The following is a 57,671-nucleotide window of genomic DNA, read 5'->3' on the forward strand; positions in this document are numbered from 1 at the left end:
TTGTAAAATTTGATCAAGTTTTGCAGCTTGCACATCTACTTTTTCTGTTTTTCCTGCAATAATTAATACAATTTCTCCTTTTTGTTGGTTTTTATCGTGTTCCACCCATGTGTATAATTCTGCTAAAGTTGTTTTTTTGATTGTTTCAAATGTTTTTGTAATTTCTCTTGCAAAACCAACTGTACGATCTGCACCAAAAATGGTGATCATATCTTGAATACATGCCAAAATACGGTGTGGTGCTTCATAAAAAATTAAAGTTTGACTTTCATCTTTGAGTTGTTCGAGTGTAGCTAAGCGCTGAGATGATTTTGACGGTAAAAAGCCTTCAAAGCTAAAACGATCACTTGGTAAACCCACGGCACTTAAGCCTGCAATTGCTGCACATGCACCAGGAACGGGCGTGACTCTAATGTGTTGTTCTTGAGCTGCTCTTACCAATTTAAAACCAGGATCACTGATGAGAGGGGTACCCGCATCACTGATTAAAGCGATAGATTTTCCTGCATGAAGTTGCTCAATCAACTGTTCAATTTTGTGAGATTCATTATGATCATGGCATGCTGTGAGTGGTGTGTTAATATTAAAATGCTTAAGTAGCATTGCAGATTGTCGCGTATCTTCAGCAGCAATAAGATCGACATGACGCAAAGTCTCTATTGCACGGTAAGTGATATCATCTAGGTGCCCAATTGGCGTTGCAACAACAAATAATTGAGCAGTCATCGTATGATCTCGTTTTTACATTAAATAAATAGTTTAACCGATTTTTTCATGACATGCTGATATATGTCATGCTATGGGTGATGAATGACACATCGAAATGCATTGGGGCAGTGGGCAGAGTGTGTAGCAACAGCACAGTTACAACATGCAGGTTTTTCAATTTTATATCGAAACTATTTTTCTCGTTACGGAGAAATAGATATTGTGGCATGTAAAGACGAGGTGATGGTTTTTGTTGAGGTCAAAGCGCGTTCAACAGCAAAATATGGGAAAAGTGTAGAAACTATTTCCGAACATAAGCAGGCTAAAATCATAAAAACAGCACAATATTTTATTATGCAGCATGCGTCATATCATCATTATAATTTTCGTTTTGATGCGATTTGTATTGATTTAAAACATATTATTGCAAAAAACACACAGCCAGATTTTTCTAAATTAGCGTATGATTTGGTTTGGATTGAAAATGCATTTAGTTTGAGTTAGGGGTTGTCTTTGTGTTGTGCTTTATTATGTTATGTGAGCCAACACGAAATGGCACATAAGGAGTTTTGAAGGTGTCTAAGCGTATTGTACTGTCATTATTATGTGTGGCAAGTTTGTCAGGGTGTGCAAGTTTTATTGCAGGTGGTACAGGTTCTGCACCCGTGGGTACACAAAATGGTGTACGTTCACTAGGTCAAGCAATTACAGATAAATCAATAGAAAGAACAGCATATATTAATTTATTTAAACTCGATTATCGTTTTCGACAATCTCGTGTCAATATTAATAGTTTCTTTGGCAGTGTATTACTGACAGGTCAGGTGCCAGATGCTAGCTTGAAAAAACTCGCTGAAGATAATCTTAAAGCAATGAGTGATGTAAGATCTGTTCACAATTATATTACTGTTGGGCCACAAATTGGTTATACCACCATTATGCAAGACACGGCTGTAACTGCAAATACACGTGGTTTGATTGCTAAAGCCGCTGTAATTTCTGACAGTAAAGTTTCTGTACATACAGAAGATGGTATTTTGTATGTTATGGGTCGACTCAATCAAGCAGAAATGGCTGATTTAAAACAAGTATTAGAGCAGGTCGGTAATGTGACTAAGATTGTCACTTTAATTGACTCTACGGATATTTCACCAACCACTCAACCTGTGGTACAGACGCCTGTTGCAATTGACTCCAATGCGCGTGGTGCAAGTACAACACCTTACAGTCATTAATTTGTAGTAGACACATATGCTAAAACGACAGCACATGGCAGCAAAAATAAAACATGCACATCGTGTGTGGAAGGACTTTAGAGCGTATGAGGTGGTGAGCCGCCGTTTAAATCAATCTATTGTCACCACACATTTTCATCATGTACCGAACATTGCTTATGGTGAGCATGAGCGACAAACTTTTGATGTGTATCGTGCTGTATTACCAAGAAAAGATCGTGCACTGATTGTGTTTGTGCATGGAGGTACATGGGCGAGAGGCGATAAATCTGACTATGCTTTTGTGGCCGAAAGCTTTACTCAAGAAGGGTTTGATGTTGTATTATTAAATTATCGGTTAGCACCACAATTTCGATTTCCTGACTATGTAAATGATGTGATATACGCCATTAATCATTTACATCAGCAACAACAGCAGTTGAGTATTTGTACTGAAAACGTAGTATTGATGGGGCACTCGGCAGGTGCATTTAATATTATGTCTGCACTATATGCCCAAAATACATCTGAGCATTTTCATTGTCTGTCCAATATTCAAGCCGTAATTGGTCTAGCTGGCCCATATCATTTTAATTATGCAAATGATGTGAGTTTACAGCAAGCATTTCCTACAGATTTGTTTTATAAACAAGTGATGCCTTACTACCATGTGAAAGAAAATCACATTCAACATCTTTTGGTGGTGGCAGAGTTAGATCTGATTGTTGCATCGCACAACAGTAAAGATATGCATTATGCATTGTGTAAAGCGGGAAATGACAGCACTTTAGCACGTGTGCGATACGCAGGTCATATTAGCTTGGTAGGTAGTTTATCGACTCGTTTTAGTCACTACTTTACCACCAAGCGTTTAATTTTAGATTATTTAAATCATGTATTAGACAATGTTTGATTTATCCATGCGGTAATCATGGTATGTGCAATACTGCCTTTAAAAGGAAGCAGAGGTAAATGATCTCGAGAGAAAAACTGCGCATCAGCAATTTCATCTTCTTGTAGGCAAATCTCACCACTATCATATTCAGCATGAAACCCTAGCATTAAATTACTTGGAAATGGCCAAGGTTGACTGTTGAGATAGCGAATATTTTTAACTCGAATACCTACTTCTTCGAGTGTTTCACGAGCAACAGCTTGTTCGAGGGTTTCGCCAACTTCAACAAACCCTGCAATGAGACCATACATCTGATCTTTACGATGTACAGATTTGGCCAATAAAACGTGGTCACCTTTGGTAATAATGGTAATAATACACGGATTAATCCTTGGGTATTGGCGTAAGCCACACTGTTGACAACCCATGCAATATTCAGTGGGATGTGTTGTGGTTTTTTCACCACAACGCCCACAAAATTGATGGTTTTTTTTCCACTCAAGTAATTGAATTGCACGGCTGGCTTCTTCTGCTTGAGCATGTGACCAATGAGGGATTAATTGTCTGAGTGCTACAAATTGAAAAGATTGGGGAACGCTTTGCTGAATTGGCCATTCTCTTGCCACAATACAAGGCTGTTTTTGCACAATCACATCATCAGATTGTACGGTTAAAGATGGCATATTAAGTGCATCATCAACTAAAAGTTGCTGTTGTTGATGAATGTAAGCTTTGGCAATTTTGGTCATGGCTACAGCGTCTTTTCAGTGAAAATAAGTGCTTAAATCAGCATAAATCATTCAGTTAAAAAATAAAATCTTTTGATACGGGTATTGTGTATCTTCTTTATGAAGCTAAAGTGGTTTGAGAAAAAAAGCATGTTTCTCCATTTTTCTTTTCGATGTTTTTGACCCATTGCTCATGTTGTTCAAGTTCCATATCGTTCGGTGCAATCACAACGAGTTCTAAATGACTGGCAGTCAAATTGGTATATTGACCATCATGGTTTTGATGTTGATGAACATGGTCAATATCGAGTAAGACTTGCCCCCCTGTCATAGCAAGATAAACATCTGCTAATATTTCTGCATCAAGTAATGCCCCATGATATGTTCGGTCTCGTGCCGGAATATCATAACGTCTGACTAATGCATCAAGCGAGTTTTTTTGCCCAGGGTGCTTGTTTTTTGCCATCGCTAAGGTATCTGTTACTTGACATACATCAGATAGCTTAGGCAGTCCTATTTTCTCAAACTCCATGTTCAAAAAGTTCATATCGAATGTTGCATTATGAGCAATAATTTCAGCGCCTTGTAAATAATCAAATAGGGGCTGTGCAATCTCTTGATAAATGGGCTTATCTTGTAAAAACTCGTCAGTAATACCATGTACATTTACCGAATCACCGACGGGTTTTTTGGGATTAATGTAAATATGAATCGAACTACCTGTTAATTTACGATTAATCATTTCAACAGCGCCCACCTCAATAATTCGATCGCCATCTTGAAAGTAAAAACCTGTGGTTTCCGTATCTAAAATTAATTGGCGCTCACCATAGAGTTGGTGTTGTGCTTGAGTAATTTTAATTTGAGGATGTTGAGCTTGTATCGTGGTACTATGTTGTTCTGCTTCTGCTTCTGCTTCTGCTTCTGCTTCTGCTTCTGCTTCTGCTTCTGCTTCTGCTTCTGCTTCTGCTTCTGCTTCTGCTTCTGCTTCTGCTTCTGCTTCTGCTTCTGCTTCTGCTTCTGCTTCTGCTTCTGCTTCTGCTTCTGCTTCTGCTTGATCTAATCCGAAAGGATCGCTGAGTAGCCAGTCTTGATCTTGGTTTATGTTAGGATTTTTTTTTTCGCTCATGACTTGATTTGCTCCTAAGTTGGCCAATTGATCTGCCATTTCATTACCGGCATGTCCTGCATGGCCTTTAATCCAATGCCATGTAATATGACGACCTTGGCATACCTGATCTAATTGTTGCCATAAATCAGGGTTTTTTACATCTTTCCACTGTTTCTTTTTCCAGCCTGTAATCCACTCGGTAATGCCACGTTTAACATAATTTGAATCTGTCCAAATGATGAGTGTGGCATCGGTTGGGCAAAAGGAAATACCTTCAATGGCCGCAGTCAGTTCCATACGGTTATTGGTGGTCATGGCTGTGCCGCCATAACGCTTATATTCCCCTTGCTCTGTCACAATATACGCACCCCAGCCACCTAGGCCAGGATTTCCTTTGCAAGCACCATCAACATAGAGTGTAATTGTTTGTGACATGATACAAAACCAAAACTAAAAAAAGAGTAAGAAAGACGTATTCTAACTCACCAATACGCCTGTTTTAGTATAGCAGGTTGCTTTTTTTATTTATTGTAACATTTAAGCTAAGTTTGCGAGTATTATTTACTTGTGTGAATCATAAGCTCGCATAAAATAGCTGAAAAATTAGTAGCTCACGACGCATTTGGGATTGTATATGTTTAAATCTACCACAGTACTGTGGCACTCTTCTGTATCTAACAAATTTAAAATGTCATTACTTGGCTCAACCATTTTAGGGCTATTACTCTCGACAGGTTGTGCATCGACTGCAACAACGTCAACTGCGCATAAAGTTCATACAGCACAAAAAGCGTCAGCAAATAATGTAGATGCTAATTTTTTAGATGCGAGCGCTTTAGATTCATTAGAAGATTTATTATCTGCAACAGATATGAGAGCGGTGGAGGGAGATCGATTACTTATTTTAAAACACGGTGATGTGTGGAAGCGCATGACCGTCGGTTTTAAAATGGATGAAACCAAATGGGACCCACGGATTGAAGCACAACGAAACTGGTTTATTTCTCGCCAACCTTATTTAGATCGTTTAAGTGCGCGAGCAAGCCGCTATTTATATCACACGGTGAAAGAAGCAGAACGCCGTGGCATGCCAACAGAGCTTGCGTTATTGCCCGTGATTGAAAGTTCATATGATCCATCTGCAACAAGTTCTGCTGCAGCAGCAGGATTATGGCAATTTATTCCTAGTACTGGAAAAATCTATGGGTTACAACAAACAGGATCATACGATGCTCGTCGTGATGTTGTAGAGTCCACACGTGCAGCATATGAGTTTTTAGGTACACTATATAACCAATTTGGCTCGTGGGAATTGGCATTGGCTGCATACAATGCAGGGCCAGGCCGTGTCCAACAGGCCATTAATCGAAATGCCGCAGCAGGTTTGCCAACAGATTACTGGTCTTTAAAGTTGCCTCAAGAAACAATGAATTATGTACCACGCTTTTTAGCGGTGGCACAAATTGTTAAAAATCCTAAAGTTTATGGTATTAATTTACCTCCAATTGCAAACCGCCCTCACTTTAGAGAAATACAGGTACAACCGGGTGTTTCTTTATTACAAATTGCTGAATTAACGGGTCTTTCTCGTACAGAGCTTTCTACATTAAACCCAGGGTATCGTGGTGACTTTATTGATGCTGCCAGTCCTGGTCGTATACTTATTCCTTCGGATGTTAGTTTGAGTGTTGACCAAAAAGTATCAACACTCAAAGGGAATGGTGCATCATCATTATGGGTAAATACCAGCCCAACCCCTGTTGTACTAAAACCAACACCAAATACTCTGACGCCTGTGGTCATTACTACTCAAAAAAGATCAACGCCTAAAGATGCAAATGATCTAGCTACATTTGCAAATAATGCAGATGTACCAAGTGCACCTCGAATTCCAGTGGCTGTAACCACGGCATCTGATTTGAAAAAACCAGTAAATGTAGAACCACCAATTTCGGTAAAAGAACGTGATCGTATTCTTGCTCAAATTAAAGCAGATGATGCTAAAGCAACGGTCTCTTCTGTAGTTCAACCGATTGCAAATAAAACAGAACAACAACAAGTTATTCGTGAAATCAAAGAGATTGCACCTGTAGGAACAGAGGTCGTCGACCCTTATGATGGTAAAATTAAACTGACTGCGATTCAAACCAGTCAATCTATTGCAGATAGTCAAGGCAAAGAAGTGACCAAAAGTTTTGCTTCAGATGAAGGTCAAGACAAACGTAACAACGATAATAATGAGCCTAAAGGTACACGTAGCACCTATACTGTTGCCGCAGGAGATACTTTAGCCGCGATTGCTGCTAAAAATGGTGTAAGTTGGAGAGATATTGCAAAATGGAATCAGATTGATCCAAACGCATCGTTGTATGTTGGAAATATCTTGTATTTATATGATGCAAAACCACAAGTACAAACGACAAATAGCCCGATAAAACCAGATACTTATATAGTCAAAGCCAATGACAGTTTAACAGCAATTGCCAATCAATATACTATTCCACTTAAAGATTTGGCAGAGTGGAATGATTTACAGGTCAATAGTAACCTCATGGTTGGCCAAAAATTGCATTTAAAAGCCCCTAAAGATGCTACAGCAAGCTCAAAAAATAAAATTAAAACAGAGCTATATACTGTGAAAAGAGGAGAATCATTAAGATTAATTGCTGAACGTTATGATCTTCCTGTACAAGCACTGGCCGATCTGACACCAAATATTACGGTAAATTCTGGTTTGATGGTGGGGCAAAAAATTAATGTTCCACAAAATGATAATCAAACAGATTCAAGTAGTAAATCTGTTGATGTCTCTAAATTAAAGACTGAATTGTATAAAGTGCAACGCCAAGAAACATTTGCAATTATTGCTGAAAAATTCGATTTATCTGTTGCAGATTTAGCCAAAATGAATGGTGTAAAAGCCAACCATGTCGTTAAAGTCGGTCAAATTATAAAAGTTCCGAAAGTCGATCAACCAAAAGAATACGTGGTGCAACGTGGGGATACGTTGGCGAGTATTGCTGAGCGATTTAAATTTCAACCGAGTTATTTGGCTCGAATTAATGGCGTGTCGAGTAAATCTGCTGTACGTGCGGGTCAAAAGCTAACATTGGTTGAAGATGATGAACCTGTTGTAGCGAGCAAGCCAACCACACCTAAGTCAGAGCCAGTGGCGAAAAAGGTGGTATCTACCAAAGAAACAGAAAGTTATACTGTGAAAGCAGGTGATTCCTTTAATAGCATTGCTCGTCGTTATAATTTAACGATTAAGGAATTAGCAGACATCAATGGCTTATCGATTAAGTCAGTGTTAAAACCGGGACAAGACATAGACGTTCCGAAAAAAACGATCTCTTATAAAGTTAAATCAGGTGATAATTGGACGAAACTTGCCAGTAAATATGATTTAGAGCCTAAAGAGTTGGCAGAAATGAACGATACTCAAACCAGTAAGGCGTTAAAAATAGGTACAGTAATTCAAGTTCCAAATAAGTAAGTTTAAATGTACACAATGCATAGGTGCTTGATCGTCACCTATGCATTGTAGTGGCTATAAATAGGTGATCTGATTGATCGTTGATGGTACGAAATATTTTCTCGATCTATAAATTCTTTTACAACACACGTTTAAATGTGATGGCATCTATTTTTTTTAATCAAATGAGCTGATTTATCAAATTCTTAAACATCGCTAATATCTGATCTTGAGTGGATGGTACGTACAGTGAATACAAAAATTGATGTACGTTTTGTGTCAAAGAAGATGATGATATAAATGAACTAAATCGTGTATTGATTAAAATTTTTCAATATACGTGTCAGTTGTTCAAAATTTATAATTTATTTTTCTAGGGCGTGTCTTCATTTAATCAAACCAGTTCATCACTTTATGATGAAAATTCATGTCTAAATAGCAGATAAATCGTTTGATTTATGGTCACTACTCTTGCTGAGCAGCTATATTTCAGTGGTAAAAAACCATTTTTTGAGCTATTTTCCAAATGAGGACACGCTCTAGTGTGTTGCTGATCTATTTAACTAAAGCAAAATCGCCTAAAGCATATACAACTAAAAATGAAATAACATGGCTAGAGACGATTTTGGTATTGATTATTGAGTGAATTATTAGATGGTTTCACTATAGGGTGCGACTACTCTTTAACCTAAATCATAGATATTTTTAAAAAATTAATTATTTATATATTTTTAGCTATATGAAATATTTATATAGCATTTATTTTCGATTACTTGTGTTGACCTTGTTGAGTAAAGCTACTTTATTTACCATGCAATTTAATAAAAAGTATTAAAGATAAATCACAGATAAAACAGTGGCCTAATTAAATTTTTTGTTCGTGATTTGGGATTTTGAGTATAACACCCTAATTCTATCACTTTGTTTTTTTAAATGTATTCACCTAAGATATCTATGCAGCGTAGCTCATTTAAATAGAGGAAAGAATGAACGTTTTAAAAGCCATATTGATGTTTGTTGGGGGAATCTTTGGTGCATTGATTTTAAAAAATCAAAAAAATAAGAGTGAAAATACAGATGTCACAAAAACAGATGAATTGAAAAGTGGCAAGATACCATTAGATCAAGTAATTAAAGGAAAAATACGAAAAAGCAGACCAATTACAATGAATGAACAGCCAATGTTCAAAAAGTTACGAGAAACTTTAGAACCTGAATATGTTGTGTTGGCACAAGTATCTTTTGGCGCGATTTTATGGACAAGATCACAAGCGATAAGAAATCGATTTAATCGTAAAATAGTTGATTTTGTTGTATGTGATCAAGCATTTAATGTTGTGGCAGTGATTGAGCTAGATGATGCAAGTCATAAAGGAAACGAACAAAAAGATATAGAGCGAGACATGTTATTGAATGAAGCAGGGATTACTGTATTTAGATATACATTTACTCCAGAGTCGTCCAAAATTCTAAAAGACATACAATCTGTCACCTAATGAATTGTAATCTAAGCCAACGATATATAATCAAACGACTTGAATAGATGAATATATAAGGCGTGGAATGCTTTGATGGTTATTGATAATTGAGATGTACAACTACAGCAAATAAGCATCAAATGAATGAAAGTAAACATGTGAGTGTTTTTGGATGACATGGACATGCGTCATGATTTCATGGCATAAAATGAAGTGGTATAAAATATTTAATCAACATTAAAAAAGCTCAGAACATTTCGTGCTGAGCTTTAGAATTTGGCGTCCCTACGGGGATTCGAACCCCGGTTACCGCCGTGAAAGGGCGATGTCCTAGGCCTCTAGACGATAGGGACTTTTAGAGTAACTGTCTGATAAATTATAAAATTTGGCGTCCCTACGGGGATTCGAACCCCGGTTACCGCCGTGAAAGGGCGATGTCCTAGGCCTCTAGACGATAGGGACACATCAGAAGGTGGGCGTATATTAGTGTTATTTGCAGATACTGTCAAATGGTTTTTATGATAGATAGATTCTGTTTGATTAAAAAATGTCTTAATTTGGTTGTAAAGCAGATGTTTGATTAAAAATGCAACGAATTACGCTTGGGTGTTGTAAATAACCAATAATTTCATGTGGTTTATCTACAAATGTGGTGATGAGTTTATTATGAACACGTGGTTCAAAGTCAAACAAAGGTGGTGACATAGGAAATGTCGTTAAATAGTCATCTTTGGAATAAAAATTATACCAATCACCATGTAAACCATGAGGTCTACTCATGGGTGCTTTGATATTTTTCTGTACAACATTAAATGGAAGTGGAGATGCAAGCGTAATAAAACGTTCGATTTGGTAGTCTGCAGACAGTTCATGCAATAAATTATATGCGACAATTGTACCTAAAGAATGTGCAACCACAATATGTTTTTCTTTAGGATCAAAGCAGGCTTTAATACGTGTGTGAATTGCATGTCTAAAGGTTGCCTGATACCAATATAGATAGGCTTCGGCAATAAATTTCTCAACCAAAGATTCATGAAAATTTGGAAAATGGTTTAATAAAATAACCATTTCTTTTAATGCACGATCTTTTGTCATTTGAGAAAATTGGAAAAATCGCTCTCGCAAGCCCATTTTTATATCGTATTGATAGTGAGGAAGGATGGGAAGAATGTCGTTATTCAATTTTTTATGAGGATGCAAGTGTGCCAATCTATCTAAAAAATTCCAATGCGGTTTCATTGTATCGAGATTAATCGCATTTTTTAAATTGTATTGCGTTAAAATATCACCATAAAAAGGGAACTCAAGCATGGTTTTGGTGTGATCTAATTCTAAATCGTTTTTATGTAGGCCAAGTGAAACAACATTCTGCCAATGTGTTTTAAAGGTGTGTTTGTCTAGATTTTGCTGATTAATACCATGAATAAAAATAACTTTCATTTGCCTTGAATAAATCATTTTTGAATTGATGAGCTGATTATAGGTGAGTTTTTATCGTTGGTTGTAGAAAACTACATTTTTACAGCATTGAGATTTGAGCAAAATTATATAACGTACTGGAAAATGTTACACTTATGTAATACCTCGCTCACTTTATTCGATATAAGAATGGTTATTTATTTATGTTAGCTTTGCTTCTCAATGCCATTTGGCCCATTACTGTTGCATTATTGTTGGGTTGGTTCGTTGGAAAAACTGCAAATACCCGTTTAAATCAGTATTTTTCTCAAAGTATTGGTTATTTTATTTGGTTATTATTAGTGTCTGTAGGAATGCAGTTTGGGGAGGTTTTGGCCAATCCTAAAACAGGTTTAAATCTTATAGCTTCTGCATTATTGTATGCAGGATTGTTGTCTGCAATGACATTTTTGGTACTTATCCCTTTTCAACCTCGTGTCAGTGCAAAAAACACTCAAAAAGCATCGTTTAAAGATATTATTGCACCCATGAAAGCCTGTTTCTTTGCCATTTTAATGGTGGTGATTGGTGGTTTTTTGTATTTTTTACTTCCACATGAGATGCGCTCACTCAATATTTCTGCATATTTATTATATCTAGTGATTTTTATGATTGGTGCAGAACTTTCAACGGTACACATCGAAAAAATTACCAAACAACATATTTATGTACCATGTATGGTCATTTTGGTTTGGCCGATTGTGGCATGGATTTTGAGCTGGTTTTATCCGCAAGATGCATTAACGTTAATGATGCTCGGCGGCGGGCTCGGTTGGTTTAGTTTATCGGGGTCTTTGGTGGCTGAATTAACTCAAAGTAACCAATTGGGTGGATTTGCTTTACTGACAGATCTATTTAGAGAAATCTTTTCAATTATATTGATTTATTTGTTTGGTCGTCGTTTTTCGTTGAGTGCTTTAGGGGTGTGTGGTGCAACAGCCATGGATTCAACGTTGCCATTTGTGAAAAAAAATTGCACGGCTACCGATGTACAAATTGCAATCTTTAGTGGTTTTATCTTGAGTTTGCTCGCACCATTTTTAATTATTGTTTGTGCTGCGTTACGCTGAATGGAATAAACAAGTCTTGGCGTCCCTACGGGGATTCGAACCCCGGTTACCGCCGTGAAAGGGCGATGTCCTAGGCCTCTAGACGATAGGGACGTTTAGAAGATGACGGTATCTTATTGATCTGTCATCAAACTGTCAAGGGTTTGTGGAGAGAGTTTGTTTAAAATATAGCAAAACAACTCGGCAGTCTTTTGGGTGTCATACAATGCTGAATGTGCTTCTTTACCATCAAAATCAATCCCTGCTTGTATACAAGATTTTGCAAGTACGGTTTGACCAAACATCACTGCACTGAGAGTCACAGTATCGAAAACAGAAAAACTATGAAATGGATTTTGATTTTTTGTTGCTGTACGTGCAACAGCAGCTTGTAAAAAACTTAAATCAAAGTGTGCATTATGACCAACCAGTACAGCATGACTACACTTTTGCTGACGACGCACATCTGTGATGGTTTTAAAAATACGCTTGAGTGCACTGGTTTCATCTTCAGCCATAGCAATACGTAAAGGGCTAAAAGGATCAATACCAATAAATTCAAGTGAACGTTTATCTAAGTTTGCACCTAGAAAGGGGTTGATATGAGCGTGAATAGATGGGCCGGGAATAAATTCTCCGACATCGTTGTAAATAATGGGAATACAAGCAATTTCAAGTAAGGCATCTGTTTGAGCATTAAAACCTGCGGTTTCTACATCAACAACAACAGGCAAAAAGCCACGAAAACGTTGTCCAATGAGTGGTGTTTGTTCTAAGGTCACACTTTTCTCCATTGAAGCGTTTTTCCTGCAAGAAGAGGGATAATTTTTTGATCTTCTAAGTAGTTAAATGAATCGGGAACAATACAGTCCTCTTTCACTAAAGTAATCTGTTGAGTATTACGAGGTAATCCATAAAAATCTGCCCCGAAGTGACTTGCAAATCCTTCTAAGCGCTCAATTTTTCCAGCTTGATCAAATGCTTGAGCATATAGTTCAATGGCGGTAAATGCACTATAGCAACCTGCACAACCACAGGCATTTTCTTTGGCATCTTGAGCATGTGGTGCACTATCTGTTCCTAAGAAAAATTTTGGATTTCCACTGGTTGCAACCTCTAAGAGTGTCGCTTGATGACTTTGACGTTTTAGGATAGGGAGGCAATAGAAATGTGGTTTTATTCCACCTACAAGCATGTCATTACGATTAAATAATAAATGTTGTGGTGTGATGGTTGCTGCAACTTTATCACTTTGTGCAAGTACAAATTGTGCAGCATCTGCTGTGGTGATGTGTTCAAGTACAATTTTAAGATCGGGGAATTGCTGAATCACAGGTTGCAATACTTCGTCTAAAAACCGTTTTTCACGGTCAAAAATATCAATATGCGAGTGTGTGACTTCACCGTGTAAAAGTAATGGAACTTGATGTTTTTGTAATTGTTCAAGTACTGCATACACATTGCGTATATCACTTACACCATTGGCTGAGTTAGTGGTTGCACCTGCTGGATAGAGTTTAACAGCATTGACATGTTCTGATTGTTTGATCTTTTGAATTTCATCAGTAGATGTATGGTCTGTAAGATATAGTACCATTCGAGGGTCAAAAGCAACACCTTCTGGTACGTGTGCCATAATACGTTTTCTGTAAGCAATGGCTTCTTCTACAGTTTTTACTGGCGGCACAAGATTTGGCATACAAATGGCGCGGTGAAATTGGCTAGAAAGATCGGGAACAGTACGCTCTAAGGCTTTACCGTCTCTTAGGTGAGCGTGCCAATCATCTGGCTGAGTCAGTGTTATTGTATTCACAGTGAAGTCTATTGGTTAAATTCACTAAATGATAATGCATAATGGCTAAAAAGCATAATGCCATCTAAATAAGCGCTGATAAGTTGTACATGAATAGTACATTTAAATCTTATTTAAATTTTTAGTTTTCATGGGGCTGTTTTTATTAAATACAGAATATGGTTGTTTTTTTGATTGTAAATCTGACCTAAAAAAGATATTTGGCCTGTTTCATTAATCCGAAAAAAATAAACTTTTTGGTTGAAAAGAATATCTAGAGCTTTGTAGTAAAGCGACTAGCTAGTCTTAAATTCTCAGATTCATAGATGAAATTACTGCTTTATTTTGCACAGTCGATGATTTTTTATAAAAATTGAATCAACCTATTGCAGTTGTTCAAACAAAATACATACTTCAAGCAAATACGAATCTCAGAATTCTGGTTTTATGAACACATCTTTATCGAGATCTATCATAAAAACGCGTGTTTTAATTGCTTCAAATTCTTTTCTTTGTATTAAAAGTATCAAAAATAATATCTCTCGGTTGGCATTACATGCTTTGCATACAATATTTCTAAAGGGTAACCACAATTATTATTTGGAGGTATCAATCAGTTTATTTTTCTTTACAGATCAATGTACTTTAAAATATACATTTTCAAGTACATTGCGACACGAGTTAGACGTTCGATGAGGTGGTTCTTTGATCAGCTACACATGGCAATACAATAATAATGTTCATACAAAGACGATCCATAACAGTATGATTAAATAGGCATGTCGCTGATGTTGAAATGCTTGCAAATTTCATTAAAGATTTTAAAGCGACAGTTGGTGCAGGTCGTGGTTATATGAGCTAATCCAAGTCTTATTTAATAATTGATGTGAAAATTAATCATTTATGTGTCTTTAGCGATAAAAAATATGTATATCACATTTATTTTCTGTTGCTTGTATTTATCTTTTTAAATGTGGTGTTATTGATTTAGGTCTGCTAGAAATGGCTATAGATTCAAAGAAATACCTAAGCTGTGAAATGCTTGAATATTAAAAATTACTTTTATGGCTAATGCACAGTGATGTGTTGTTAGAGTATTTATTTTTATTGATAAATTTTAAAAAAAGAGCTGAAAAATATCAGCTCTTTAATTCGGAAATTACTTGTGAAATAAACGTGCTTTATCACGTTGCCAATCACGCTCTTTTTCACTGTTGCGCTTGTCGTGTAACTGTTTACCTTTAACCAAAGCAATTTCAAGCTTGACCAAGTGACCTTTCCAATAGCAAGCAAGAGGTACGCATGAGTAGCCTTTTTGGTTGACAGCACCCATAAGGAGTTCAATTTGTCTACGAGAGAGCAATAATTTACGAGTACGAGTGGTTTCGGGAACCACATGACTTGATGCAGAAAGCAGTTGTTGAATTTGTGCTCCAAATAAAAAGGCTTCACCATTTTTAAAAATAATGTAGCTTTCAACCAAGCTCATGCGACCTGCACGCAATGATTTGACTTCCCAACCTTGTAAAGATAAGCCTGCTTCAAATTTTTCTTCGATAAAATAGTCATGACGGGCACGTTTATTTTGCGCAATAGTGCCGCCATTATTTTTTTTAACTACGTTTACTTTCGCCATAATGTATTCATTCCAAATCTGCACCTATTGTGCCGTAAAGTTTAGGTGAGGTGAAGCATTTGCGTGTGCGATACTGTAAAAATGGGGCTGATTTTATAAAAAACAAGTTTTTGTTAGAATAGCTTCATATAAAATGACAACGAGCATCTCCATATGTCCAAAACACGTCTTATTTACCCGGGAACATTTGATCCGATGACCAATGGGCATATTGATTTAGTGGTCAGAGCCTCTAAGATGTTTGATGAAGTGGTGATTGCGATTGCCGCAGGACATCATAAAAAACCAATTTTTTCATTAGACGAGCGAGTTGAACTAGCAAAACAGTGTTTAAACCACTTGTCTCATGTTGAATTTTTAACCTTTGACGGTCTATTGGTGAATTTTGTCAAAGAACAACAGGCAACGGCTGTACTACGGGGGCTGCGTGCAATCTCAGATTTTGAATACGAATTTCAATTGGCAAATATGAACCGAACACTTGACCCACATTTTGAAACAGTATTTTTAACGCCCTCGGAGCAATATTCATTTATTTCTTCAACAATGGTCAGAGAAATTGCACGTTTGCATGGTGATGTCTCTAAATTTGTTCCACAGGCAGTGGTAGAAGCTTTTCAACACAAACATCAACAAGGTTGGTAAATGTCACTTTATATTACAGATGAATGTATTAATTGCGATGTATGTGAACCAGTATGCCCCAATGAAGCAATTTATTTGGGGGAGTTAATTTACGAAATTTCTCCTGATTTATGTACAGAGTGTGTTGGTCATTATGACCAACCGCAATGTCAGTTGTTTTGTCCTGTAGATTGTATTCCTCAAGATCCACAACATGACGAAACCCATGAACAATTACATGCAAAATACGAAAAAATAATTGCTCAAAAAAACACGAGCAATTCAACGTAAGATTTGTTAGCATATGCACCGAAGTGAGCTGGACGGTCGCTGCTATGGAGGTCTTCGTGACTGAAATAGGGGAGGAAAGTCCGGGCTTCATCGGGTAAGGTGCCAGGTAACGCCTGGGCGGCGTGAGCCGACGGCAAGTGCAGCAGAGAGTAGACCGCCACTGTAAAGTGGTAAGGGTGAAAGGGTGCGGTAAGAGCGCACCGCATGGCTGGTAACAGTTCATGGCAAGGTAAACCCCACCTGAAGCAAGACCAAATAGGAGTCCGCATAGGTATGACCCATACTGGACTCGGGTAGGTCGCTTGAGCATATGAGTGATTGTATGCCTAGAGGAATGATCGTTTTTGACAGAACCCGGCTTACAGGCTCACTTCAAAAAATGATTGAAAAAATATTGACAGACGATCGTTTATTGCATAATATGCGCGAACTGTTTTCGGCTATGTAGCTCAGTTGGTTAGAGCACAGCACTCATAATGCTGGGGTCACAGGTTCGAGTCCCGTCATAGCCACCATTTTATAGACCATGCACCCTTTGCATGGTCTTTTTTTATCTAAAATTTGAAGTTAAGCCAAAATGACCTGTTTAAATTGATGAAGTAATGCTTCTATTTGGAGGGTGTTTTTACTTTGGTTGGTAATAAGAACATCAATTTCATGCGATTGAGCATATTGAATACGGCTGACTTGATGTATTTTTCGTTCATCGGCCAAAATAAAGGTGCTTTGACTCTGTTGAATCATGGCTTTGGCAATGTTGGCTTCACTCATTTGATAATTTGTTGCTCCTGCGCTTGGATCAATACCTGCAGGTGAAAGCAGTGCTACATCTGCATGGTAACGGTAAATCTCACTGATGGTTTGATCGCCGTGGGTTTGTGGTTGAGTTGTAACCTCACCACCAAGCAATATTAAATGATGCCTTGTTCCTTCGCCTGCACTTAAATTTAAGATGACCTGCAAGCTATTGGTAATAATGGTGAGGCCTGACAAGGTTCGAAGTTCTTCTGCCAAAATTGCTGTTGTACTGCCTGCATCAATAAAAATGGTTTGACCTGTATTTAACAGTTGAATTGCAGCCTTTGCAATTGCACGCTTTTCTTTAATCATTTGACCATAACGTACATTCAGTGGTGCTTCTTTTGAAGGATGTACGCAAATAATCCCTCCGTGTACACGTTTGGCTTGACCTGTGTTTTCTAGAGTAATCATGTCGCGCCGTGCTGTTTCTCGAGAAATCGATAACTCCTGCATAATACGTTCAGTGCTCATCTGTTGCACTTGTAAAAGTAATGTGTGTATGCGGTGTAAGCGTTCTTGTTGCAACATGTTTAAGCATCCTTAAAAGGTACGAGCAAGCATAGTTTGATTTTGTGTTTTTATCGAGTATTTTGTGTATAAAAAAGTATTTGTGTATTTTATTGTATTTATGCTTTAATCGAATGAGGGTTAAAAATATACGTGCACAGAGAGAGACTATGGCTACAAAATCTACCATTATGGATACCAACAGTTTTAGAGCTGAACATGCTGAATACTTGGATCCAAAAACACGAGGTTTAACTCAAAAACGCGCAGAAGTTCTGGGTGAATCGTATCGTTTGTTTTATCGTAATCCTGTACATTTAGTAAAAGGGCAAGGACAATATTTGTGGGATGCTTCGGGTCATAAATATCTAGATGTTTATAATAATGTGGCGAGTATTGGTCATTGCCACCCTGCGGTTGTCGCAGCTGTACATGAACAAATGCAAAGTCTAAATACACATACACGCTATTTGCATGAAAATATTTTAAATTACACCGATGAATTATTAAAAACACTGCCTTCTGAGGTCAATCGAGCCATGTATATGTGTACAGGGTCAGAGGCCAATGATTTGGCGATTCGGGTCGCACGTGAGTACACGGGGGGGACGGGTATTATTGTATCGCAAGAGGCATACCATGGTACAAGTGAGCTGACCTCGGGTTGTTCGCCTGCACTCGGTTCGGGTCAAGCTTTGGCAAAAACAACACGACTTGTACCTGCGCCAGATGCCTATCGTTTAGGTAGTGAAGATGTGGGGGATTGGTTTGCTACTCAAATACAACAGCAAATTGATGATATGACTGCCAATGGTATTCGTTTTGCAGGATTTTTAGCAGATTCTATTTTTTCATCTGATGGCGTGATGCCAAATCCCGTTGGCTTTTTGAAAAAAGCGGTAGAAGTTGTTCATAAAAATGGCGGTATATTTATTGCAGATGAAGTACAGCCGGGATTTGCACGTACTGGCGATGCTTTTTGGGGCTTTGCAAGACATGGTGTAGTCCCTGATATTGTAACAACAGGTAAACCGATGGGAAATGGTATTCCAGTCTCTGGTTTATTGGCCAAACACGATGTGTTAGCAGCATTTAGTGATCAAATTCCATATTTTAATACTTTTGGTGGTAATCCTGTTTCAATGGCTGCTGCACAAGCGGTATTAAAAGTGATTCAAGAAGAAGAACTACAATTACATAGTCAACAAGTTGGGGCAGAACTTCAACATGAGTTGAAAAAACTGATGCATAAACATGAATGCATTGGTGATGTGCGTGGTGCAGGGTTATTTATTGGATTTGAATTGGTGACAGACCAAAACAGCAAAACGCCAAATCAGGCATTGGCACTCAATGTCATTGAGGAATTAAGAAACACACATCGAGTATTAACTTCAGTGGCAGGCCCTTATGGTAATGTATTAAAATTACGTCCACCTTTAGCATTTCAACGTCAAGATATTGATTGGTTAGTGGGTGCTTTAGATCACACATTAACGAAATTAAAATGATACTTTTAGTGTTGTTTAAATGATTGCAAAATTACTGTATTTACCTACATTTTAGTCGCAATATTTCTTTTTTGGGACTTTTATTGCTTAATTTATATGCAATTTATTGAGGTTGTATGGTGTTTTTTGCAATTATTTTTAAAAGTATATTTTTTATTTAATATTTTGATTTTTAATAATTTTATTTTTATTTATTGTGTTTTATGTGTTTTTTATATATTTACTTACATTTGTTTTCTCGACAAGTATAAGGTGCTCAGTGATTAATAAGCCTATTCTTAAAAGTAGTCGGTGATGATGATGACATGGTTATTTATTGGTTTAGTAATCACTATTTTATTAACGCCTGGTCCAACCAATACACTGCTGGCATCGGCAGGAATTCATGGTGGATTTAGAAAATCTGTACAGTTAGTGCCTGCAGAAGCTATTGGTTATTTTTTATCCATTTCTATTTGGGGTATTATTATTGAGTCAGTGTCAAGTACGGCCCCTTGGTTACCAGCAATACTCAAATTAATCAGTGCAAGCTATATTTTTTATTTAGCCATTAAACTATGGAGAACATCACGTGTTGCTGCTGATTTAAGTCAGCCTGCAATTACAGCAAAAGCACTTTTTGCCGCAACATTATTAAATCCTAAAGGGTTATTGTTCGCTTCTGCTATTTTCCCACATGAAACGTGGAGCAGTCTCACAGCGTATACATTACACATGTCTGTATTTTTATCGCTGATTGTACCGATTGCATGTTTTTGGATTTCAATTGGCTCACTGTTGGTGTCTAACCGTGTGTCATGGCTGAATCAATGTAACTTACAGCGTACAGCCTCTATTGTATTAATGAGTTTTTCATTGCCATTAAGTTACTCTGCAATTTCTTCAATTTAATATATTTCATTGAAAAATATAAATATTTTATGGATAATTTTTTAATTTTAAAAGCATAAAGTAAATGTTGTAGGTTGGGAAGTATGGTTAAAGACAAAGACATTATTGTGTTGATTCATGGTACATGGTCATCTGGTCAGAGCTGGTCAGAATGTGTACCTTTGTTATCACAAGCTGGTTTTGAAGTGTACTGTCCCGATTTAAAAGACCATCATTTATCTTACCAACAAACCCTCACTGCTGTTGCAAATTTAAGTTTAACCGATTATGTGGCAGATATTGAACGGTTTATTGCTGAATTAAAACAACCAGTATGGATTGTGGGGCATTCACTGGGTGGATTGATCGCACAACAAGTGGCAACCAAACAACCTTCATGTTGTAAGGGGTTAATTTTATTGGGCCCTGCACCGATGGCAGGTATTTTTTCATTATACCCAACCATGGTTTTATCTTTTTATAAGCATTTTTTACAATGGGGGTTTTGGAAAAAACCTGTATTGCCGAGTAAAAAAGTATTGGCAAAATATTGTATGAATGAACAAAGTGCAGACGCGCAAAATGCGGTATACGAAAGCTTAGTGGCAGATTCAGGACGTGCTTATACCGAAATGGCATTTTGGTTCTTAGATTCCAAAAAAGCAGCGATGGTTCATACGCAACATTTTCATGCCCCTGTTTTGGTGATAAGTGGCACACAAGATAAAGTCGTTGTTTCAAATATTGCCAAAGCGACAGCCAAGCGTTATAAAAATTCGCACTATATTTTAATGAAAGGTGCAGATCATAGTTATACGATGGGGCGTTATAAACATCAAACCATAGAACATATTTTGAATTGGATTAAGCAACATCAATCTTAAATAGACATGTATGTACGTTTTATGAATACAACATGATTGGTGAAGTATTGAGACAGTTTAGCTGTGATAAAGCCAAGTATTAATATTTATGATTTTTAAACTAATCACCTGTGAGCCGAAGATTAATGATGCCACTGGCGAGGCGTAATTCCAAACCAACGTTTAAATGCCCGAGAAAAAGCACTGACTTCAGAATAACCCAGTAAAAATGCCATTTCAGAAATAGAAATGTGATTTTGTTTCATATAATGCTCAGCCACTTCACAGCGAACATGATCAACCAATGCTGAAAATGTTGTGCCATGCATTTTGAGCTTGCGTGTTAAGCAGTTGCTTGACATGTTGAGCTCATGTGCTGTGCATTCAAGTTGTGGTTCTCCTTGACTGAGTGATAAGTGAATAAAAGAACGTACTTGATCGGTGAGAGGTTGTTGGGACGGTTGGTTGTTGAGTAAACGTAAAGTGTCTTGAATGACGGTAAGTAAAATCGGATCACTGTCTGGCATGGTTACATGCGTATCTGATTTATGAATTAATATAGAATTGTACGGCTGATCGAAATATACAGGTGCATTAAAGAGTTTACTGTGTTCTTGGCATTCTGCAGGTCGAGTGTGTTCGAAATGTACCGCCCTTGGCGCATAGTGTTGACCCAGTACACTACGTATAACATTCATAAACATACCCATGGTGAGTTCAGCATCTTGGCGCCGTGCCAAGATTGCACCGTGCTGTACTTGATAATCTAAACGCCAATGATCAGGTTGTTCTACGAGTCGAGTTAAAGTGTCTTTTTGGTGCAAATGAAAATGACTTGCCATATTTTTTAGCGCGTGTTCGAGTGTAGGTGAACACAAGGCAATATAACCAATCAAACCAAGTGCTTTGGGTTTGAATTGTTGTCCGTAGTAGAGCCCAAAATTATCACAACCAGATAATGTGGCGGCATGCTCCAAAACTTGGCAATAATTTGGCAGTTGTAAGCTTAGTGTGGGACTTTCTAGGAGTTGGCTATTTATTCCACTCACATGAAAAACATGTGCGACATCTGCTCCTTTATCTACAATAAAATCACTCAAACCTGTAGCAGCTGCAGACAATACGCCTTGATTCCCTACAGATTGAAAAAGCTGAGTAGTGTGGTGAAGGTGTGGCATATGCATGATCATCAGTGCTTCATTTACTTTTCATATAAATAAAGCAAGATGTGTACCATGTTGTATCTAAAAATCGCTCTAAATGCCTACAGGAAGTTGATGGTTTAAGTATTTTTTACATAATCTGAGGGTGTGCTGTGTCCAATCAGTACCTAAGCTTTTGGCCATTTCTGTTGTGGCATGTGAGCCGATCCACGCCAGCATTTGTATGCGTCGTTGCATGATAAATGCAGGAATTAATGCATATTCTTCATTGCTAATATGTGCATTTCTTTCGTAACCATTAATCCACTGTTCAACCCACTGTTCGGCAGGTTGGTGATGCTCATTGAAGCTTATAGCAGCAGCTAAATCATGCATAAACCAGCCCATACCACAGTCATCAAAATCAATCACACCAATTTCACCATTTTGTAAAAGTAAATTTGTCAGACGTAAGTCTGCATGAATAAGACCGTAGTATTCGGTGGTTTGACCTAGATTTTGCATAGACTGTTGAATTTGATCAATAGTTTCATTAAGAATTTGATGGTCTTTGAGATGTAGATGTGGAGCATCACGCCAATCTCCCCAATGACTATGTGCACTGACCATGGTGTTATGGTTCCAAGTGATTCGTTGGAAGTGTTCAGGTCGTTGCCACTTTTTACTGTGTTGATGTAATTTTGCTGTAATTTCACCAAGTTGTTTAAAAGCAATCGGATCTACTTGTGTGGTAGGCATATCGCCATTAATCCATTTAAATAATACGGCATAGCGCACACTGCCATCATGGCTAGGCAAGCTTAATACATATTCATCATTTACACTTAAAATGGCCTCTGGCACAGACATGCCATCGAGTTGTAATGCATGTAACCAATGTAATTCACTTAAGATCTGTTGTTTGCTGTGATAGTTGGGACGGTGTATACGCAAAGCAAATTTTTCTTGAGGTGTGGATACCATAAAAGTGGCATTTTCAGATTGGCACAATAATTTAATTTCTGCATTTTTTGTTTGCAAATAATGGCCACAAGCGCTGTGTGCAATACGCTGTAATTCGTTGATGCTGAGATATTCATTTTGTTCGACGTATGACATGTTGGTGTTCTCAATGGCATGGGCTTTGAATGAAGCCTATACCAAATGAAATTTACTTGACTTGACACTAGCGCACTTTATGTTGCGGGTTAAAGTCAAGTTTTTCTCAAGCGCTCAGCGCATCATCATTTGACTAAAGATGCGATGTTAAAACATCTGATATTTTCGCTGGTGAAAAGGAGCGTGCAATGACAGAAAAATTAAAATCAACATTGGGTGTATTTCAATTATGGGGCATCGCTGTTGGATTGGTTATTTCAGGGCAATATTTCGGTTGGAGCTATGGTTGGGGGGTGGCAGGTACATTAGGTTTTTTAGTCACAACACTTATTGTTGCAACAATGTATACATGTTTTATTTTTAGCTTTACTGAACTTACAGCAGCAATGCCACAAGCAGGTGGCCCTTTTGTATATAGTCGCAAAGCATTTGGCGACACAGGTGGGTTTATTGCAGGAATAGCCACGTTAATTGAGTTTGTGTTTGCTCCACCTGCGATTGCTATGGCGATTGGTGCATATTTAAATGTTCAATTTCCAGATCTTAACCCCAAATATGCGGCTGTTTTTGCCTATATTGTCTTTATGGGGTTGAATATTATAGGGGTTAAAGTTGCAGCCATATTTGAATTGGTGGTAACGGTATTGGCTGTGATTGAGTTGTTGGTTTTTGTGGGCGTGGTTCAACCAGGTTTTAGCTTTTCTAATTTTGCATTAAACGGTTGGGCAGGTTTAAATCATTTTGAATGGTCTGTCACATCAGGGATTTTTGCAGCAATTCCATTTGCGATTTGGTTCTTTTTAGCCATTGAAGGGGCGGCTATGGTTGCAGAGGAGGCTAAAGATCCTAAAAAAACGATTCCACGTGCATATATTAGTGGCATTTTAACCTTGGTTGTATTGGCATTTTTAGTCATGTTTTTTGCAGGTGGTGTGGGAGATTGGACCAAACTTTCTAATATTAATGATCCTTTACCACAAGCCATGAAAGTGGTTGTTGGTCATAATTCAGCATGGATGCATATGTTGGTATGGTTAGGGTTGTTTGGTCTAGTGGCTAGCTTTCATGGGATTATTTTAGGTTATTCACGACAAATATTTGCTCTGGGTCGTGCAGGGTTTTTACCACCAAGCTTAGCAAAATTGTCTCGTTTTCAAACCCCGCATCGTGCCATTCTTGCAGGTGGTGTGGTGGGAGTTTTAGCCATTTTCAGTGACAGTGTTATTCAGATTCAAGGCATGAGTTTAACCGCAGCAATTGTAACGATGGCATGCTTTGGAGCACTGCTCATGTATATTATGAGTATGTTAAGTTTATTTAAATTACGCCGTAGTGCGCCACATCTAGAACGTTCGTTTATGGCACCAGGTTATCCATTGATTCCTGCCATTGCTTTAGTGATTGCTGTTATTTGTTTTATCTCGATGTTTTATTTTAATCCAACCATTGGTGCAATCTTTATTGGCTTTTTGGTTGTAGGGTATATCTATTTCTTAACCACTCATCGCCAGCGAGCAAACAGTATAGAGCGTAGAATGTCGACTTAAATTAAAAAAGCGGTGTCAAAGAGTACACCGCTTTTTTATTTCATATTTAGTATTTGTACGTAACGCCTAAAGACAGTAATGAGTCACGGCTATTTGCAAGGTCTGCTTGAATATCTTTAATATTATAGCTTGCCGATGCAGAAAAATGCGTTGTAAGGTCAGTCACTAAAGCAGTTCTTGAACGGAACGTTTTAGAGTCTTGACCATATTCGTAACCGAGATCTTGGTTAAAGCGTACGGTAGGTGTAATTTTGTATTCGTAAAACGCCGCTAAAGTACCAATCAATTCATTGGTGGTGTCTTTTGGCTCAAGTTTTTCTTTACTAAAACGATAACCTAAACCTGCTTCAGCAGATAAAGACTGTCTGTCATCTTTTAAAATATTGATACCCATACCACCTGTAGCACTAAGCTGATAATCAAATGCACTGCTTAGATCTTTTTCAGCAGCCAGTTTACCAAATTGATAAACTGTACTTGAACTACTGTGGGATATTTTTCCAGATAAAAGATAACGTTCAATATTGTTAGATGAGTTGTTATCGTTGGTGCTTAAAGCAGTGGCTAAAACTTCTTGTCCCCAAATTCCTGATTGTCTTTGAAATAAAATACGACCAGTAAGGTTTGATTTTTTAGAGGTATTACCATCTGTTGATTTAGTATTGTTGAGTAAATATCCTACGTCACCTTCTAAGCGAAATGGTTTGTTTTCATCGACCTTAATTGAACCTAAACTTGTTCTACTTGGGCCTAAATCGGCAGCAAAAGTGCTTCCAGTTATTGCAGTTAACAGGCCCAATGTGATTATTTTATGCATGGTTTACTCTCTTATGATTGTGTGAGTTTAATACTGTATGTTTGTATGGGTCTAAAGAATGTGACATACCCGACATAAGATATAATGGGCTTATCATTAAGAATATAAAAATACACATAAAAATACATTTTTGCTGATTTTGTTCAGTTTTTGAGGTTTTTGGTGGTATTTTTAGGCGTGTGGTGGGCATAATTTTCAAAACAAAATAGAAAAATACCTGTGGAAAAACGTACACTGTAAGCATACTGAAATAAAACTGCATTACTTTTTATGAAAAAACGATACCTCATTTTATGGTCTATGCTATGTATCTTTTGTGCTCATGCACAAGAGCCCATCTTTGCTGTACAAACGGCTCTAGATCCTGTGAATGCACAAGAAAAATTAGACCTCGATCAATTTGAACGTATCAAACAACGTACACACAAGCCGATTGTTGCCTTGGTTTTGGGAAGTGGTGGAGCACGAGGGTATGCACATATTGGTGTTTTACAGGCTTTAGAACAGCAAGGGTTAAAACCTGATCTGATTGTAGGCACTAGCGCAGGTAGTCTTGTGGGGGCATTATATGCAAGCGGTAAAACAGCCGACGAAATTACGCATATTGCCTTAAGTATGAAGGTCAATGATGTGCGTGAAATTACCTTGACCCGTAAAGGATTTTTAGATGGCGAGAAAGTGGCGAATTTTATCAACAAAAACATTGATCATCGATTACTGCAAGATATGAAAATCCCTTTATTTGTGGTTGCAACAGATTTAAAAACAGGTCAAAAAAAAGTATTCAATTATGGAAATACAGGACAAGCCATTCAAGCGTCCACAGCGATTCCGAGCATGTTTATTCCAGTAAAAATAGCAGGGCATGAATATGTAGATGGTGGGTTAGTGAGTCCTGTTCCTGTTGATGTGGCCAGACAATTGGGTGCTGATGTGATTATTGCTGTAGATATATTACAACCGCCACAATACACGCAAACTACAAACATGTGGGGATTGTTTAATCAAAATATTAATATCATGCAACAACGATTATCACAAATAGAACTCAAATCAGCAGATATTGTTATTCGACCAGATATTCGAGAAAAAGCCCATATTTTTGATGTAAAAGAGCGAGAAACTGCATTGCAAGCAGGTTTTCTAGCCACTCAACAACAAATGCCAGCCATTGAACAGGTCATTGCAACTAAAAAAAGCCAAATTTTACCCTTACATTTGGTACGAGAAAAACCATAAAGATTGAGAGTCTTTTATTTCATGCAGTGAACTGTTTTGTACTTCATCGAAAACATGGGCTCAATTCGATCAAGAAAATCGTATATAATTTCTCAGTTGATCATATTTTATGTTGGATTTTTACTATGTCTGTTTCAGACCAACACGCTGTACAACCTTCAGATGAGCAGTCTGAACTCACCATGACCGTATTAATGACACCTGATATGGCTAACTTTTCGGGTAATGTGCATGGTGGTACGATTTTAAAACTTTTAGACCAAGTGGCCTATGCGTGTGCAAGCCGTTATTCAGGAAGTTATGTAGTAACCTTATCTGTCGATCAGGTAACCTTTAAAGAACCTATACATGTTGGAGAATTGGTGACATTCTTTGCGTCCATTAACCATGTTGGACGAACATCAATGGAAGTTGGTGTAAGAGTAGAAGCACAAGATATTCGTAAACGTACACAACGTCATACTAATAGTTGTTATTTTACAATGGTTGCCGTTGATGAACAGGGCAAACCCCAACCTGTACCAAAGCTGAAATTAGATACAGAGTGGAAACGTTGTCATTTTGAAGCGGCTGAGCAAAGAAAAGCATTTCGTTTGCAACAACATGAAAAGCTTTCTTGTCGCGTGTACAAAGCTCAAAAAGATTGATGTGACGTCGTATGCTGGGTTAAATACGTGATATATTTGTGATAAATTGTTTGCTTTATTTTATATAAATGTTGTCTTTGATATTATAGAATACTGTGCGAAAATATCGCCGTGATGAAAAGTCGATCTTAAACCTACAATCTATAGGATGATGACTTGTATGGTTGTGGCCTCTTTTAAGCTGAAATTCAGTTTAACTTTTGACAATATATGTATCAAAAATGAGTCAAGCATCACATAGATATTAATGACTATTGACCAGTAATAAGTCAGTTGTGAGTGCTGTCAGCCAATCATGTAAAATTTATAAGCGGAAAAAATATGTTTAATCGTTTTTTAGGTTCAGTACTTGCAAGTTGTCTGAGTCTTACAAGTATTGGTGTGGCCTCTTCTACCTATGCGGCAGGCAAACCTCATATTAAACCAACAACTTTAACTGTGATTGGATACCACGAAGTCACTAACCAAGCAAACGATGCACTCATTCCATTTTATGCGGTAACAACACAAAATTTTGAATCTCAAGTCAAGTGGCTCCAAAAAAATGGCTTCCACTTTGTGTCAGTCTCACAGCTTTTAAAGGCGCATGACGGTAAAGAAAAACTGCCAGAAAAACCTGTGCTACTTACGGTAGATGACGGTTATGAATCGTTCTATAGTAATATTTACCCTTTTGTTAAAGAAAATAAGATTCCAATTGTTTTGGCCATTGTTGGGTCATGGGTTAATACACCAAGCACAAAACAAGTGCAATTTGGTGATGATAAAATTGCACGTAATAAAATTTTAACGTGGTCACAAATTAAAGAAATGAGTGATAGTGGCTATGTTGAAATTGCAAGTCATAGCTTTGATTTACATCATGGTGTAGTAGGGAACCCTCAAGGTAACTCGGAACCTGCGGCAACCACGCGAATATATAACCCACAAACCAAAAAATACGAAGGCGATGGGGCGTATAATAAGCGGATCTATGATGACTTAAAGAAAAATAGCGACATGATTAAGGCCAATGGGATTCCTGCACCACGTGTTATGGTGTGGCCGTATGGACGCTATAATTTAGAAACGGTACGTATTGCAAAACATTTAGGCATGCCAATTACAATCACCTTAGATGACGGCCCTGCCTATCTGAAAAAGTCTTTAGGTGCGCTAAATCGTATTTTGGTTGAGCATGATATGAACCTAGATGACTTAGGGCAAGAAATTGAAAATAGAGAAAAAAATGTAGGTGATAATGCATATCCACAAAAAATAATGCATGTAGATCTTGACTATATTTACGATAAAGATGAAGCGCAAGAAGAGCGCAATTTAGGTAACTTACTAGACCGTATTCAAAAAATGCATGTCAATACTGTTTATTTACAGGCATTTTCTGATCCAGATGCCAATGGCTCAGCAGATATGGTGTATTTCCCTAATCGTTATATTCCTGTACGCCAAGATTTATTTAACCGTGTTGCATGGCAAATTGCATCACGTACACAAGTACAGCGGGTCTATGCATGGATGCCTTTGTTGGCATGGGAGTTACCAAAAAGTAATCCCGTATCTAAAGATTTAGTGGTCACACAGCAACCAAAGAAAAGTGATCACTTAAATATGGGTTACATTCGTTTAAGCCCTTTTTCTGCACCAGCGCGAAAAGTCATTGAAGGTATTTATCAAGATTTAGGGAAGTCAGCGACATTTGATGGCATTTTATTTCATGATGATGCCACGTTATCTGATTATGAAGATGCCAGTCCTCAAGCATTGCAAGCCTATGCAAAAGCAGGACTGTCAACAGACCTAGATGCTGTAAGAAATAATGAGCAAAGCTTACAAAAATGGACATCGTTTAAAACCAAATACATAGATAACTTTGCATTACAGCTTGCAGCAGAGGCAAGACAGTATCAACCTGCGTTGCATACTGCACGCAATATGTATGCGCAAGTTGTATTAAATCCAAATGCAGAAACATGGTATTCACAGTCATTAGAACAATCTTTAAATCGATACGATTTTACTGCCATTATGGCAATGCCATACATGGAACAAGTCAAAGATAAAGACAAATTTTATGCAGATATTATTAATCGTGTAAAACAGTATCCAAATGGCTTAAATAAAACGGTGATTGAATTACAAGCTGTAGATTGGAGAAAAAATAATAAACCGATTCCATCACAAGAATTAGCAAACACGATAAAGTCTTTGTACAAACAAGGTGTCATGCATGTGGCATACTATCCAGATGATCCGATTAAAGGTCTTCCAGATACCACTTTAATGCGTAAGGCATTTGATACCAAAGTGAGCCGTGAGCCTTAGGAGGCGTAGACACTATGTCAGCATTACAGCATTTTTGGCAGTCTGCGTTGCAGTTTGTTTTTTATTATCCATTATTTATGTCTTATTTATGGATGATTGGTGCACTTATCTTTTACTTGAAAGAGCGAAAAGATCCTCCATATACACAACCCAAACCACTGACCGAATACCCTAAAGTTGCAGTATTGGTTCCTTGTTTTAATGAAAGTGACAATGCCGAAGAAACCATTAGTCATGCTTTAGGTTTACAGTATCCTGACTTTGAAGTGATTGCGATTAATGACGGTAGTTCAGACAATACTGCGGAAGTCTTAGATGCACTTGCATTAAAGTACGATAAACTTAGAGTGGTACATCTTGCGCAAAACCAAGGTAAAGCGATGGCACTGCAAGCAGGTAGTTTACTCACAGATGCAGAGTTTTTACTAGGTATAGATGGAGATGCATTACTAGACCCACATGCTGCAACGTGGATGGTTCGACACTTTTTGGCAGACCCAACTGTAGCAGCGGTAACAGGAAATCCAAGAATCCGTACGCGATCTACACTGTTAGGTCGAATACAAGTCGGTGAGTTTTCATCAATTGTTGGTATGATTAAACGAGCACAACGTGTATTTGGTCGTTTATTTACTGTTTCTGGTGTGATTACAGCATTTCGTAAAAGTGCGGTACATGAAGTTGGTTATTGGTCACCAGATATGCTCACTGAAGACATAGACATTACGTGGAAATTGCAAAGGGCAGGATGGGACGTACAGTTTGAACCGAATGCGCTTGTGTGGATATTAATGCCTGAGACCCTTAAAGGGTTATGTAAGCAACGTTTACGCTGGGCCATGGGTGGTGCACAGGTCTTAATCAAAAACTTTGACGTATTATTTAGACCGAGCTTAAATTTTTTATGGCCTTTGATGATTGAACTGTGTTTGACACTCATTTGGTCATATTTACTGCTTATTATGGCTATGATTTGGCTATTTAATCTATTTGTGCCAAATCAGGTGTTACCAGCAATGGGGTCTCCTTTTTTCCCCGATGGAATTGGTATTTTGATTGGTGCAACATGCCTATTCCAATTTGTCATTAGTAAGTGGATGGATAGCCGTTACGAGCCAGGGCTATTTAAGAACTACTACTGGATGATTTGGTATCCTTTCATATTCTGGCTCATTACCGTCACTGCAAGTATTATTGCTTTTCCAAAAGTACTGGCAAGACGAGGTGGTAAACGAGCACGGTGGGTCAGTCCAGACCGTGGCGTTCGTTCAAAATCACAGGATTAAAGGTTTTTCGTATGAGTACACAATCATTAATTATTGACTTACGTCAACAATTGCCTTGGCACAGACGCTATGCATCAACAACAACAACAGCTTTACTTTGGGGGGCATGGTTATTACTTTGGCGTCCAATGTTATTGCTGATGACTGTGGTTTTATACAGTAAGCCATATGGTGTGCACAAATTTTGGAATGCATTTTGGTTTGGCTTACAAGTCGACATGATTTTATTGCTACTGTGTGCTGCTGTATTGTGTTTATGGTGTAAGCTGATTCCATCACATACAGTGAAACAGCTAAAGCGTAAGACAACCACAGACTATGCCCGTCATTTTTCTTTATCTGAAAAAGAGCTCATTTCTGCACGTAGTCAAAAAATTACAACGGTACATCACAACGAACAAGGTCAAATTATTCATGTCGATTAATTTGTAGATTATCATTGCGCTGAATTGTGGTTTTGCTTGCAAGCACACAGACTCAGAAACATGCTTGCAAGCGCTTTTGATCTGATGATATCTTGTTATGGCAAAACTTAATGCTGCAGAAAGTATTCGTGGCCTTGCTTGTGTTGCTGTGGTGTTTTCACACCTGAGTTTAAGCTTTTACCCTTACTTACACCACTTTGCACCAAAAGATCGCTTACATGGTTCATGGAATTATACCTTGCACCATTCGCCATTTGCGTTTTTGTATTCGGGTACTGCTGCGGTATTTGTGTTCTTTGTACTGAGTGGATATATTTTGAGTTATGTTGCACTCAAGAACCCAAATCGCCCGAAAAAAATCTTAGAAATGGCAATAAAGCGCTATCCTAGATTGGCAATTCCCGCATTTTTGTCGTGTATTATTGTTTGGTTCACTTTTTTACTCACGCATGTAGACAGCCATTTAGTGAGTGGTTGGTTACAGGCCTATGCACAACAAGATGTCCGTTTTACTCAAGCTGTTTATGAAGGCAGTATCGGAGCCTTTTTGTTTGCCCAAAGTGCAACAAATTGGGTTCTTTGGACCATGCAAATTGAATTTTTAGGTTCATTATTCTTATTTTCGTTATTACTGATTTATCATTATCAAAAAATCATTTTTTTACCTGCATCTGTGGTGTTGTTACTACCATTTTGGTTTGTTGCAGATGAAAATTTCTTTTTAGGTATGCTCAGTTTCGTGATTGGAAGTTATATTTATTTATATGCCCGTCAACTTCCAACACTTGTGGGGGTGGGTATGTTGATTCTTGGCTTATATTTGGCAGGTGTTCACAACAGTAGTCATGCCTATCACTGGCTTTATCATCTTTTAGGTTGGCGCACTTATGAATATGGCAATTTTATTGCGGGTATTTTAATTGTTTACAGTGTATTGCTAACGACTCAAATTGGCAAAACATTAGACAGACCCCTTTTAGTTGGATTAGGTAAGCTGTCGTTTTCAATTTATTTACTACACATGATCTTCATTTATTTGGTCTGCATTCCTTTATTTAATCTTTTAATTCACCAAGGGTTTTCTTATGGTGTGTCTGTCATTGTTTCAAGTGTAGTGTGTTTGTTGGTCTTACTTGGAATAGCTCGAGTTTATAGTCATTACGTCGATGATTTTGCCGTAAAGTGTAGCAATCTTCTTGCAGCTCAGCTGATGAAAAGAGAATAAACTGACTAAAGCAGGTAGTTTTATATGTCTTATTTAGAAATTTTTGCAGTGATCGTCAGTTTAATCGCTGTGTCATTAACCATACTTCGTCATACATGGTGTTGGTATTTTAATATTGCTGCAAGTGTGTTGTATGGTGATTTGTTTTTTCAATATCGTCTATATGGCGAAGTTATGTTGCAAGTGATTTTCGTATTGATGAGCGTATATGGCTTAATGGTTTGGTTTAAAACAAAAAAAGTAGACCACGATATTATTGTTCATGATTTGGCGCCAAAACCACTTTTATTACACATGGTGTATGCGGCTATTTTCGGTATTGTATTTGGTTGGACTTTACATCAATTTACAAACGCAGCTTTACCTATTTTAGATGCACAATTGGCTTCTTTTAGCCTATTAGCAACGTATTGGACCAGTAAAAAATATATTGCAACATGGCCGCTGTGGATCGTTGTTGATTTAATTTACGTTGCTATGTTTATTTATAAAGATTTATTGCTGACAGCAGGATTATACGGTGCTTTTGTGCTGATGGCAGGCTACGGATGGTATATTTGGCAACACGCAAAAACAAGACAGCAACAACATAAAAGACACGGACTTGTTAATATGTAAAAAAATTAAATCTAAAAATAGGGTTAGTATGATAAATGATCTATATTTACTTGTTTTAGTGAAGTTGGTAATTTCTTTTTCTATACTCATTTCATATATGAGTTTTATTGGTAAAACGCAAATTACGCAGTTCAATGCAATTGATTTTATTGGTAATTTTGTTTTTGGTGCTGTTGTTGGTGGCTCAATTTATAACATGAGTTTGCCACTGGTTCAATTTACATTATTGCTACTGCTTAGCGTATCTTTTATGTGGTTTTTAAACTATTTGTCAAGACGATTTATTCCGTTTAGACGAATTGCTGTAGGTGAGCCGATCGTTATTATTAAAAATGGCCGCTTTTTGTTGAGTGAAATAGAGCGTAAAAAAAGAAAAATAGATATTTTTCGTGTTCTTTCACAACTACATTGTATGGGTTTTCATTCCTTTAAAGATGTGTATTATGCAGAAATTCAAACCGATGGCTTAATTGCTGCAATTAAAGATACAGCCACACCACCTTCTGAAATTTTTATTCATAGTGGATCGATTTTAGAAAGTGTTATTAAAGATTATGATTTAACAAAAGAGCAACTTGAAGAAAAACTGATTAAGGCTGAAATAGAGATCGAAAAAATATTTGTTGCTGAACATTATGGTGATCGATTGTATATTACTTGTAATGATCAAAGTACTAAGTCGATTAAATTAGAAATTTTAGACAATGATCAATAATGACGAGTATATAAACGATTTTTATGGATTCTGAAGACTTAAAATTAAGTTGCTGTTTTCTACGTTTTGCCTCAGTTATAAGGTTTTTTATTATTTTGTGTGATAAACAGGGTAGTTTAGTTTAACAAGATCAGTGTAAATGATAGAAAATTAACACGCTAAAAATAGATTATAGCGTAAAAATACTTAAGCAGTTGATTTTAAGATAAAAAATTAAACGAGACTTGGGTTATGTAAAATCATTGACATATGGATATAATTTGATTTACTTAGCCTAAGTAAAAAAGGTAAATAACCATGACTGCTGATGCGATTGAAATACAACATCTTAAACAAAACATTCAATTACTCAGACAACAAAGTTGGCCACCAACACAACTGACAGCGGTGGAGGGGTTGCCTATTTATTATGCGCCACAAACAGAAGTCCACGCATATTATCAACAATGGCGAGCTATTGTTGAACAAGCACAGCATGTTTGTCAGCCATTTTTACAAGATGAGGTTTTAGATGCAATACATTTACCAAGCCATCTGAATTTACCATTATTTTTCTTTTCAGTAGATCGAATACGCATTAATAAAACACGTGCAAAAGAGTCTAAGACCTTTCGTCATACGCTCACACTCGTCGATAAGTGTGGACAGTTTGATGATGTAGAGCTTCAGGCGATGAAAGCATGGATAGATCATGACGATACTGCTGCATTGGTTGCACATCGTGAGTTTGTTGATTTGAGGAGTTATATTTTTCAGCATGGACAAAGTGAATACACACGCACTCGTTTTTATGTAAATGGGATTGTTCTTGGGGTAGAGCCTCATTTTAAATTGATTGATGCAAGAGACAAGCCAAGAAAACAGCGCAGTGACAGTTACTCAGACCCTTTAGCAGACAATGGAGTATGGAAGGTTTTTGGTAAATATAGATAGTGAAAATCATGCCATATTGTTTTGGCAACAACATGGCATGATTGATGTTTGTCGTTAGATTTTTTTAAGGCGTTTTAAAAAATATTCTTGTTGTACAACCAATTGTTTAGACAGCCAACCCATGAGAAAGTTTTGATCTGTTTTGAGCATTTTTACCGAAGAAAGTAGCTTTAGCAACTGTTGTGTTTTGTATTGTTCGATATCTGCAACCAATGCTGTATTGACCTTATCTTTTTTAATGGCCAAGTAGTGTTGATAGATCTTTAAATCATGTCGTGAAATATCGCTGTAATTGATCGTTTGATTTTTAGATGTGGTTAAAAGCGTAGCATATTGATATTCAAGTTGTTGTAAAAAGTCGCCACCATTGATATTAAAGTTTTTGATGCCAACGTGGCTTGAATCGAGTAACTGGAGTAATAAGGTTGTTGTTTCTACAGACATCATTGTATGTGCTAATTGAGCTTCCATTCGTAAAAGTGGCTGTGTTAATCCTTTAAAAGTATCATTGACATGGGGTTGAATATTTTGATCTAGCTCAAATAATGAAATGTAGTCGGAAAGCTGTTGTTTTATGGTTTTAAGCCGTGCGATGTTCAGCCCAGATGACTTTTGCGTGTGTATTTCGGCAACTGTAATGACTTGTATCAGATGACTAAGAGCAGTTTCTGCACATTGATAATGTGCAAGCTCGGCCACTTGATCCGCTATTGCAGCAGTACAAGGAAGTAAGGGTTGAGTATACTGAGCAATAAGTTTTTCTAGTATGGCTCGATTCATCTGCTTTTTTTTGATTTTTAAATGGCAAATATATGGTGCAGGGCTTACTTTTTTCTCTCGAGCAATAAGATGACCTCGCTCGGCCTTACTGCGTACATCAAGCCAAATACTATATTTTTTCACCCACTGTTGTGTGAACTCAATTAAATCTGTAATACATCCTGATTTTAATTCAAATTCGATTTCACAGATATTTTCTTGTTGCCCCTTTTTTCCTACATATCCTAAATCGAGACATATTTCAATGTCAGAGCTGTGATAGGGAACCACTTTAAATGTACGTTTCACCACAGTTTCAAATTGCATGATCAATTGATCTGGATGGTCAATACAGCCACTCAGTAATGCGTATGCCTGTTTATCCTCTTTATATGGGTCAAGGCACAGCAGAGGAGCTGACTCAGAGGCACCACGATGAAACTCTAACTCATAGCGTTGCATGGCATCAGCACTTGCACCTTTTAGTGTTTGTACCCATTCAGCGCCCTCTTTTCTAAGGCGAATGGCTGTATGATTCTGTGCAAGTTCAAACTCAGGGGTATCAAAATATTGCGCATGCAGTGCAATGTTTTCAGCCTCTAGTGTATGAAGCGCTTTAATGATTTGATTTTTTTTCTGTGCTGGTATTTGTAGTTTTAACTCTATTTCACTCATGTCGGATACTCAATAAAATCGTATGTGATCAACGGTTATTTTATGCTTAATTGAAAGCAGTTGAATGATAAAGTGATACCTAAATGATTATTGAGTATATTTTTTGATCTATTGATTCAATTTTTTTTAAATATTTTTTAGAGCTAAAACACTAATAATGCGTGTTATTTTGTTGAATTGATGTTTTTTGTATGAAAAAAGTAGAAAATAGATATTGAAAATTAAAGTAAATATTCTAATAATTCATGCAAATTTTATGGCTGATTTCGCCTTCTTATCTCTTTTGGGTATGCAAATGAAAAAATTTGTTCAAACTTTAGTTCCTGTTGTTGCTTTAACCACGTTGTGTACTATGGCACATGCAGAAACCACAGATGGTAAAACCATTGCTGTTTCTGCAGGTTGGGCACACATCATGCCACAAGGTAAACCACAGGGCGTGCAGTCAGATTCAAAAATTGCAGCACTTAATAACTTTAACCGCCAATCTGGGTTTGACCTCGAAAGAACAAATACAGCAGAATTTAAAATTGATTATTTAGTTAACGACAATGTTAGCCTTGGTGTGGTGTTTGGTGTACCGCCAAAATTTGACATTAAAGGTGAAGGGAAGCTACTTGCAGGTAATTTAAACTTAGATAATTTTAGTAAAGTAGGCACAATTAAAGGATACAATCCTGTATTGGTTGGGAAATATCATTTTGATACTGTCAATCATAAACTACGCCCATATATGGGTGTGGGAATTATGTATGCACACTTTTCAGACTTTCAACTTGATGGTGCAGTCACCAGTGATGTCACTAAAAAAGGCATGTCTATTACAAATGTGAAAGTAAAAGATGCCGTTGCACCTGTTGCATTTATGGGTCTAGACTATAGCCTTACCAAAGATTTCTTTTTAACAGCTTCAGTGAGTTATGTTCATTTAAATACCCGTGCAAGCTTAGATATTAAAAATCTAGCTACCCAAGCAACGGTTGTACATGGTTCGACACGTATAGAAGTAGACCCAATCGTGACATATTTAGGGTTTGGATATCGTTTCTAAAATATCCACCGCTTTTCATAAAATGGCCTGTATTAGTATATAGGCCATTTTTATTTGTCTTTTCGTTTAAATTCATGAAATAAACCCATGGTGGCAATCGTGTTAAATGACTATTCATTTCGCGATGAACAGCGTAAAATTCAGAATTTATTCATTAAATATTGAGGCTGGCATGAGAGGGTTATATCTCATTACCAATGATGATCCCATTGAGCAATTACTCCTTAAGTTAGATACTGCGTTGGCAACAGGCCATATTCAAATTTTACAATACCGCAGAAAAAAAACCCCTTTCGCTATGCAACCGATAGAAGTGGCTGAAATTCAAAAACTATGTGATCGCTATCGAGTCCCTTTTATTATTAATGACAATATTGCTCTAGCTGCCGAATTTGGTTTAGGCGTTCATCTTGGCCAAACAGATGGTGAAATTATAGATGCAAAAGCACAATTGCCAGCGGGTGTGATTATTGGTAAAACATGCTCAAACTCATTAGAATTTGCTGAAAAAGCAGTTCATGATGGAGCAACTTATGTGGCATTTGGGGCAATTTATTCAACACTGACTAAGCCATCTGCAGGTTGCATAGGGGTTGATATTTTAAAACAAGCCCGTCAGCGTTTTACTTTACCTATATGTGCCATTGGTGGTTTAACGGTAGAAAATAGTCAAAATGTGATTCATGCAGGCGCTGATTTGTGCGCTGTGGTTAGTGATATTTTGGCACAAGATGTTTGTGATATTGCAACTCGAGTAAATGCATGGGCAAATCTGTTTAATTCAAAACACAACAAATAAAGTAGGATTATAAATGGCACTTTCAGCAAAACAAGTACAGCTTTTTGAACAAGCAAGTAAACATATACCAGGTGGTGTTAACTCTCCAGTGAGAGCGTTTAATGGCGTAGGTGGTACCCCCGTTTTTATTGAAAGAGCTCAAGGGGCTTATTTGTGGGATGTAGATGGCCAACGATACATTGACTATATTGGCTCATGGGGGCCAATGATCTTAGGACATGCTCATCCAGATATTGTGAAGTCGGTACAAGAAGCGGCTCAAGATGGCTTGAGTTTTGGTGCTCCAACAGTGCATGAAACGACTCTTGCAGATTTAATTTGTGAAATTGTACCTTCAATAGAAATGGTACGTATGACAAATTCAGGGACTGAAGCAACCATGTCTGCAATTCGCTTGGCACGTGGTTATACCGGGCGCGACAAAATTCTAAAATTTGAAGGCTGTTACCACGGTCATTCAGATTCATTATTAGTGAAGGCTGGATCTGGGCTTTTAACTTTGGGTGAGCCCACCTCTAAAGGTGTGCCTGCAGACTTTGCAAAGCATACTTTAACCATTCCATATAATGACATTGCCGCATTAGATGCATGTTTTGAAAAATATGGACATGAGATTGCAGGTGTCATTGTTGAGCCTGTGGCGGGTAATATGAATTTGGTTAAACCGATTGCAGGATTCTTAGAACGTATTCGTGAAGTATGCGATCAATATCAATCTGTATTTATTATTGATGAAGTTATGACAGGGTTTCGTGTCGCACTCGGTGGCGCACAGGCTCATTATAATGTCACCCCTGATTTGACCACACTAGGTAAAATTATTGGTGCAGGCTTACCTGTAGGTGCTTTTGGTGGAAAACGTGAGATCATGTCGTGTATTGCACCACTTGGAGGTGTGTACCAAGCAGGAACATTGTCGGGTAATCCATTAGCGATGCGTGCGGGTATTTGCATGTTTAAGCATTTACGTGCCCCAAATTTTTATGAAAACTTATCTGAAAAATTGGCAACATTACTCTCTGGACTAAAAACGGTCGCAAATGAAGAAGGTGTTGCATTACATACAGAACAAGCAGGGGCGATGTTTGGTTTGTACTTTACCACACAAACATCTATTGAAAGTTTTGATGATATTTTGAAGTGTGATGTTGAAGCCTTTAAATCGTTTTTTCATGGCATGTTAGAGCATGGGGTTAATCTTGCGCCATCTGCGTTTGAAGCAGGATTTATTTCTGCCGCTCATACAGATGAAGACATTGAACTTACCATAGAAGCAGCAAAAGCAGTATTTCGTCAAATGAAAGCCCAGCATAACTAAATTAATTGTGTGAGCTAGGTGGCAAAATACGAAAATAAAGTTATTTTGCCATCTTTCATCTATTGTATTTCGTTGATAAGGTTTTTATTATGTCACGCCTAATTTGTATCACACAGATGGAATACAGCTTTGCCTGATTTTTTAACCGAACATCTCATTTATAAAGATGAAGATTTTATGGTCATTCACAAGCCTGCAGGTCTACTGAGCGTGCCGGGTAAGGGTGAAGCATTATACGATAGTGTACTCACACGTTTAGTCCAAAATGAACCAAAAACTTTACTTATTCATCGTTTAGATCGTGATACTTCAGGTCTTTTGGTGTTTGCACTGACTCGCTTAGGGCAAAATAGTATTTCAAGGCAGTTTCAAGAACGTCAAACTCATAAAGTTTATCAAGCACTTGTTGCCGGACATTTAGAAGGGCACGGTTGTATTGATATTCCTGTTATTTATGATCCAAGTCGTCCACCTTTACATATTGTAGATGCTAACCACACTAAACCTGCCATCACACATTGGACTGCTTTAGCGCACTTCGAGATTAATGGTCAAGCGGTGACTCGGGTTGAGTTAGTTCCTATAACAGGTCGTGCGCATCAATTACGTGTACATTTGCAACATTTAGGTCATCCTATTGTGGGTGACACGTTATATGCAAATTTGGCACAACAACGTCTGACAGATCGTTTGTGCTTACATGCATACAAAATTTCTTTTACTCATCCTAAAACATCTCAAACTGTGAATTTTGAATGCCCTGTGCCATTTTAAGATCACTTGAGTCACTCATTTCACATGATTCATCATTACACTCGCTCTAGAAGCGTTAAAATGTGTAGTGCTACAAATGTATAAAACTTGTCAATAGATACTTAATTTATTGACATATTGAAGCATATTTCTTGCGCACTTTGCTTGGGCTTTATGCGAAAATATGAAAGTAAAATCCAAACTAAACGATCTATAGCATAGATTGGTTTTGTCTAGACTTAAATGAAAGGTGAAAAAATTGCAACAGTTTGCTATTGGTCAACGTTGGTTATCTGATACAGAAACGGAACTTGGTTTAGGTGTAGTCATTGATGTAGACGAGCGTGCTGTCAGTATTTTATTCCCTAAAAGTGATGAAACACGAGTATATGCCAAAAGTAATGCACCATTGTCACGCATTGTATTTAATGTAAAAGATGAATTACATGATCAAGAAGGGATTGCATGGACTGTAGAGTCATTTGAAGAGCGTTTTGGTGTACTGAAATACCATGTGGTACGTACATTAAGCCACGGCGAAAAAGAGTATAAAACGCTCAACGAAACTCGTCTAGGGGCGCAAATTCAGCTTTCCAAGCCACTTGATCGTTTGCTCGCTAGTCAAGTAGATATTAAAGCATGGTATGACTTGCGTGTAGAAGCCTTGCAAATGCAAGCCAACATGAATAACAACCCTTTAAGAGGGGTGATTGGTGCACGAGTTGGATTAATTCCACATCAATTGTATATTGCACATGAAGTAGGAAAACGCTTTGCGCCACGTGTATTACTTGCCGATGAAGTGGGCTTAGGTAAAACCATTGAAGCGGGGCTGATTATTCACCAACAGTTAAAAACTGCTCGTGCTGAACGTATTTTAATTTTAGTGCCTGATTCATTGCAGTACCAATGGATGATTGAAATGCGCCGTCGTTTCAATTTGAATTTTGCCATTTTTGACCTAACACGTACAGCCGCAATTCGTGAACATGATCCTGAGTTGAATCCATTTAGCACGGAACAATGTATTATTGCGAGTGTTGACTTGATGGTTGACCATGAAGATTTACGAGAGCAAGCGTTAGATGCAGGCTTTGACCTGTTGGTGGTCGATGAAGCTCATCATTTGATGTGGAACGAAGAAGAAGGTGGTAATGACCGTTACGATTTAATCGAGGAACTTGCAGAGAAAATTCCTGGTGTATTGCTACTGACAGCAACGCCTGAGCAATTAGGAGTAGAGAGTCATTTTGCTCGCTTACGTTTACTTGATCCACAACGTTTTAGTGCCTTAGATCGATTCCTAGATGAAGAAGAAAAATATCATCACACTGCAAAAATTGCAGAAGTGCTGATGTCTGATGAACCACTCACTCAAATACACCGTGATGCGCTTGAAAAGCTATTGGGTCATGTCATTGAAGATCAACCCGAACAACGCTATCAAGCCATTCATGAACTGTTAGACCGTCATGGTACAGGGCGTATTTTGTTCCGTAACACGCGTGAAGCGATTCAAGGTTTTCCTGGTAGAGATTGTCGTCCTGTACCACTGATTGCACCAGCAACATGGTCTATGACAGGAAAATTACGCGAACAAATGTGGCCTGAAGAAGCACATATTGATGGCTCTTGGATGCAACATGATCCACGTGTTATGTGGCTGATGGATGTTTTACGTAAAGACTTAAAGCATAATAAAGTATTGCTCATTGCGCGTAGTGGCCCTGTGGTCGAAGCTTTGGAAAATGTATTACGCTTACATGCAGGCATACGTACAGCAATGTTCCATGAGGCAATGACCTTGCTAGAGCGTGATCAGGCCGCTGCTTATTTTGCTGAAGATGTAAATGGTGCACAAATTTTATTGTGCTCTGAAATTGGTTCAGAAGGTCGTAATTTCCAATTTGCGAGCGATTTAATTTTATTTGACTTACCATCAAATCCAGATGTACTTGAACAACGTATTGGTCGTCTTGATCGTATTGGTCAAGAAAATAGAATTCAAATTCATGTTCCGTATTTGATCGGTACAGCACAAGAGCGTATGTTTCGTTGGTACAATGAAGCACTCAATATTTTTAACCATATTTCACCAACTGCACAAACGCTGCAAGAAAACTTTATTGCTGATCTTAAATCCCACTTACTTACTGATTTAGGTTCAGATTTTGATGATCTTTTAGAAAATGTAACCTTGCAACGCCAAGCTTTAGAGCGAGAGTTACAAGAAGGGCGAGATCGATTACTAGAATATAATTCATGTCGTCCATTGGTGGCACAAAATATTGTGAAAGCATTAGATGATTATGATGACAATACAACGCTACCGATGTTTATGAAGCGTTTTATGTCTTCAACCAATATTGATTTTGATGAACAAAGTAATGGTACTGTGATCATTAAACCCAGTGATCAAATGCAAGTGAGCGGGCTGACACTTGATGAAGAAGGAATGACGGCCACGTATTATCGTGATCAAGCTCAAATTCGTGAAGATGCACAATATTTAACTTTAGAACACCCATTTATTGAAAGTGTGATGGAAATGATCCGCACGCAATCTTTTGGTAGTACCAATGTGGCTATGCTGAAGTCTAATGCAATTAAACCAGGCACTGTGTTGGTTGAGGTATGGTTTAAAATTGAAGCCATTGCACCAAAAGCATTAAATGTATTGGCAAGTTTACCAACCCAGTTGATTCGAGTATTACTGAGTGAGAACGGACAAGATTTATCGAAAAAAATTGATCCAAGTATACTTAGGCCACATCTTAATCATTTAGATGGCAACAGTAGTCGTCAAATTGTTAAAGCACGTAGAGATGTGATTGAGCAACGTTATCATCAAGCATTAGATTTAGCTAAAGCCTATTTGCCTGAGTTGCAAGCGCAAGGTCAAAACAACTACGGCAAGCAATGGCAGTATGAAATTGATCGTTTAGAATATCTAAAACAATTTAATCCGAGCATTCGTAAAGATGAAATTGAGCGATTGAAAAAATTACAGCAAGAAGGCTTAAATAGCTTGGGTCAATTGTCGGTTGTACCCGAAGCCATTCAGGTGTTGGTGACGGTTAAACCATAAATGAAAAAGCGCCCGTTAAATAAACGGGCGCTTTTTTAAAACAGCATTGATATTAAATCATTTTTAATACGGTCAATTCTTGTTTGATATATGCATAAAAAATAGGGGCAACAATTAAGCCACCGATTCCAAAAATAGCTTCAAAAATGAGCATGGCCAATAATACCTCCCACGCTTTTGCTTTAATTTTTGTTCCGATAATTTGTGCGTTGATAAAGTATTCTAATTTGTGAATGAGTACTAAGTATACTAAGCATACCGAGGCGACAGGTAACGAAATGGTGAGGCCTGCCAATACAATAAGAGAATTAGAAAGTAAGTTCCCTGCAATAGGAATTAAGCCGAAAACAAATGTGAGTAAACATAGTGTTTTTTCAAAAGGTAAATGTACGTGAAATAACGGCAATATAATGAGCGAAAAAATAACAAACAACACGGTATTAATAAATGAGATTTTAATTTGAGCAAAGACTACATTTCTAAATGATTCCCCTAAATGAGAGATTCTTTCAGTCAGTGCGACTTTAAATGCAGGCTGTGGCGATGTACTTTTTTGATGTGTCGTTTGCACTGACACTAAAATACCAATAATAAGCCCAATAAATGTAGTGGCAATATTGTGTAAAAAGTCTGTACCTGCACTGCGTAAAGCTTGAATATTATTTTTAATGAGCTCCATGAAATTGTTTTTCAGGTCGCTAATATTATTTGGAATATAGCTCGGTAAAAAGCGACTGATTTCTTGTTGCATGCTCATTAACGTTTTATCTATTTGAGCGTTAAAGCCATTTAGGCCATGATGACCTTGTAAGTCAGATAAGGTAAAATTCACTAGTGTTGTAATAATAAAAACCAGTGATGCAATGATGCTAACACTAAGTACAATACTCAAAATAAGTTTAATTTTATTGCTTTTCGTGTATGGTTCAATCATTTTACTTAATGAGTGAATAATTTCGTAAATTAAAAAGCCTGCAAAAAAACTGGCTAATAAATGCAAGGGAATCATGGCAGTTAGTGCAATCACAATAATGAGATAGCTTGCAATCTGTGCTTGTCGGTCGTTAAATAGACTCATATTTAATCAGCTTATTATCATGTTACTGTGAGGCTATGTCATCTTTTTAGCCGTATTATTACCTGTTTAACTTTTTGCTTTATTTTGCTCACGATGTTCTAAACGACGTGCACCTTCTAGGATCATTCGAATCATTAGCATGGTTTGTTCTGCGGTATGTCGCCTTTGTTTTACATCTAAATCTAAAACTTTTGCGCCCATATTAAAGACCAATTGTGTAATGGCAATGGCGACAATTTCTGGGTGTGCAATGGTGCTTTTATTCATTTGCTCTAAGCGTACGAGATCTTCTTGTAATTCTTGTTGGAAGAAATTCAGTTGTTGTTCAACAGCTTGTTTGTAAGAGACAGAACCTGTGTAGCCTTCTCTTAACAGTAGACTTAAATACCCCTCATCGGTATCAAGCTGTTGTAAAAAAATATCTACAGAGCTACGAATAATTCCATCTTGCTTTACGGCTCTTAGCCGTGCTTCACGAATAATTTGTCTTAACACTAAACCTGCACGATTAATCAGCTCAATCGCTAATTCATCAATATCTTTAAAGTGTCGGTAAAAGCTATTGGGAGCAATGCCTGCTTCACGTGCAATTTCTCTTAAACTCAGTGAGGCAATACTTTTTTGAGGACCAATCAAATTAAGCGTTGCTTGAAATAGTTCTTCTTTTGTAATTGTTGCTTTTCTGCCGACAGTGCGTGCAGTGGTCTTGAGCGGCTCTAAAGGTGGCTCAAGTATTTCATGCGATGTCATTGTAGATAAAGAGGCCATGTTTGTCATTGAAGATGTTTTCTTGATTATAGCCTTATCTTTAGTGAATTAGAAATACAACAATTCGTTGTTTTAATACTATACATATATATATACATGTGTATAATAATAAAGAGTCATAACTGAGATGGCCTAAATATGAGCGTTTTACCAAAGAAAAATCATGCACTCAATTTTCTGACTGAGAGTGTACTTGACCAAAGGGTTGTTAACTTTTGGGTGCAAAAGTTTAATCCAATGTGGTCTACTCATGAAATGTTAGGCCGTATCGTTAAAAAACAAAGCACTGCTAAAGATATGGTCACGTTGACTATACGTTGCAATAAGCGCATGAATTTTGGGTTACCCGGGCAGCATCATCCTGTGATTGTTGAAATCGCCGCACGCCGTTTAGAGCGAACATACAGCCTCAATCGTATAGATGAGCAACATGTTGAATTAACTTTGAAAAAAGTACCTCAAGGTGCGGTAAGTACATGGCTATGTAACGTTGCTGAAATTGGCGATGTGATTGAATTTGGCCAACCTTATGGTGAAATGCTTTGTGTAACACATCCTGAAAAAGACGTTATTTTATTGGCGGCAGGAAGTGGTATTACCCCCATGTATAGCATGATTTATGATCTTGTAAAAACAGGTCAGCTCAAACACTATCGTTTAAAACTCATGTATTGGGTTAAGCATTTTGAAGACGTGGCTTTTCATTCATTTTTTGAAAAAGTGGCTCAACAGTACCCTGAGTTTACCTACCAAGTTTTCTGTACTCAAGATGCCCAAACATCATCACGTTTAAATGAACAGCATGTCACAGATTGTGGTGATCTGCACGACACAGCAGTATTTGCATGTGGGCCATCTGGATTTGTAAATTCTGCGTGTGAGTTATTTCACGCAGCACGGTTATTTAAGAGTGAAGCCTTTACTTTATCACCACTAGAAATCTCTGATACAGGTACAGTGACTATTACACTGACCAAATCTCAAAAAATGTTAGAAGTTCCGTGTGGAATCTCTTTACTTGAGGCTTTAGAGCAAGCCAATGAAAAACCAGTTGCAGGTTGCCGTATGGGTATTTGTAATAAGTGTTCATGCCATAAGGTGAGCGGTGTAACACAAAATATTTTGAACCAAAATCAAAATTCAGAGCCAGGTAGTTCATTACGCATTTGTATTAATTCGGCAAAATCTGATCTAGTCTTAGATCTGTAAGAGTGAGTTGTATCATGAATATGCACGTTAAAACCCAGTACTTTAAAAACCCAAAGAATCGAGACTTAACAGAAGCCGAATTGGAATCTTTAGCGGCAGAGCTTGATGCAATTAAACAAGATGTGCTTGATGACTTAGGTGAAAAAGATGCTAAGTATATGCGCCGTGTATATTCAACGGTGCGCTATAGCAGTATTGCGGGTCGAGCATTATTATTTGCAGGATGGTTTCCACCAGCATGGGTTTTAGGTACAGGATTACTGGGTTTATCTAAAATTCTCGAAAATATGGAAGTGGGCCATAATGTCATGCATGGTCAATATGATTGGATGAATGACCCTAAACTCATGGGACAAAGTTATGAGTGGGACATTGCAGGCACAGCAGATAATTGGAGACAATCACATAACTTTACCCATCATACCTATACCAATATTAAAGGAATGGATGATGATATTGGTTATGGTTTATTGCGCCTTTTTCCTGAACAGCGCTGGAAAAAATCTCACCTTTTACAGCCGTTATACACCATTCCATTTAGTCTTTTATTTCAATGGGGTGTAGCAATACAAGACCTTGAAGTTGGTAAAGTGTTTATTGGTCGCAAGACTAAAAAACAGTTGTGGAAAGAATGGAAACCGATTCAAAACAAAGTGGCAAAATTACTGTTTAAAGATTATGTGTTTTTCCCATTGATTGCAGGCCCAAATGCGATTCCTGTATTTTGTGGTAATTTAGCGGCCAATGGTATTCGTAACGTATGGACATTTAGTATTATTTTCTGTGGTCATTTTACGAAAGATGTAGAAGTATTTCCAAAGTCTGTTTTACAAAATGAAAGTAAAGGACATTGGTATATGCGTCAAATTCGAGGATCATCAAACTTAGAAGGTTCTGAAATTTTCCATATTTTGACAGGGCATTTAAGTCATCAAATCGAGCATCATTTATTTCCTGAAGTGCCGGGTCGCCGTTACAGAGAAATGGGGCCGAAAGTTGAAGCTGTATGTGAAAAATATGGTTTAAACTACAATAATGCAAGTTTATTTAAACAATATAGTCAAGTTCTCGGACGTATTTTTAAATATGCTTTACCTTTCAAAAAATAAAATAATCACTGACTCAAGCACCCTATATGTAACTCTTAGCATGTAGGGTGTTTTTTTATTTGTAAATTGAAAGATAAAAGTTTTGTACACAATATGGATTGTTGTTTGTCTTGAGAGTCATTACTCTAAACAAATTATATTTTTGAGTGACATGTATGGACGTATTTCCTCTTTCTCAATTACAACCACAAGTGGTGTGGAAGCATTTTGAAACATTATGCAAAACACCTAGAATGTCTAAAAAAGAACAACAATTACGAGATGCTTTACAAGCGTGGGCAACACAAAGAAGTTTATCTAGTATGGTCGATCGTGCAGGAAATTTGTTGATTAAAAAACCTGCTACAAAGGGTAAATCACATGTAAAAACAGTGATCTTACAAGCGCATATAGATATGGTTACACAAGCTAATAGAGATACTGTGCATGATTTTAGTAAAGATTTCATTCAACCTATACTTGAAGATGGATGGTTGATTGCAAAAAACACCACATTAGGGGCAGATAATGGAATTGGTGTGGCATTAGCCTTGGCTGTATTAGAAAGTGATGATCTTGAACATGGGCCGATAGAGGTTTTGCTTACGGTAGATGAAGAAGCAGGAATGAGTGGTGCTCGAGGAATAGACCCAGCGTTATTAAAAGGGCAGTGGCTATTTAATATGGACACTGAAGAATGGGGCGAGCTGTATTTGGGCTGTGCAGGTAGTCAAGATGTTGAACTCACCCAAAAAATAACAGCACAAGCCGTACCGAAAGATTTGGTATGGTTTCAATTAAATATACAAGGGCTTAAAGGTGGGCATTCAGGTGTAGATATTCATTTAGGCCGTGGTAATGCAAATGTTATTTTAGTGCAATGTTTACAGCAATATTTAGGTGAAGGTTATATTGCATCTTTGGAGGGTGGAACAGCACGTAATGCAATTCCAAGAGAAGCATATGCTGTGATTGGGTTGAAACCACAGCAATATGAAGCGTTTCAAAAAAACCTGATCACATATAAACAGCAATGCTTAGATCAACTAAAAGGTATTGATGATGGTCTAGAATGTATTCTCATGCCTTGCCAACCACCGCAAAACATATGTCCCTCCGATTTGATTAAATCATGGATGACTGCCTTAGCAACATGTCCATATGGTATTTATACAATGAGTAAGGTGTTAGATGATGTTGTTGAAACATCAAATAACATTGGTATGCTATCAATTACACCAACAGAAGCATCTGCTCAAATTATGGTGCGTTCAATGGTTAATGCTGAAGCTGAACAATTAGCTCAACATATTAAAATGCATTTTATACGCCATGGTGCACAAGCTACACTGACACCATTGGTCTCTGGTTGGACACCAAATCCTGAATCGGCTGCTTTAGCGTGTTTACAACAGGCCTATCAAACCACTTTTGGTATTGATGCTAAACTTAAAGTCATACATGCAGGTTTAGAGTGTGGCATTTTAGCCGAGCATTATCCAAATTTACACATGGTGTCATTTGGTCCAGATATTCGTGGAGCACATGCACCCGGTGAGCGAGTGAATGTTGAAACTGTAGCCAAATGTTGGAAGTTACTCACAACAGCATTGGCTTTAGTCGACTAATAAATAAGGGGCTTTACTGTTTATTTTATACAGAAAAAAGCCCCTTTATTTTGATGAATGGTGGTTGTGTATTTAATACAACCATGCTTTTTAACCAAAAATTCTCGGGTAACATGGCTTTTGTTCAACCACGTAACGATGGCGAAACTAAGGTGTTGTCTATGAAAAATTTGTATAGTCCAAAGAACAACACCGATCGTTTGATTTGAGTTAATCTGACCAAGGCAATCTTGCTTGAATGCATTGCCTTGTGTAAATGAATGATTATTGAAACCTGTCGCATGAGTGACTTTGTGATTTCAATAATCTATGATGGTATGCAGTCATTGAACGACTAATGAATCAGTTTTGTCATATCTGCTTTAAATAATGCAACATGAGAGCCTAACAATAAATTTCCATCTGACGAAAAAGCAATAGAATCAATCCCTATTTGTTCGGGATAACCTAATTCAATGAGTTTTTGATAGAAATCGATCAAATGCCCCTCTTGTATACTGTAAAGATGTTTAGAGTCAGTCAATAACCAAGGATTATTGTTTGAGTCAATGCTTATTGATTTAAAAGAAGGGGTATCTTTGTTGGCATTGTATAAAATCGTATAAGATTTAGACTTTAAATCTATTTTATAGATATTGTAATAGCCATCAACCACATAGCCTAGATCACCTTTTACTGAAACAAGCTTTGGTTTTTTATTATATTTTGCTCTACAGCGACAATCATCGTCTTTTAAATCGACAATAGGTGTTTTTTCAGGGTCTGAATCTGAAAATGAAATAAGAGTAGAGACTTTTTTGTCTGGTGAAATTTGAAAAATTTTGTAGCTATCTGCATCTGCAATAAAAAGATTGCCTTGCTCATCTACAGTGATCGATTCAGCCCCTTTAACGATAGACCGAGGTTGCATTTGATCATCTACTTCAGTGTCTGATATTTCATTAAACCAATTTACATCTCTGTACGATTGTTCATAGTTGTCTATTTTATTGGTGAGTGGTGATTTTATGATAGTGTCGTAACTTATTGAATATAAATTGTTATTATAAACAATAAATTGTCCGACATATTTATGATCAAAAAGCTGACGAGGTGTTTGATTATTTTTATAAAAATTTAAACCATATATACCATTGTAACAATAGGCACCATCTTGATTGGCATATAGATTAGTACATCCTTGCATCTTTTTAGTAATATCTTGATCTGTTTTATCTATATTATTTTCTTTTGTACCAGCAATTCGTTCTAATTTTTTGGTTAAAGAGAGCGTATAAACACTGAAATATGTTGAAATGATTAATTCATTTTTTTCTGGATGAGCAATCAAATGAAGTGGTGAAAATCGTAATGAATCGTCATAATGATCGAGTAGAGGATTACATTCTCTGTGGTGTTTATCTAAGTAATCAGAATCACATACACTTTGAAAAAAGTTTTCGAAATTACCACTCTGATTTAATTTTTTAATATGTGATTTTAAACTTTCTATAATAAAGACCCCTAAAGAAGAGACACTAAGATCAGAAATGTGTTCGAACTGATCTTGCCATTGTTTTATTATTTTACGCTGCGCAATATGATACTGAAAAACAGAGGTATCGTTAAATAACCATACTGTACCATCTTGATTTGAATGTATGCCGTGGGCTTTGAACGAGTTGGGCATGGGAAGATCAGAAATAGTATGATCTGGAGTTATGAGTCTTAACTTTTCACCATTGTTGTCTAATACAACCCATTCATTTTTTGTGCTTTCAGTAATCCCTATCGGTAAATTAAAAGTCGCTTGGTTGAGCGGAGTGGTTGGATTTTGAATGTTTTTTTGATTTATAAAGCGCTCACTAGAATGAGCAAGATCGCTGAATTTACCTGCAATTAAGACGTGTTCATTGTTTGGTGTAATGGCTTCTAAAATATTATTTGATGAATTTACGTAGATAAAATTTTCACTAGAAAGAGCATCTTCGTTATATTTTAAATGTTGAATTTCTTGTTCACTATAGTCGCCTTCATTTAAAATATGCTTGAGTGTTCCATCTTTATTGATTTGTACGAGCTGTCCATTAATATTTAGTATAAATGGAAATGTTTGATGTTCTTGCTTGAACATATGTATATTACTAATCACGCTTAGATTAAGATTTAATAAAGGGTTTGCATTGATTTCAGGCAATTCACCATCTATAAGTGTGACGTATGACGTTTTATTTTCAGGTGTTTCTGTTGTACATCCCACCAAGGTTATTAAAAGAAAAATAATAGCCAACAGATTTTTTGGCAAAAACATGAATTAAGTCTCTTTTTTTTAAAAAATATGATTATATATCACTTTGTTGTATTGATGTATGTTGAATGCATTATTGGATTTGAAAAAAGTGATTAAAAATTTGTGGCTGTATATCATTTTTATAAAAGGGGTTAAAGCTTCTTTAAAATAGCATTTAAGTGATTGAATGAGACATATAATCTTGCATTGGTTACTGCATAGTATTATGAGCATATACATGAAACAAATATATGCCCATTCAATACGTGAATAATAGACGTTAATCCTCCAATTTAATTGAAGTCTTTTACTTCAATTAAAATCAGTTGATTTTTTCTACTTGAGGGCGTGCGTTAGTTTAATTTGAATGATTTCGTTATTATCTGCTTTGTACGGATTTCTTCCAGAAGAAAAAGGAAAATTATTGTCATTAAATACTGTAATGGTATTTGGGCTTTCAATAATGATATCTTCAATGGTTTCAAAAGGCATCATAAATTGATGCTTTGTTCCTAAATCATTTACATCTTGATTAGGATACAGATGATGTGGATTATTTATTTGCATTAAATTCACAAGTTCATGACGTGTGACCAACTGTTGGGGTGCATTTAAATGTATTTGAATCAGCTTTTTATAGCCATTGATGTCGTTTTGTGTGGCATCTCTTTCAATAATAAGGCCATCTTTTGCATTAAACATCTGAAAATCACCAATATTGGTCGCTTTATCGTTGAGTGCAAAGTAATAGTGGTTCGGTGTATATTGCTTTTTTTGTACATCAAATTGAAAGATGATGAGCTGTTTGTCTTTTGAATTTAATAGCGGTTTTTCAAGGATTGGGTATAAAAACATTTGGTCTGGTGAAAGTGCCATTCCTTCAAAACCAGCACTGCGTTGTACTAATGGTTCAATGTATTGTGATGGATAACGATTAAATTGATTTTGTGGCGATCTTAATACGCTGTTTGGGTTGAGTGGGTCGGGTAAAGATATAGGTGGGTCAAGCAATGTGCCATCGGCAGAAAAGTGTAGTAAATACGGCCCAAATTCATCTCCAATCCAATAACTCCCATCTTTGAGTTGTTGCATTGATTCTGGATCAAAATCTGCGCCTGTTAATAAACGTTCAGTTGTATTTTGATGAGTAATTTCAAATGGAATCAGGCGATTTGGATCTTTAAGTTGAATGGTTTTAAGAATATCAATATTTTGCTGAGATTGATTTTTAGTTAAAAATTGAACCTTTAATGTATACATTCTTAGTAAAAAATCACGTGAATTTTCTTGAGTTCCAAAACCATTATCAGGCATGACAGTATACGTACCATCTTTATTTTTAATGGCTGCAGAGAACCCTTGTACAGGCTGGCTTGAAAAGGGTGGTTTAAACCCATTTTTACCTTCAATGTTGTGGCCACTGCTTGGGCCCTCAGAAAATGTATTTGCAGGTAAACTTGCAAAACCAGTTAATTGAGGGCTTTTTGTTTTTTGTATATGCTCTGCGGGCATTTGACAGCCGAGCATGGCCAATGTAATTGCGATTAAACTTAAATTTTTTTGTAGACTCATGGTCGTCATATACTGTTTTTTTATGAAGTAAAAAGTATAAAAAAACCATGTGAACATGACATGTCAATCATATAACCATTTGATTAAACTTTAGTAAAATCGTAGGTTTATTGAATTTAGGCAATATAACGCGAGCTTTTATGATTCATTGCAATGATAAAATTAAGTACAAATGCGCCTAAAATAGAAATTGCCAACAAGTGCCATTCTACAAAAAAAGCCGATGCAACTAAAATACTTAAATCGACACCCATTTGAAATTTACCTGCCGAGATATTAAATTTACTTTGTAAATATAAGGCCAATAAATTCACACCACCTAAACTAGAGCGATGTCTAAATAAGATAAGAAAACTGACCCCCATAATTAAATTGGCTACGATGGTGGCATAAAATGGATTGAGTGATTGAATTTTAATAAATTGGGGCATAATTTCTGTAAAGGCAGACAGCAGAAGAACAGCAATAAATGTTTTTATAACTAAAGCAACCCCCATTTTTTTATAGGCAAAATAATAAAATGGAATGTTGATAAGGAAAAATACCGTACCAAATTTGAGTCCCGTAATGTAGTGAACCAATAAGGATAATCCTGCCGTTCCACCTGTCATAATGCCTGAAAATTGTAATAGATTTAAAGCAAACGATAAAATAAACGTACCAATTAACATGGCAACCATGTCTTCAAATTTAGTGTGTGCGTCAATGTTAGGCGTTGATAACGTGACATGTGGAGAAGAGGTATTATTTTTCATACAGTGACCCTAATCTAATAAGTATTTTAGATCTACCGCATGTATTGAACCACGCGGTAGTATATTAAGTGAATTATAAGTGAATATAGCGTTGGATCGTTTCGTTCAGCTGTTTTAAGTAGCCTGTAAAAAAGTGATTTGCGCCTGGAAAGATGGTTATAGGGTGTTTTTGTGGTTTTGCCCAAATAATTGCATCTGACAATAATGTAATCTCATCGCCTTCACCATGTATGAGTAGTAAATCCCCTTTGAGTTCAGGCGTTTTATAATGCCTTAATCCTTGTACAGTGGCGGTAGGTAATCCACACAAAACCAATTGTTTTGGGCGTTCGTTTAACTCTAATTGATCATAGGCTTTGGCGATGACATGCGCACCAAAACTAAATCCACCTGCATAAAATGGTAATTCGGAATGTTGTTGTTTTGCATAATTGATGACGGTTAAAATGTCATCTGTTTCACCAAAACCTTCATTGTGAATGCCTTCACTATGACCAGAACCTCGAAAGCTTGGTCTATAAACAACACAACCTCGTTCAGCCAAAATTTTGGCCAAAAGGGCAGGTACTTTATGATGTGGTGTACCTCCTTGTAAGGGATGAGGGTGACATACTACGGCAAATCCTTTTGCAGTGATTTGTGGATAATCAACAAATACTTCAATTTTACCGACTGGGCCATTTAAAAAGAGTGTATCAGTCATATCGTTGATATTTCTTGGGTAAGAAGGAACCTCTATGATACCGATAATTATGATTAAAAACACAAATTAGCTTTAGAAATTCATGACTGTTATAGTAACGGTCATGAACATAACAGATGATAGGTAATACTGTGCTTAGCCTTATTTCCCCAGCCAAAACATTGGATTACGAAACGGCATTGCCGGTAGATCACTTTACACAACCCCAATTGCTAGATCAGTCTGCTCAATTGATTGAAATTTGTCGTGAACTTTCAGCAACCGATATTGCATATTTAATGGGTGTTAGCGAAAAAATTGCTCAGTTAAATGTGGCACGATTTAGAGATTGGAGCTCATCTTTTGATTTTAGCAATGCTCGTCAAGCTATTTTTGCCTTTAAAGGCGATGTCTATATGGGTTTAGATGCTTATTCTTTGAATCCAGATCAGCTGGGTTTTGCACAACAACATTTACGTATGTTGTCTGGATTGTATGGCCTATTACGCCCTTTAGACTTAATGATGCCATATCGTTTAGAAATGGGCACAAAACTACATAACCAACGTGGGACGAATTTATATCATTTTTGGGGTGATTTAATTACACAACACATTAATCAAGACTTAGATGCCTTAAATAGCCATCTTTTGCTTAATTTAGCATCTGATGAATATTATAAAGCGGTGCAACCAAATAAAATTAAAGCAGATATTATTCGCCCTATTTTTTTAGACCAAAAAAATGGCCAATATAAAATCATTAGTTTTTATGCGAAAAAAGCACGTGGTTTAATGGCACGTTTTGTGATTGATCATCAAGTTACGTGTATTGAAGATCTAAAGACATTTGCTGTAGATGGGTATTACTTTGATGCGATAAATTCAAGCTCAACGGAATTAGTTTTTAAAAGAGAAGCCTCTCGTTCAGCTTAAACCGAAGTATGAGGGAGTTTATCCCTCATACTTCAGATTTTTAAAGATTTTTAAATGCTTCAATGGCACGAACACGACTCGATTTTAAATCTACGATGGGGTGTGGGTATTCAATATGACTCACTTTAGATGAGTATGGTGCATGAATTTGCTTTGATGATAATGATGCAAGTTCAGGTACCCATTGTTTAATGTATGTGCCTTCAGCATCAAATCTTTCAGATTGAGTGACAGGATTGAAAATACGAAAATAAGGTGCAGAATCGGTGCCTGTAGAGGCAGACCATTGCCACCCACCGTTATTGGCCGCAAACTCACCATCAATCAAGTGTTGCATAAACCAACGTTCACCCTCTCGCCAATCGATGAGTAAATTTTTGGTTAAAAACATTGCACAAATCATACGTACTCTATTGTGCATCCAACCTGTTTGCTGTAGTTGTCGCATACCTGCATCTACAATAGGTATACCTGTTTGGCCTTGTGTCCATTTTTCAAAATCATGAGGTGCATCGCGCCATGCTAGATGTTTTGTTTCATCTTTAAATGGTTGTGATTTAGAAACTTTTGGAAAGTCGATCATCATATGCTGATAAAATTCACGCCAAATCAATTCAGTTAACCAAGTTTCAACCCCTTGATGATTTAAAACAAACTCTCCGTGGTTGGGTTTAAAAAGTGCTTGTACACATTGTCTGACTGAAATGATGCCTATATTCAAATAAGCTGATAATTGGCTTGTACCCTGTATAGAAGGGAAATCTCTGCTGTCTTTATATTGTTTAACAGATGTTTGAATAAAATCATCTAGTTTTTCTTGAGCAACTGTGTGACCTACAGGCCATAAATTTACAATCTGTTCAGGCACTTTGTATTGTGTGAGTATTTCATCTAAATCTACGTGTTGAATGTGGGTTGGAACATTAACTTTTTCTTGAATTTCAATATCTGGATAACATGTTGGAAGACCATGTTGTAATCGTTCAAAACATGTTTTTTTAAATGGTGTGAAGACCTTATAAGGCAAATTACTTTGTGTACGAATGCTCTTTGCAGGGAACAAGGTATGATCTTGAAAAATATGTAATTCTTTGCCATGTTTTGAAAGTAGTTCTTGAGTGGCGTCATCACGTTGTTTTTCATGTATAGGGTATTGTGCATTTGCATATACATGTTGGACAGATAATTGTTCTGTAAGAGTCTGAATGTGCTCAGGGATATCTTTCCACCAATCGACAACTGTGACGATCAGCGGAATATTTTTTTCTGAAAGTTGTTGTTTGAGTATTGTGAGTTGTCTGAGATAAAAATTAATTTTACAAGATGCATCATGATGTGCTTGCCATTGTTTAGGGGATAAAATGACCAAAGCAATACATTGATTTTCTTGTTGTGTTGCATGCCAAAGGGCACTGTGATCATGTATACGAAGATCTTGTCTAAACCAAATCAGTTGTGTAGGCATTGTCTATGCGTTCTAAATATGGATGTATACGAGTGTATTAATACAGACAAAAAAAAGCAAAGCCGAAGCTTTGCCTTTTTGTATATGATCATACCATTAGTGCTGATGACCGCCTGCACCATGTACGTGACCATGATCTAATTCTTCTTGAGTCGCTTCACGAACGTCTGTAACTTCGACATCAAATGTAAGGTCTTGACCTGCAAGTGGAAAGTTTGCATCCACAACAACAGTTTCGCCTTCAACAGATTTTACAGTAACGATTTGTACACCGTCATCTGTTTGTGCTTGGAATTGCATTCCTGCTTCAATGTTCTCAACACCTTGGAACATTTGTGCTGGTACTTGTTGAACTAATTCAGGATTGTATTCGCCATATGCTTCTGCAGCAGGGATGGTAATGACAAATTTGTCACCAACAGTTTTATTTTCTAGTGCTTTTTCTAGACCAGGAATAATATTTCCTGCACCATGCAAATAAACGAGTGGCTCGCCTTGTGATTTGTCGAGTGTTTCACCTTCTGCATTAGTGAGTGTGTAGTTGAATGAAACAACTTGGTTATTCGCAATTGCGGTCATAGGTTATATCCATTTTTATGTGCCAATATTTTCAAATGCATGACTGCATCAGGAAAATATGTGAAAGGCATCGTTGCATTAAATTATAGTATGAGGATCATTTATAAAAAATCAATGAGTGGTTGTTTAAAAAACAACCACTTCATGTTTT

50 protein-coding genes, 4 tRNA genes and 1 other RNA gene (1 of these 55 only partly in view) are annotated in these 57,671 nt (G+C 37.1%); 32 read left to right on the plus strand and 23 right to left on the minus strand.

What is annotated here, in order from left to right:
• Positions 1 to 726: the 5' portion of a 16S rRNA (cytidine(1402)-2'-O)-methyltransferase gene (gene rsmI, locus I2F17_RS03175; RefSeq protein ID WP_211139075.1), read on the minus strand. Its footprint begins 108 nt before the window's first position; the window shows 726 of its 834 coding nt (coding positions 1–726); its start codon is at positions 724 to 726; the stop codon falls past the left edge of the window.
• An 84-nt stretch (positions 727 to 810) separates the two neighbouring features.
• Between rsmI and I2F17_RS03180 the strand changes: the two genes are divergently transcribed.
• From I2F17_RS03180 to I2F17_RS03190, 3 genes are all read left to right on the plus strand, one after another.
• The gene (locus I2F17_RS03180) at positions 811 to 1,212 is read left to right on the plus strand and encodes a YraN family protein (RefSeq protein WP_196422808.1); all 402 of its coding nucleotides are present in this window, start codon (positions 811 to 813) and stop codon (positions 1,210 to 1,212) included.
• A gap of 71 nt (positions 1,213 to 1,283) precedes the next feature.
• Positions 1,284 to 1,943 (plus strand): BON domain-containing protein, encoded by a 660-nt coding sequence (locus I2F17_RS03185; protein WP_196422809.1) that lies wholly within the window; start codon positions 1,284 to 1,286, stop codon positions 1,941 to 1,943.
• A 16-nt stretch (positions 1,944 to 1,959) separates the two neighbouring features.
• Positions 1,960 to 2,835, plus strand: coding sequence for an alpha/beta hydrolase (locus I2F17_RS03190; protein WP_196422810.1), 876 nt, complete (start codon positions 1,960 to 1,962; stop codon positions 2,833 to 2,835).
• On the opposite strand, the gene nudC is transcribed toward I2F17_RS03190, so the two are convergent.
• Together nudC and dnaQ are read right to left on the minus strand one after the other, a co-directional pair.
• Positions 2,814 to 3,566 carry an NAD(+) diphosphatase gene (gene nudC / locus I2F17_RS03195; RefSeq protein WP_196422811.1) on the minus strand — a complete coding sequence of 251 codons (753 nt, stop codon included), beginning with the start codon at positions 3,564 to 3,566 and terminating at the stop codon, positions 2,814 to 2,816. The genes I2F17_RS03190 and nudC overlap by 22 nt on opposite strands.
• A 97-nt stretch (positions 3,567 to 3,663) precedes the next feature.
• Positions 3,664 to 5,091 carry a DNA polymerase III subunit epsilon gene (gene dnaQ / locus I2F17_RS03200; RefSeq protein ID WP_211139076.1) on the minus strand — a complete coding sequence of 476 codons (1,428 nt, stop codon included), beginning with the start codon at positions 5,089 to 5,091 and terminating at the stop codon, positions 3,664 to 3,666.
• Positions 5,092 to 5,290: 199 nt separating this feature from the next.
• On the opposite strand from dnaQ, the gene I2F17_RS03205 reads away from it, so the two are divergent.
• Both I2F17_RS03205 and I2F17_RS03210 read left to right on the plus strand, forming a co-directional pair.
• Complete coding sequence (locus I2F17_RS03205) at positions 5,291 to 8,152, plus strand: LysM peptidoglycan-binding domain-containing protein (protein WP_196422813.1); 2,862 nt, start codon at positions 5,291 to 5,293, stop codon at positions 8,150 to 8,152.
• Positions 8,153 to 9,117: 965 nt separating this feature from the next.
• Positions 9,118 to 9,627 (plus strand): DUF2726 domain-containing protein, encoded by a 510-nt coding sequence (locus I2F17_RS03210; protein WP_235985908.1) that lies wholly within the window; start codon positions 9,118 to 9,120, stop codon positions 9,625 to 9,627.
• Between the two features lie 259 nt (positions 9,628 to 9,886).
• On the opposite strand, the gene I2F17_RS03215 is transcribed toward I2F17_RS03210, so the two are convergent.
• From I2F17_RS03215 to I2F17_RS03225, 3 genes are all read right to left on the minus strand, one after another.
• Positions 9,887 to 9,962: transfer RNA gene (locus tag I2F17_RS03215), tRNA-Glu, on the minus strand.
• Between the two features lie 33 nt (positions 9,963 to 9,995).
• Positions 9,996 to 10,071 (minus strand) — tRNA-Glu (locus I2F17_RS03220).
• Between the two features lie 90 nt (positions 10,072 to 10,161).
• A complete protein-coding gene (locus I2F17_RS03225) occupies positions 10,162 to 11,052 on the minus strand; it encodes a lipase family protein (protein ID WP_211139077.1) in 891 nt (296 codons plus the stop codon).
• 182 nt (positions 11,053 to 11,234) lie between these two features.
• Between I2F17_RS03225 and I2F17_RS03230 the strand changes: the two genes are divergently transcribed.
• Positions 11,235 to 12,140, plus strand: coding sequence for a lysine exporter LysO family protein (locus I2F17_RS03230; protein WP_211139078.1), 906 nt, complete (start codon positions 11,235 to 11,237; stop codon positions 12,138 to 12,140).
• A gap of 17 nt (positions 12,141 to 12,157) precedes the next feature.
• On the opposite strand, the gene I2F17_RS03235 is transcribed toward I2F17_RS03230, so the two are convergent.
• The 4 genes from I2F17_RS03235 to smpB all read right to left on the minus strand — a co-directional run bounded on the left by I2F17_RS03235 (position 12,158) and on the right by smpB (position 15,547).
• Positions 12,158 to 12,233, minus strand: a tRNA-Glu gene (locus I2F17_RS03235).
• A gap of 20 nt (positions 12,234 to 12,253) precedes the next feature.
• A complete protein-coding gene (gene rnt / locus I2F17_RS03240) occupies positions 12,254 to 12,913 on the minus strand; it encodes a ribonuclease T (protein ID WP_196422817.1) in 660 nt (219 codons plus the stop codon).
• Positions 12,898 to 13,932, minus strand: coding sequence for a dihydroorotase (pyrC, locus tag I2F17_RS03245; protein WP_211139079.1), 1,035 nt, complete (start codon positions 13,930 to 13,932; stop codon positions 12,898 to 12,900). Before pyrC ends, rnt begins: the two co-directional genes overlap by 16 nt.
• A 1,138-nt stretch (positions 13,933 to 15,070) precedes the next feature.
• Positions 15,071 to 15,547: an SsrA-binding protein SmpB gene (gene smpB / locus I2F17_RS03250; protein ID WP_196422819.1), complete on the minus strand. Its 477-nt coding sequence runs from the start codon at positions 15,545 to 15,547 to the stop codon at positions 15,071 to 15,073.
• 153 nt (positions 15,548 to 15,700) lie between these two features.
• Here smpB and coaD point away from each other — a divergent pair, with 153 nt between their 5' ends.
• The 4 genes from coaD to I2F17_RS03270 all read left to right on the plus strand — a co-directional run bounded on the left by coaD (position 15,701) and on the right by I2F17_RS03270 (position 16,977).
• Complete coding sequence (gene coaD, locus I2F17_RS03255; RefSeq protein ID WP_196422820.1) at positions 15,701 to 16,192, plus strand: pantetheine-phosphate adenylyltransferase; 492 nt, start codon at positions 15,701 to 15,703, stop codon at positions 16,190 to 16,192.
• Positions 16,193 to 16,462: a YfhL family 4Fe-4S dicluster ferredoxin gene (locus I2F17_RS03260; protein WP_196422821.1), complete on the plus strand. Its 270-nt coding sequence runs from the start codon at positions 16,193 to 16,195 to the stop codon at positions 16,460 to 16,462.
• Between the two features lie 20 nt (positions 16,463 to 16,482).
• Positions 16,483 to 16,840: RNase P RNA component class A (gene rnpB / locus I2F17_RS03265), an RNA gene on the plus strand.
• 60 nt (positions 16,841 to 16,900) lie between these two features.
• Positions 16,901 to 16,977 (plus strand) — tRNA-Met (locus tag I2F17_RS03270).
• A 52-nt stretch (positions 16,978 to 17,029) separates the two neighbouring features.
• On the opposite strand, the gene I2F17_RS03275 is transcribed toward I2F17_RS03270, so the two are convergent.
• Positions 17,030 to 17,791 (minus strand): DeoR/GlpR family DNA-binding transcription regulator, encoded by a 762-nt coding sequence (locus tag I2F17_RS03275; RefSeq protein WP_196422822.1) that lies wholly within the window; start codon positions 17,789 to 17,791, stop codon positions 17,030 to 17,032.
• Positions 17,792 to 17,940: 149 nt separating this feature from the next.
• On the opposite strand from I2F17_RS03275, the gene I2F17_RS03280 reads away from it, so the two are divergent.
• The 3 genes from I2F17_RS03280 to I2F17_RS03290 all read left to right on the plus strand — a co-directional run bounded on the left by I2F17_RS03280 (position 17,941) and on the right by I2F17_RS03290 (position 21,035).
• Positions 17,941 to 19,281 carry an aspartate aminotransferase family protein gene (locus tag I2F17_RS03280; RefSeq protein ID WP_211139080.1) on the plus strand — a complete coding sequence of 447 codons (1,341 nt, stop codon included), beginning with the start codon at positions 17,941 to 17,943 and terminating at the stop codon, positions 19,279 to 19,281.
• A gap of 297 nt (positions 19,282 to 19,578) precedes the next feature.
• Entirely contained in the window at positions 19,579 to 20,172 is a 594-nt protein-coding gene (locus I2F17_RS03285; protein WP_196422824.1) for a LysE family translocator, read from the plus strand.
• A gap of 83 nt (positions 20,173 to 20,255) precedes the next feature.
• Positions 20,256 to 21,035, plus strand: a complete 780-nt coding sequence (locus tag I2F17_RS03290; RefSeq protein ID WP_196422825.1) for an alpha/beta fold hydrolase — start codon at positions 20,256 to 20,258, stop codon at positions 21,033 to 21,035.
• A gap of 122 nt (positions 21,036 to 21,157) precedes the next feature.
• Here I2F17_RS03290 and qhpR read toward each other — a convergent pair whose 3' ends face one another.
• Both qhpR and I2F17_RS03300 read right to left on the minus strand, forming a co-directional pair.
• Positions 21,158 to 22,204, minus strand: a complete 1,047-nt coding sequence (qhpR, locus tag I2F17_RS03295) for an AraC-like transcriptional regulator QhpR (protein ID WP_211139081.1) — start codon at positions 22,202 to 22,204, stop codon at positions 21,158 to 21,160.
• Positions 22,205 to 22,270: 66 nt separating this feature from the next.
• Positions 22,271 to 23,275 (minus strand): phosphotransferase enzyme family protein, encoded by a 1,005-nt coding sequence (locus I2F17_RS03300; protein ID WP_196422827.1) that lies wholly within the window; start codon positions 23,273 to 23,275, stop codon positions 22,271 to 22,273.
• Positions 23,276 to 23,463: 188 nt separating this feature from the next.
• On the opposite strand from I2F17_RS03300, the gene eat reads away from it, so the two are divergent.
• Positions 23,464 to 24,822, plus strand: a complete 1,359-nt coding sequence (gene eat / locus I2F17_RS03305) for an ethanolamine permease (protein ID WP_196422828.1) — start codon at positions 23,464 to 23,466, stop codon at positions 24,820 to 24,822.
• A 46-nt stretch (positions 24,823 to 24,868) separates the two neighbouring features.
• Here the strand turns inward: eat and I2F17_RS03310 are convergent, their stop codons facing one another.
• A complete protein-coding gene (locus I2F17_RS03310; RefSeq protein WP_211139082.1) occupies positions 24,869 to 25,639 on the minus strand; it encodes a DUF481 domain-containing protein in 771 nt (256 codons plus the stop codon).
• 270 nt (positions 25,640 to 25,909) lie between these two features.
• Here I2F17_RS03310 and I2F17_RS03315 point away from each other — a divergent pair, with 270 nt between their 5' ends.
• The 9 genes from I2F17_RS03315 to I2F17_RS03355 all read left to right on the plus strand — a co-directional run bounded on the left by I2F17_RS03315 (position 25,910) and on the right by I2F17_RS03355 (position 35,049).
• The gene (locus I2F17_RS03315; protein WP_196422830.1) at positions 25,910 to 26,878 is read left to right on the plus strand and encodes a patatin-like phospholipase family protein; all 969 of its coding nucleotides are present in this window, start codon (positions 25,910 to 25,912) and stop codon (positions 26,876 to 26,878) included.
• 125 nt (positions 26,879 to 27,003) lie between these two features.
• The gene (locus tag I2F17_RS03320; RefSeq protein WP_211139083.1) at positions 27,004 to 27,525 is read left to right on the plus strand and encodes an acyl-CoA thioesterase; all 522 of its coding nucleotides are present in this window, start codon (positions 27,004 to 27,006) and stop codon (positions 27,523 to 27,525) included.
• Positions 27,526 to 27,846: 321 nt separating this feature from the next.
• Positions 27,847 to 29,847 carry a poly-beta-1,6-N-acetyl-D-glucosamine N-deacetylase PgaB gene (pgaB, locus tag I2F17_RS03325; protein WP_196422832.1) on the plus strand — a complete coding sequence of 667 codons (2,001 nt, stop codon included), beginning with the start codon at positions 27,847 to 27,849 and terminating at the stop codon, positions 29,845 to 29,847.
• 14 nt (positions 29,848 to 29,861) lie between these two features.
• A complete protein-coding gene (pgaC, locus tag I2F17_RS03330) occupies positions 29,862 to 31,133 on the plus strand; it encodes a poly-beta-1,6-N-acetyl-D-glucosamine synthase (protein ID WP_196422833.1) in 1,272 nt (423 codons plus the stop codon).
• An 11-nt stretch (positions 31,134 to 31,144) separates the two neighbouring features.
• Complete coding sequence (gene pgaD, locus I2F17_RS03335; RefSeq protein ID WP_211139084.1) at positions 31,145 to 31,558, plus strand: poly-beta-1,6-N-acetyl-D-glucosamine biosynthesis protein PgaD; 414 nt, start codon at positions 31,145 to 31,147, stop codon at positions 31,556 to 31,558.
• 97 nt (positions 31,559 to 31,655) lie between these two features.
• Positions 31,656 to 32,783, plus strand: coding sequence for an acyltransferase family protein (locus tag I2F17_RS03340; protein ID WP_196422835.1), 1,128 nt, complete (start codon positions 31,656 to 31,658; stop codon positions 32,781 to 32,783).
• A 24-nt stretch (positions 32,784 to 32,807) separates the two neighbouring features.
• Positions 32,808 to 33,401, plus strand: a complete 594-nt coding sequence (pnuC, locus tag I2F17_RS03345) for a nicotinamide riboside transporter PnuC (RefSeq protein ID WP_196422836.1) — start codon at positions 32,808 to 32,810, stop codon at positions 33,399 to 33,401.
• A 28-nt stretch (positions 33,402 to 33,429) separates the two neighbouring features.
• Positions 33,430 to 34,116, plus strand: a complete 687-nt coding sequence (locus I2F17_RS03350; protein WP_211139085.1) for a DUF421 domain-containing protein — start codon at positions 33,430 to 33,432, stop codon at positions 34,114 to 34,116.
• 297 nt (positions 34,117 to 34,413) lie between these two features.
• Positions 34,414 to 35,049: a hypothetical protein gene (locus I2F17_RS03355; protein WP_196422838.1), complete on the plus strand. Its 636-nt coding sequence runs from the start codon at positions 34,414 to 34,416 to the stop codon at positions 35,047 to 35,049.
• A gap of 54 nt (positions 35,050 to 35,103) precedes the next feature.
• On the opposite strand, the gene I2F17_RS03360 is transcribed toward I2F17_RS03355, so the two are convergent.
• Positions 35,104 to 36,483 (minus strand): CYTH domain-containing protein, encoded by a 1,380-nt coding sequence (locus tag I2F17_RS03360; protein ID WP_211139086.1) that lies wholly within the window; start codon positions 36,481 to 36,483, stop codon positions 35,104 to 35,106.
• Positions 36,484 to 36,778: 295 nt separating this feature from the next.
• Here I2F17_RS03360 and I2F17_RS03365 point away from each other — a divergent pair, with 295 nt between their 5' ends.
• The 5 genes from I2F17_RS03365 to rapA all read left to right on the plus strand — a co-directional run bounded on the left by I2F17_RS03365 (position 36,779) and on the right by rapA (position 43,492).
• Positions 36,779 to 37,534, plus strand: a complete 756-nt coding sequence (locus I2F17_RS03365) for an OmpW/AlkL family protein (protein WP_211139087.1) — start codon at positions 36,779 to 36,781, stop codon at positions 37,532 to 37,534.
• Between the two features lie 172 nt (positions 37,535 to 37,706).
• Positions 37,707 to 38,333: a thiamine phosphate synthase gene (gene thiE, locus I2F17_RS03370; RefSeq protein ID WP_196422881.1), complete on the plus strand. Its 627-nt coding sequence runs from the start codon at positions 37,707 to 37,709 to the stop codon at positions 38,331 to 38,333.
• Between the two features lie 13 nt (positions 38,334 to 38,346).
• Complete coding sequence (hemL, locus tag I2F17_RS03375; protein ID WP_211139088.1) at positions 38,347 to 39,651, plus strand: glutamate-1-semialdehyde 2,1-aminomutase; 1,305 nt, start codon at positions 38,347 to 38,349, stop codon at positions 39,649 to 39,651.
• A gap of 129 nt (positions 39,652 to 39,780) precedes the next feature.
• Positions 39,781 to 40,425 carry an RluA family pseudouridine synthase gene (locus I2F17_RS03380; protein ID WP_407926541.1) on the plus strand — a complete coding sequence of 215 codons (645 nt, stop codon included), beginning with the start codon at positions 39,781 to 39,783 and terminating at the stop codon, positions 40,423 to 40,425.
• 229 nt (positions 40,426 to 40,654) lie between these two features.
• Positions 40,655 to 43,492 carry an RNA polymerase-associated protein RapA gene (gene rapA, locus I2F17_RS03385; RefSeq protein WP_196422842.1) on the plus strand — a complete coding sequence of 946 codons (2,838 nt, stop codon included), beginning with the start codon at positions 40,655 to 40,657 and terminating at the stop codon, positions 43,490 to 43,492.
• A gap of 52 nt (positions 43,493 to 43,544) precedes the next feature.
• Here the strand turns inward: rapA and I2F17_RS03390 are convergent, their stop codons facing one another.
• Positions 43,545 to 44,570: an AI-2E family transporter gene (locus I2F17_RS03390; protein WP_196422843.1), complete on the minus strand. Its 1,026-nt coding sequence runs from the start codon at positions 44,568 to 44,570 to the stop codon at positions 43,545 to 43,547.
• Between the two features lie 66 nt (positions 44,571 to 44,636).
• Complete coding sequence (gene fabR, locus I2F17_RS03395) at positions 44,637 to 45,338, minus strand: HTH-type transcriptional repressor FabR (RefSeq protein WP_196422883.1); 702 nt, start codon at positions 45,336 to 45,338, stop codon at positions 44,637 to 44,639.
• Between the two features lie 138 nt (positions 45,339 to 45,476).
• Between fabR and I2F17_RS03400 the strand changes: the two genes are divergently transcribed.
• The 3 genes from I2F17_RS03400 (at position 45,477) to I2F17_RS03410 (ending at position 49,263) form a co-directional block, all read left to right on the plus strand.
• A complete protein-coding gene (locus I2F17_RS03400) occupies positions 45,477 to 46,547 on the plus strand; it encodes a flavin reductase family protein (protein ID WP_196422844.1) in 1,071 nt (356 codons plus the stop codon).
• A gap of 14 nt (positions 46,548 to 46,561) precedes the next feature.
• Complete coding sequence (locus I2F17_RS03405; RefSeq protein WP_196422845.1) at positions 46,562 to 47,656, plus strand: fatty acid desaturase family protein; 1,095 nt, start codon at positions 46,562 to 46,564, stop codon at positions 47,654 to 47,656.
• A gap of 155 nt (positions 47,657 to 47,811) precedes the next feature.
• The gene (locus I2F17_RS03410) at positions 47,812 to 49,263 is read left to right on the plus strand and encodes an aminoacyl-histidine dipeptidase (protein ID WP_196422846.1); all 1,452 of its coding nucleotides are present in this window, start codon (positions 47,812 to 47,814) and stop codon (positions 49,261 to 49,263) included.
• A 334-nt stretch (positions 49,264 to 49,597) separates the two neighbouring features.
• Here I2F17_RS03410 and I2F17_RS03415 read toward each other — a convergent pair whose 3' ends face one another.
• From I2F17_RS03415 to I2F17_RS03430, 4 genes are all read right to left on the minus strand, one after another.
• Positions 49,598 to 51,553 carry a hypothetical protein gene (locus I2F17_RS03415; RefSeq protein ID WP_211139089.1) on the minus strand — a complete coding sequence of 652 codons (1,956 nt, stop codon included), beginning with the start codon at positions 51,551 to 51,553 and terminating at the stop codon, positions 49,598 to 49,600.
• A 315-nt stretch (positions 51,554 to 51,868) separates the two neighbouring features.
• Positions 51,869 to 53,104, minus strand: coding sequence for an esterase-like activity of phytase family protein (locus I2F17_RS03420; protein WP_407926542.1), 1,236 nt, complete (start codon positions 53,102 to 53,104; stop codon positions 51,869 to 51,871).
• 116 nt (positions 53,105 to 53,220) lie between these two features.
• Positions 53,221 to 53,859, minus strand: coding sequence for a YitT family protein (locus I2F17_RS03425; protein ID WP_196422849.1), 639 nt, complete (start codon positions 53,857 to 53,859; stop codon positions 53,221 to 53,223).
• A 73-nt stretch (positions 53,860 to 53,932) separates the two neighbouring features.
• Complete coding sequence (locus I2F17_RS03430) at positions 53,933 to 54,562, minus strand: alpha/beta hydrolase (RefSeq protein ID WP_196422850.1); 630 nt, start codon at positions 54,560 to 54,562, stop codon at positions 53,933 to 53,935.
• Between the two features lie 131 nt (positions 54,563 to 54,693).
• Between I2F17_RS03430 and yaaA the strand changes: the two genes are divergently transcribed.
• Positions 54,694 to 55,476: a peroxide stress protein YaaA gene (gene yaaA / locus I2F17_RS03435; protein ID WP_211139096.1), complete on the plus strand. Its 783-nt coding sequence runs from the start codon at positions 54,694 to 54,696 to the stop codon at positions 55,474 to 55,476.
• Between the two features lie 40 nt (positions 55,477 to 55,516).
• Here yaaA and phrB read toward each other — a convergent pair whose 3' ends face one another.
• Positions 55,517 to 56,941, minus strand: a complete 1,425-nt coding sequence (gene phrB / locus I2F17_RS03440; RefSeq protein ID WP_211139090.1) for a deoxyribodipyrimidine photo-lyase — start codon at positions 56,939 to 56,941, stop codon at positions 55,517 to 55,519.
• Between the two features lie 96 nt (positions 56,942 to 57,037).
• The gene (locus I2F17_RS03445; protein WP_196422852.1) at positions 57,038 to 57,520 is read right to left on the minus strand and encodes an FKBP-type peptidyl-prolyl cis-trans isomerase; all 483 of its coding nucleotides are present in this window, start codon (positions 57,518 to 57,520) and stop codon (positions 57,038 to 57,040) included.
• Between the last annotated feature and the right edge of the window lie 151 nt (positions 57,521 to 57,671).

The organism is Acinetobacter baretiae (assembly GCF_015627105.1).
GTDB lineage: Bacteria > Pseudomonadota > Gammaproteobacteria > Pseudomonadales > Moraxellaceae > Acinetobacter > Acinetobacter baretiae.

Bases quoted from the DNA above. Each gene is read 5' to 3' on its own strand.
- I2F17_RS03300 (WP_196422827.1), bottom strand. From the start codon at position 23,275: ATGTCATACGTCGAACAAAATGAATATCTCAGCATCAACGAATTACAG.
- I2F17_RS03425 (WP_196422849.1), bottom strand. From the start codon at position 53,859: ATGAAAAATAATACCTCTTCTCCACATGTCACGTTATCAACGCCTAAC.
- I2F17_RS03285 (WP_196422824.1), top strand. From the start codon at position 19,579: ATGATGACATGGTTATTTATTGGTTTAGTAATCACTATTTTATTAACG.
- I2F17_RS03230 (WP_211139078.1), top strand. From the start codon at position 11,235: ATGTTAGCTTTGCTTCTCAATGCCATTTGGCCCATTACTGTTGCATTA.
- I2F17_RS03415 (WP_211139089.1), bottom strand. From the start codon at position 51,553: ATGTTTTTGCCAAAAAATCTGTTGGCTATTATTTTTCTTTTAATAACC.
- thiE (WP_196422881.1), top strand. From the start codon at position 37,707: ATGAGAGGGTTATATCTCATTACCAATGATGATCCCATTGAGCAATTA.
- pnuC (WP_196422836.1), top strand. From the start codon at position 32,808: ATGTCTTATTTAGAAATTTTTGCAGTGATCGTCAGTTTAATCGCTGTG.
- pgaC (WP_196422833.1), top strand. From the start codon at position 29,862: ATGTCAGCATTACAGCATTTTTGGCAGTCTGCGTTGCAGTTTGTTTTT.
- I2F17_RS03320 (WP_211139083.1), top strand. From the start codon at position 27,004: ATGTCTGTTTCAGACCAACACGCTGTACAACCTTCAGATGAGCAGTCT.
- smpB (WP_196422819.1), bottom strand. From the start codon at position 15,547: ATGGCGAAAGTAAACGTAGTTAAAAAAAATAATGGCGGCACTATTGCG.
- I2F17_RS03260 (WP_196422821.1), top strand. From the start codon at position 16,193: ATGTCACTTTATATTACAGATGAATGTATTAATTGCGATGTATGTGAA.
- I2F17_RS03420 (WP_407926542.1), bottom strand. From the start codon at position 53,104: ATGAGTCTACAAAAAAATTTAAGTTTAATCGCAATTACATTGGCCATG.
- pgaB (WP_196422832.1), top strand. From the start codon at position 27,847: ATGTTTAATCGTTTTTTAGGTTCAGTACTTGCAAGTTGTCTGAGTCTT.
- I2F17_RS03350 (WP_211139085.1), top strand. From the start codon at position 33,430: ATGATAAATGATCTATATTTACTTGTTTTAGTGAAGTTGGTAATTTCT.
- I2F17_RS03405 (WP_196422845.1), top strand. From the start codon at position 46,562: ATGAATATGCACGTTAAAACCCAGTACTTTAAAAACCCAAAGAATCGA.
- I2F17_RS03410 (WP_196422846.1), top strand. From the start codon at position 47,812: ATGGACGTATTTCCTCTTTCTCAATTACAACCACAAGTGGTGTGGAAG.
- I2F17_RS03445 (WP_196422852.1), bottom strand. From the start codon at position 57,520: ATGACCGCAATTGCGAATAACCAAGTTGTTTCATTCAACTACACACTC.
- I2F17_RS03390 (WP_196422843.1), bottom strand. From the start codon at position 44,570: ATGAGTCTATTTAACGACCGACAAGCACAGATTGCAAGCTATCTCATT.
- I2F17_RS03355 (WP_196422838.1), top strand. From the start codon at position 34,414: ATGACTGCTGATGCGATTGAAATACAACATCTTAAACAAAACATTCAA.
- fabR (WP_196422883.1), bottom strand. From the start codon at position 45,338: ATGGCCTCTTTATCTACAATGACATCGCATGAAATACTTGAGCCACCT.
- I2F17_RS03225 (WP_211139077.1), bottom strand. From the start codon at position 11,052: ATGAAAGTTATTTTTATTCATGGTATTAATCAGCAAAATCTAGACAAA.
- dnaQ (WP_211139076.1), bottom strand. From the start codon at position 5,091: ATGTCACAAACAATTACACTCTATGTTGATGGTGCTTGCAAAGGAAAT.
- coaD (WP_196422820.1), top strand. From the start codon at position 15,701: ATGTCCAAAACACGTCTTATTTACCCGGGAACATTTGATCCGATGACC.
- eat (WP_196422828.1), top strand. From the start codon at position 23,464: ATGACAGAAAAATTAAAATCAACATTGGGTGTATTTCAATTATGGGGC.
- I2F17_RS03275 (WP_196422822.1), bottom strand. From the start codon at position 17,791: ATGTTGCAACAAGAACGCTTACACCGCATACACACATTACTTTTACAA.
- phrB (WP_211139090.1), bottom strand. From the start codon at position 56,941: ATGCCTACACAACTGATTTGGTTTAGACAAGATCTTCGTATACATGAT.
- I2F17_RS03315 (WP_196422830.1), top strand. From the start codon at position 25,910: ATGAAAAAACGATACCTCATTTTATGGTCTATGCTATGTATCTTTTGT.
- I2F17_RS03340 (WP_196422835.1), top strand. From the start codon at position 31,656: ATGGCAAAACTTAATGCTGCAGAAAGTATTCGTGGCCTTGCTTGTGTT.
- I2F17_RS03280 (WP_211139080.1), top strand. From the start codon at position 17,941: ATGGCTACAAAATCTACCATTATGGATACCAACAGTTTTAGAGCTGAA.
- rnt (WP_196422817.1), bottom strand. From the start codon at position 12,913: ATGGAGAAAAGTGTGACCTTAGAACAAACACCACTCATTGGACAACGT.
- nudC (WP_196422811.1), bottom strand. From the start codon at position 3,566: ATGACCAAAATTGCCAAAGCTTACATTCATCAACAACAGCAACTTTTA.
- I2F17_RS03400 (WP_196422844.1), top strand. From the start codon at position 45,477: ATGAGCGTTTTACCAAAGAAAAATCATGCACTCAATTTTCTGACTGAG.
- I2F17_RS03430 (WP_196422850.1), bottom strand. From the start codon at position 54,562: ATGACTGATACACTCTTTTTAAATGGCCCAGTCGGTAAAATTGAAGTA.
- I2F17_RS03190 (WP_196422810.1), top strand. From the start codon at position 1,960: ATGCTAAAACGACAGCACATGGCAGCAAAAATAAAACATGCACATCGT.
- I2F17_RS03360 (WP_211139086.1), bottom strand. From the start codon at position 36,483: ATGAGTGAAATAGAGTTAAAACTACAAATACCAGCACAGAAAAAAAAT.
- I2F17_RS03290 (WP_196422825.1), top strand. From the start codon at position 20,256: ATGGTTAAAGACAAAGACATTATTGTGTTGATTCATGGTACATGGTCA.
- I2F17_RS03365 (WP_211139087.1), top strand. From the start codon at position 36,779: ATGAAAAAATTTGTTCAAACTTTAGTTCCTGTTGTTGCTTTAACCACG.
- hemL (WP_211139088.1), top strand. From the start codon at position 38,347: ATGGCACTTTCAGCAAAACAAGTACAGCTTTTTGAACAAGCAAGTAAA.
- I2F17_RS03180 (WP_196422808.1), top strand. From the start codon at position 811: ATGACACATCGAAATGCATTGGGGCAGTGGGCAGAGTGTGTAGCAACA.
- pgaD (WP_211139084.1), top strand. From the start codon at position 31,145: ATGAGTACACAATCATTAATTATTGACTTACGTCAACAATTGCCTTGG.
- I2F17_RS03210 (WP_235985908.1), top strand. From the start codon at position 9,118: ATGAACGTTTTAAAAGCCATATTGATGTTTGTTGGGGGAATCTTTGGT.
- I2F17_RS03205 (WP_196422813.1), top strand. From the start codon at position 5,291: ATGTTTAAATCTACCACAGTACTGTGGCACTCTTCTGTATCTAACAAA.
- qhpR (WP_211139081.1), bottom strand. From the start codon at position 22,204: ATGATCATGCATATGCCACACCTTCACCACACTACTCAGCTTTTTCAA.
- I2F17_RS03310 (WP_211139082.1), bottom strand. From the start codon at position 25,639: ATGCATAAAATAATCACATTGGGCCTGTTAACTGCAATAACTGGAAGC.